The following is a 56,517-nucleotide window of genomic DNA, read 5'->3' as shown; positions in this document are numbered from 1 at the left end:
CGGCGAGGATCGCGATCAGCGCGCCGTAGTAGGGGGTGGTCTGGTAACGATCCACCGCGTCGCCGGGACCGGCGGTCAGGTAGGCGAACGCCACCAGCGCCGGGCCGGCCACCCCGGTGGCCCCGCTGACCAGGGGGACCTGGCCACGCCAGCGGGCCAGGCCGGCGGTCGCCACGCCGGCCAGCAGCGCCGTGAGCGGCAGCAGGACCAGCGCCAGCCGTTGCGCCGCGCCGTCGTCCAACCAGCTCGGCTCGAGGACGCCGAGCCGGACCGTGGGCAGCGGGCCGACCGTGCCGAGCGACGGCAGGACGGAGACCAGCGCCAGCACCCAGACCGCACCGGCCACCGCCGCCATGTTCCAGCCCAGCTCGGGCCGGAGCAGGACGGCGATCGCCGCGCCGGCCCCGATCACCGCGCCGAGCACGGCGCAGATGCCGACCGCCCAGACCGGGTCGACGGAGATCAGTTCGGCTGCCCGGGCGGGCTGCATGCAGAGCGGAGCGACGACGGTGGCGCCGAGCGCGGCCGCGGCGCCGATGGCCAACTGCCGGCCGGTGCTGACCGGCGCGGCGTCCCGGCGGGCCAGGCGTCCGGTGAGGACGGCACCGGCAACGGCGGCGTTCGCGGCGAACCAGCCCACCCAGACGAGCTGGGCCGGCCACTGATTGACGGTCGTGCCGGTGAAGGCGCCGGTGAGTCGGACGATGCCGAATCCGTACGCGACGCCGAGCTGGCCGGCTCCGGCCAGCACGCTCACCCCGAGCGCCGTGAGCAGCAGTCTGCCCCAGGTCCGAAAGGCCATGTCCGGCACGTTACGCACCTGGTACACCCGATCGCCACCGGCGCGCCGCGCGGCGCGCCGGCCCGCTCCCGGCGGGTCTACTTGAGTTCGACCAGCCGGGCCAGGTACGTCGTATCTCCGACATTGGTGAGCATGTGTACGGCGCCGGGGTCCCGGTAGACCACTCCGCCGGTGGGTTCGTCGGCGTCGATCAGGGTGCCGTCGACCGTCTGCACGACGTTCTTCGCGCCCTCGATCGCCACCACCAGGTACGGGTGGTCGTGCCGGTGCAGCGGCTGCCGCTCGCCCGGTTCGAGCCGGATGTGCCAGACCCGGACCCGGTCGTTTTCGTACACGATCTCCTGGCCCACCGGCCCGAGCTTGGTCCCGTCGAACACGTCGGTCATCGTTCTCCGTCCAGTTGCGGGAGCACCTCGGCGGCGATCAGCTCGAGGTGGTCCAGGTCAGCGAAATCGATCAGGCGTAGGTGTACCCGGGTGGCCCCAACCGCGGCGAACTCGCCGATCCGCTGCACGAGTTGCGCGGGCGAGCCGACCACCGGGTCCTCCGGAGGTAGCGCGCTCTTCTCGTGCAGTGGCGCGGCCCGTCGCTTCGCCTCGGCGTCGGTCCGCCCGACGGCCACCACGATCCCGGCGGAGAGCACCAGCGGCGCCCGCCCGGACTCCGTCCGGCCGCTGCGGTCGCACGCCTCGCGCACCCGGTCGTACGCCTTCGCGGTCTCCGCCACGGACTTGAACGGCATGTTGAACTCGTCGGCGTACCGGGCGGCCAGCTCGGGGGTGCGCTTGGGGCCGCGCCCGCCCACGATGATCGGCGGCCCGGGCACCTGCACCGGCTTGGGCAGGGCAGGTGCGTCCACCAGCCGGTAGTGGTCGCCGGTGTAGCTGTACGTCGCGCCCGGCGGCGTCCGCCACAGCCCGGTGATCACCTCGAGCTGCTCGGCCAGCCGGTCGAAGCGTTCGCCGACCGCCGGGAAGGGGATGCCGTACGAGATGTGCTCGCGCTCGTACCAGCCGGCGCCGATGCCCAGCTCGACGCGGCCACCGCTCATCTGGTCGACCTGCGCGACCATCACCGCCAGCGGGCCGGGGAGCCGGAAGGTGGCCGACGTGACGAGGGTGCCGAGCCGGATCCGCTCGGTCTCCCGGGCGAGCGCGGCGAGGGTCAGCCAGGCGTCCGTCGGGCCGGGCAGGCCCGGGTCGGCGCCCATCGACTGGTAGTGGTCGGCGCGGAGGAAGCCCTCGAAGCCGCCCGCCTCGACCATCCGCGCGAACCGGAGCTGGTCGTCGTAGCTGGCGCCCCGGTGCGGCTCCGTGAAGACGGACATCCGCATGTCTATCGTCCTTCCGCACCGGCCGCGGCCGGCTGGTCGCGTTCCATCAACAGCTCGTGCAGGTCGGCGCTGACGCTGGCGACGTCAGCGAGGTGGGCATTGCGGCCCAGGGTGCGGGGTCGGGGGATGGTCACCTCGACGACCTTGCGGATACGGCCGGGGCGGGGGCTCAGCACGACCACCCGGTCGGCGAGCAGCACCGCCTCGTCGATCGAGTGGGTGACGAAGACGATGGTCGGCTTGTTCTCCATGTGCACCCGCTGGAGTTCGCCGGAGAGTTCCTCGCGGGTGAGCGCGTCCAGCGCGGAGAACGGCTCGTCCATCAGCATCACCCGGGGCTCGCCGATCAGCGACCGGCACAGCGACACGCGCTGCTGCATGCCACCGGAGAGCTCGTGTGGCAGTCGCTTCTCGAAGCCGGCGAGCCCGGCCACGTCGAGCAGCTGCCGGGCCCGCTCGCGGTGCTTGGCGCGGCTCCAGCCGAAGATCTCCACGGGCAGGAGAACGTTGTCCAGGACGGTGCGCCAGGGCAGCAGCGCCGGCTTCTGGAACAGCATGGCGATGTCCCGGCGGGGCCGGGTGATCGGTGTCCCGGCCACGGTGATCTCGCCGGCGCTCAGCGGGAGCAGCCCGGCCACCAGCCGCAGCAGGGTGGACTTGCCGCAGCCGGAGCGGCCGAGCACGGCGACGAACTCGCCCTCGGCGACGTCGAGGTCGATGCCCCGCAGCGCCTCCACCCGGCCGGATCGGCCCTCGAAGGTACGGGACACCCCGGACAGTCGGATCATCTCGGGCGGACCTCCGCTGAGTGGACGGTCAGGAATCTGGCAAAGGCTAGCCGGCTCATCACCTAATCGCACCGTCCGGGGTGGTCGTCAGGTTGTTTCCGTTCCGCAACCCGATACGCCTGGCGTCGCAAAGGTGGGTTTCTCGTACGCTGTGCCCGCGAAGAGTCCCCTCACAATGGCGGTGCCCGGCTTCCACCCCTCCTGCCGGTTCCGCCGCGACAACCCCCTCCGGTGGCCTGCCGGCCCCGGTCGGAAAGGACATGGTGCACTGATGAGAAGGCTGACCCGTACGGTCGCTACGGCCGCGCTGGCCACCGCCCTCGCCCTTGTCTCCGCCTGCAGCAGCGGGTCGGATTCGGCCGACGACGCCAAGGGCGGCGACAGCAAGACGCTGGAGAAGGTGACCTACCTCACCTCCTTCGGCCAGTTCGGCCGTGACTCCTACGCCTGGGTGGCGAAGGAGAAGGGCTTCTTCAAGGAAGCCGGCTTCGACGTCGAGATCAAGGCAGGTCAGGGCACCGGTGGTGTGATCCAGACCGTCGTAGGTGGCCAGGCCGACTTCGGTCCGATCGACCTCACCGGTGGTCTGCTCCAGGTCGGCAACGGCCAGGCGAGGGACTTCACTGTTGTGGCCGCGATCCAGCAGCGCACCATGGCCGGCATCGCCACGCTCGAGGGCAAGAACATCGCCTCCCCGAAGGACCTGGAGGGCAAGAAGCTCGCCGACACCCCCGGGTCCGTGGTCCGCAACCTCTTCCCGACGTACGCCCGGCTGGCCGGCGTGGACGTCAACAAGGTGACCTGGGTCAACGGTGAGGCGCAGCAGCTGATCGGCACCCTGGCCTCCGGGTCGGTGGACGGCATCGGCCAGTTCGTCGTCGGCCAGCCGACCATCGAGGCGGTGGCCAAGAAGAAGGCCGTCATGCTGCCGTACAGCAACGTGATGCAGGACCTCTACGGCAACGTGCTGATCACCTCCTCGAAGATCGCCAAGGAGAAGCCCGAGATGGTGAAGCGGTTCACCACGGCGCTGCTCAAGGGCCTGGAGTACAGCCTGGCGAACTCCAAGGAGGCCGCCGAGATCCTGAAGAAGAACGTGGACGCCACCAACACGGCGTCCGCCGCCGCCGAGCTGGAGCTGATGGCCGCGTACGTGCGCTCCGGCAACTCCGGTACCGCCATCGGCACGCTGGACAGCGGCCGGGTCGCCAAGAGCATCGCGATCCTGCAGGGCGCCGGCGCGCTGAAGCAGAACATCACCCCCGAGCAGGTCATCGACTTCAGCCTCGCGCCGAAGGCCTGATCGTCCGGTCGTCACCAGGGGGTACGTCCCACCGGCTCCGGTGGGGCGTGCCCCCGTCGCTCGTCGGCCCCGGTGGGGCCGCGGCATATCGAGGAGGACAAGATGACCGACGTCCGGTCAGCGGAGCCGGTGGCGGAAGTGCCCGCGCCCCCGGGCGCCGGCACCGAGGCGGGGCGAGCGGGGCGGGGCGCGGGCCTGCGTACCGGGGTCGGGGCGGGGCTGTTGCCCGTCGCGGGCATCCTGATCGCCCTGGCGGCCTGGTGGTTGATCGCCCGGCTGGAGCTGGTCCACCCGGCCGCCCTGCCACCGCCGGGCGACGTGCTCACCGCATTCGTCGACAAGCCCGCCCGGATGCTGGAGCACACCTGGGACACCCTGTTGGAGATCGTGTTCGGCTTCGCCCTGTCGGCGGCCGCCGGTGTCCTGCTCGGACTCTCCCTGGCCAGCTCCCGCACGGTGGAGCGGATGTTCACCCCGCTGCTGGTCGCCATCAACGCGGTGCCCAAGATCACGCTGGGTCCGCTGCTGGTGGTCGCGCTCGGTTGGGGTCAGAAGCCCATCCTGACCATGGTGTTCCTGCTCTGCTTCTTCCCGATCGTGCTCTCCACCGCGACCGGCCTGACCACGACCCCGGCCGACCTGGCGGAGCTGGTCCGCTCCTGGAACGCCTCCCGCTGGCAGGCGTTCCGCAAGGTGCGCTTCCCGGCCGCGTTGCCGCAGATCTTCGTCGGGCTCAAGGTGGCCATGCCGCTGGCCGCGATCGGCGCGGTGATCGGTGAGTTCCAGGCCGGCGAGAGCGGCCTGGGCTACGTCATCGTCCAGTACGCCGGCATCGGCGACACCGCCACCGCCTGGGCGGCGATCATGCTGGTGGCGCTGGTGAGCATCCTGCTCTACTCGGTGCTGGTGCTGCTCGAACGGCTCGCCCTGCCCTGGGTCCGAGAAACCACCAGCAGCCGCTGACCATTGAGATCATCACCAGGGCGAGCCGGTTCAGTCCCGGCTATCCCGCTCACCGTGACCGGTGAACGGCCTGAGGTGTGGCCCCGCCGTGCCCGGCGGAGGGATCAAGCCTGACCGCCCGGAGCCGGGTACGGCGGGGGCCACACCGTCCACCGACGCGGGATCGCGCCGGAGGGGGTGTGGCCCTCGACCGGCCTCAGCCCGCCAGCCGCCACCGCCCGTTGCGCGCGACCAGCGTGGTGAGCGCCTGCGGCATCAGCCCGGAGTGGTTGTCCGGCGTCATCCGGATCGGGCCGGAGAGGCCGTCCATCTGGGACGTTTCCAGCACGTCCCGGATGCCGTTCCGGTCCACCCGCCCCGCCGGGCCGCCGGCACGCAGCTCGGCGTCGGCGATGAGCTGGACCGCGTCGGCCGCGAAGGACGAGGATCCGTTGTACCCGCCGAAGCGCGCGGTGTAGTCCTGGAACCACTGCCGCCGGGCCGCCTTCGCCGGCGTCGTGGCGATCACGTCGTCGATCACCATGGTCTGGGTGAAGATGAGCGTGGCCCGTTCGGTGGCCCGGGCCGCCGCGCCGAGGAAGAGGTCGCCGGCCGCCCCCGGATCGAAGAAGAGCGACCCGCGGAAGGTGGTCTGCTGGATGCTGGTGGCGGCCAGTGTCGCCTGCTCCGGCGGGGTCCAGACGACCAGCGCGTCGGGCTTGAGCTTGGCCAGCCGCTCGACCTGCTGCGAGACGTCGGTGTCGGTGGTCTTCACCGACTCCTCGCCGAGCGGTTTGATCGTGGTCTTGGCCAGCTCCCTGCGGAGCGCGGCTGCGCCCTCCCGACCGTAGTCGTCGTTGCTGTAGAGCAGGCCAACCTTGCGGACGTTCTTGCGACGCAGTTCGGTGGTCAGTGCCGCGGCGCTGTCCACGGCGTTCGGGCCCAGCTTGAACACGTATCGCCGTTCCGCGACCGGGCTGGCGATCGCGCCGGAAGAGGCGAGCGCAATGGTGGGAATCTGCTTCTCGTTGATGGTCCCGACCGCGCCGACCGCGCATTCGTTGCAGCCACCCATGATGATGGCGCTGACCCGGGAATCACCGCTGAAGTCGGCGATGTTGCGTAACGACTCGGCGGCGTCGGAACGGTTGTCCTTCCACTTCAGCTCGATCTTCCGGCCGTTCAGCGCGCCGGACGAGTTCAACTGTTCGACCTTGAGTTCCAGGGCCCGTTGGTATGCCCGGCCGACCGGAGCGGCTACGCCGGAGAGTTCGAGGTCTGCGGCGATCACGATCGGACTCGTGTCCTGCTCCGCCCCGCCGAACTGACAGCCGGTGAGCGTGGTGGCCACTACGGCCGATGCGAGCGCCGCGATGGTCGCGGAGCGGATGGGGCTCAACTCAGTCCTCCAGGTGCGGGCGCGGGCGCTGCCCGGTCACCGCCGCTAATCCGTCCTCAGTGGAGGACGGGATCTCCTCTGCCGTACGGTGTGCGCGAAGCCTGCAAAACCTTGCCAATGGCCGGCGCTGTGGTCAAGCGCGGACGCGGGTCGCATTTTCGGGACGGCCATCCCACATGCTGGGGTAACGCAATGTTTGCAAAAGCTCACTTTGCATGCACGCGTGACCACTCTGGAGTTACATGCCCTGTTCAGGGGCTTGCGGAAATGAAGGTATCAGTTGACCGGATCATGGGTTGCGCGCCGTCCGACCGTTTCCTGCCCCACTGCGGCTTCCCAAACAGGACCTTCTCTGATGAAATCGCGGCCGTGCCGCGCGTGGTCCCCTCCGCTCGTGGCACGGTTCGGCGGGTCAGGCGGGGAAGAAACGACGGAGGCGATGTCGTGAGCACCGGACCGACGACCCTGCCCGCGCTCGGCGACACCGCTCGGCCCACGCGCCGACGGTTGCCGAGGCTGCGCGACGCCCGGATCCGGTCCAAGCTGGCGCTGATCCTGGTCGTCCCGGTGGCGGCGGTGATCGCGCTGGCCACGGTCCGGCTGATCTCGGTGGGTGAGGGCGCCTTCGACGCCACCCGGGCGCGGTCGCTCACCGCGCTTTCCATCGACGTCAGCGCGCTGACCCAGGACCTCCAGGTCGAGCGGATGGCCGCGGCGGCCTACCTGGCCGCGCCGCAGCAGCCCGCCGACGCGTACAACCTGCGGGTCCGCCAGACGCAGCAGCGGGTGGACGAGTACCGCGCCGAGCGGGCCCGGATCGGCGAGGTGCCGGCGGCTCTGCGGAGCCGGCTGACCGCGATCGACGAGCATCTGGCCACGCTGGACGGAACCCGCCAGGAGGTGCTCGACCGTCGGCAGATGGCCGTCGCCGAGGCGGTGCTGCGTTACGGCGTCATCCTCACCGACCTGGTCGCCTACGGTGACGGGCTGGCCCAACTGCCCGGCGAGGAGCGCCTGTCGGACAGCCGGCGGGCGGTCGCCGCGTTCGCCCGGGCCAAGGCGTCCGTCGCCGAGGAGGAGGCGGTCGCCTTCACCGCGCTGAGCGCCGGCCAGCTCGACGAGGAACAGTTCTCCTCCTTCGTCGCCACCCTGACCAGCCAGCAGGAGGCCCTGGTCGCCTTCTCGCTCGCCGCCGACCCGGTGCAGCGCGCTCTGGTCGACAGCACCGTCTCCGGTGACGCCGTCGGCCTGGCCGACCGGGTGGCCACCGACATCACCCGCTCGGTGGGGCAGCGCCCGCTGGTCGCCGCCCAGGACGCCACCTCCGCCATCGGCGCGGTCCACGACCTGATGCGCTGGGCCGAGATCCAACTGCAGAACCGGCTGCTCGAGCAGGCCGACCAGGCGCGCTCGAGCGTCATCCGGCAGGCCGTGGTCGAGTCGGTGCTGGTGCTGCTGACCCTGATCATCGCCGTGTCGCTGGCCGTGGTGCTGGCCCGCTCGCTGAACCACTCGCTGCGCCGGCTGCGCGAGGGCGCGCTCTCGGTGGCCAACCACGACCTGCCCGACGCGGTGCAGCGGCTGCAGAACATGGGCAGCGTGGGCGACGGCGGGGTGGACGAGATCGTCCGTCAGGTCCGGGACCCGATCCAGCTCAACAACCGCGACGAGGTCGGTCAGGTGGCGCTGGCCTTCAACGTCGTACACCGGGAGGCGGTGCGGGTCGCCGCCGAGCAGGCCGCTCTGCGTACCAGCGTCTCGGCGATGTTCCTCAACCTGGCCCGCCGCAGTCAGACCCTGGTCGACCGGATGATCGGCGAGCTGGACGCGATCGAGCGTGGCGAGGAGGATCCGAAGCGGTTGGCGCAGCTCTTCGAGCTGGACCACCTGGCCACCCGGATGCGCCGCAACGACGAGAACCTGCTGGTCCTGGCCGGCGCCGACTCCGCTGTGCCGCGCCGTGAGGACGCCCTGGTGGTGGACGTCCTGCGCGCCGCCCAGTCCGAGGTCGAGCTCTACAACCGCATCGAGTTCGGCACCGTGGACACCGACATCTCGGTGGCCGCGCACGCGGTCAACGACGTCGTACGGCTCGTCGCCGAACTGCTCGACAACGCCACCCGGTTCTCGCCGCCGAACACCACGGTGGTCGCCGACGGTCGCCGGATCCGCGACTACGTGCTGATCCAGATCGAGGACCGGGGGCTCGGCCTCAGCGATGAGCAGCTCGACTCGCTCAACCGGCGGCTGGCCGCGCCGCCGAGCGTCGACGTCGCCGCGTTCCGGCTGATGGGTCTGGCCGTGGTGAGCCGGCTCGCCTCCCGCTACGGCATCCGCGTCGAGTTGCGCCGCAACATGGAGGGCGGCACTGTTGCTCAGGTGACGTTGCCCGCCGCAACCGTGGTGCTGCCCGTCAACCGCGGCCGCGAGCAGGTGCTGACCCGGCCACGCCAGCCGATGGCGGTCGAGCAGACGCCGCTCACCCCGGTCGGTCACGCCGAGCCGTTCGCCGGTGCCACCACCTCGGCGGCGACGCTGCCCGAACAATGGCGGACCAGCACGCCGGCGCCGGCGACCTGGCCGTCCCCGCTGGAGGCCCGGAACACCGCCCCGGCCGTGCAGGCCGGCGGCTTCACCGGGGCGCACACGACGTTGCCGCCCGCGTCGGCCCCGGCCACCCCGGTCCCGCCGGCCCGAACCCCGTTCAAGGGCGGGGGTGCCTCGGTGGGCAGCCCGACCGTCGACCCGCTGCCCCGGCGCGGCTCGGGGGCGGACGCCACCGACACGCGGAATGCTCCGGTGCTGCCGGTCGGGCCGGTCGCCGGCCCCGGTGCGGTCGCGCCGCCAGCCGCGCCGCCGGTGCCGGCCGCGCCGGTCACCAACCGGCCCGACTTCCCCGCCGAGGCGCCGATCTTCCGGGAGATGGAGGCGGTCTGGTTCCGGTCGCACGGCGACGACGCCACCGCGATCTTCACTCGGCCGCAGTTCGACTCGCCGCCACCCTCCACCGACGCCGGCACCCGCTCGGGCGGCGGTCACCCGACCGCCACTGCCGCGCCGGCCGCGACGCCGGCCCGACCGCCACTGCCGACCCGTACCCCGGGCGGCTCCGCCACCGACGGCACCGCGACGCCGGGTGCCGCGAGCACCGGCGGGTTCGGCGCCGCGACACCGCCGCCCCCGCCGTCGTACAACCCGCCGCCGGCCGCCCGGACCGCGCCCGCGGCGCCCGCCGCCCCGAGCGCGCCCGCCGCTCCGGCGGTGGACCCGAGCGCCTGGCGGACGGCGGCCGACGAGGGCTGGTCCCGGGCCAGCCGGGCCGCCGAGCCGGCCGCCGCCGGCACCACCCGCTCAGGGCTTCCCAAGCGGGTGCCGCAGGCGCAGCTCGTGCCCGGCGGCATCGAACCGAAGAGCGGCCGGGACCGCAGCCGGCGGACCCCCGATGAAGTACGCGGTCTGTTGTCGGCCTACCACCGTGGCGTGCAGCGCGGGCGGACGGCCGGGACGGACCTGAACAGCACCTCGACCAAGGAGAGCCGATGAACAGGCCAGCTGCCATGCAGGACATGGGTTGGCTGCTCACCAACTTCGCCGACAGCGTGGCGGGTATCGCCCACGTGGTGGCGGTGTCCGCCGACGGGCTGCTGCTCGCCTCCTCCCGGGACCTCCCGGGAGACCGGGCGGACCAGCTCGCCGCGATCACCTCTGGCGTGGTGAGCCTGACCGAGGGCGCGGCCCGCATGTTCAGCGCGGGTGGGGTGTTGCAGACCGTCATCGAGATGGACAGCGGCTACCTCTTCCTCATGTCGATCAGCGACGGCTCGTCGATGGCCGTGCTGGCCGCGCGCAGCTGCGACGTGGGCCAGGTGGGCTACGAGATGGCGCTGCTGGTCGAGCGGGTGGGTGCCGCCCTGGTGCCGCTGCCGCGCGACGCGGTGCGCTCGTAGCGACGACACGACGGCGTGCCGACGGTGCGCCGGAGCAGGGAGGGGAGGCGGTGTGGACCGGCTCCACGGGGGACGAGGAGGTGATCGGGGATGGACCAACGACGCGCTGACCCGCGCGGCGCTCTGGTACGTCCCTACGCGGTCACCCGTGGTCGTACCGAGCCCCGGCAGGACATCGCCCTCGAGGCGGTCCTCACGGCTTCTCCCACCCAGGTCGCCGAGTCCCGCTTCGCCGGGCATGACAAGCACCGCATCGCCTCGGTCTGTGAAGGCCGGGCACAGTCGCTGGCGGAGATCGCCGCGTACACCCGGATGCCGCTGGGCGTCGCCCGGGTACTGGTCGCCGACATGGTGGCCGAGAGCCTGCTGACGTTACACACTGCTGCTCCCGCCGAGGGGTTCGAGGAGCGGATGGAACTGCTTGGAAGGGTGCTAAGTGGACTTCGCAGGCTATGACCCCGCCGGGGGACGGCCGAGCCGGGGAATCGTCTCCGCGAAGATCGTCGTCGCGGGCGGCTTCGGCGTCGGTAAGACGACGCTGGTCGGGTCGATCTCCGAGATCACACCGCTGACGACGGAGGCGGTGATGACCGCGGCCGGTGTCGGCATCGACGATCCGTCCAAGGTGCCGGGCAAGGAGACCACCACGGTCGCCATGGACTTCGGCCGTATCACCATGGCGCAGGACCTGATTCTGTACCTCTTCGGCACCCCCGGCCAGACCCGGTTCTGGTTCATGTGGGACGAGATCATCCGGGGTGCGGTGGGTGCGGCCGTGTTGGTGGACACCCGCCGGATCACGGACGCCTTCGCGCCCCTGGACTACTTCGAGAACCGCAACCTGCCGTACGTGGTGGCGCTGAACCGGTTCGACGACGCTCCCCAGTACGAGCTGGAGGAGGTCCGCGAGGCGCTGGCCATCTCGCCGCAGGTGCCACTGGTGATGACCGACGCCCGGCACCGGGAGTCGGTCAAGCAGGTGCTGGTGACGGTGGTCGAGCACGCCATGCTCCGGCTCGAGGCCGAGCACGGCCGGGGATTCGCCACGCCGGTCGGCTGACCCGGGGCGGCCGGCCGGCACACGCCGGCCGGTCGCGAGGCGTCAGTCGACCCGGAGCCGGTAGCCGCGCTTGACCACGGTCTGCACCACGCGGGGGGCGTGCAGGCCGGCCCGGAGCCTGGCCACGGCCATCTCCACCGCGTGCTCGTCCGCGCCCCGGGGCAGGGTTCGCAGGAGCGCGGTACGGGACAGCACCCGGCCGGGGGACTGGGCCAGCGCACGCAGCACCGCCATCGGGGCGGGGGCGAGCGGGCGCAGCTCGCCGTCGATCATCGCGGCGTGTCCGCGCAGGGTGAGCAGGTGCCCACCGGCCTTGAACGTCGTCGTCCGGCGGGGCAGCTCGTCGACGATGGTCCGTACCAGCGCGCCCAGCCGGGCCCGGCCCGGCGCGCTGACCGGCACCCCGAGCCGTAGCAGCGGCTCGGCGGTCACCGCGCCGACGCAGCTGGCCAGCACGTCGCCACGGAACGCGGACAGCACGGCGTCGGTACGGTCGCCGGCCGTCCGCAGCAGCGCCTCGGCCGCCGGTGCCGAGGTGAACGTCACCGCGTCCACCAGCCGGCCGGCGATCAGGTCGACCAGCCGGTGCAGCGGCGCCGGGTCGGTCGGCGGTGCCCAGCGGTAGACCGGCACCTCGATCACCGTGGCCCCGGCGGCCTCCAGCGCGAGCGTGCAGTCCGGCTGCCGCTCGCCGTGCAGCTGCATGGCGATCACCTGCCCGGCCACCCCGCGCCGCCGCAGGTGGTCGACGACCTCGTCGCAGCTCTCCGAGGCGGGCGACCACTGGTCGTGCAGCCCGGCGGCGCGGATCGCGCCGCGTGCCTTGGGGCCTCGGGCCACCACGTACGACCTGGCGAGCACCGAGCGCAGTGGCTCGGCCAGCCCCCAGCCCTCGGCAGCCTCCAGCCACCCGCGCATGCCGATGCCGGTGTTGGCCATCAGGATGTCCGGCGGCCGGTCCAGGCAGGCGCGGGTCGCCTCGCGCAGCTTGGTGTCGTCGGACAGCGGCACGATGCGCAGAGCCGGGGCGAGGACCACCCGGGCACCTCGGCGTTCGAGCAGCGCGGCCAACTCGTCGCGCCGCCGGTCGGCGGTCACCCCGATGGTGAAGCCGGCCAGTTCCTCCCGCATCAGGCCTCCTGTCGCAGCCGCACCTCGACCAGCCCGTCCCGGCAGCGCACGTCGTGCCGGGCCACGGCCACCCCGGGCAGGTCGAGGCAGCGACCGGTGCGCAGGTCGTACACCTGCTTGTGCAGCGGCGAGGCAACCGTCGGCGCCGCGCCGCGGCTGCCCACGATGCCCCGGGACAGCACGTACGCGCCGGTGACCGGATCGTGGTTGTCGATGGCGAACAGCCCGTCCGTGGTCCGGAAGAGTGCCACCTGCACGCCGTCGACCAGGGCGGCGACGCCGCGGTCGGGCTCCAGCCGGTCGAGCCGGCAGATCCGGGTCCAGGTCAGGGTGGCGGTCCCGCTCATCGCCGTACCTCCGGCAGGCCCAGTGCCACGGGCTGCCGCCGCCGGCCGGTGTCGGCCGGTTCCCGTTCCCGACGGTCGTCGCCCGGGGTGGCGGGCGGCGGACCACCGCCCGCCGGCACCGGCTGGCCGCGCTCCAGCGCGAAGGTGATCGACGGGTCGGGTACGTCCGGCGCGTTGACGAAGGAGGTGAACCGGCGCAGCCGCTCCGGGTCGTTCAGCACGTCCCGCCACTCGTCGGAGTACGACGCGACGTGCCGGGCCATCGCCGCGTCGAGGTCGGCGCAGAGCCCCAGCGAGTCGTCGACGATGACCGACCGCAGATGGTCGAGGCCGCCGTCCATCGCCTCGATCCAGGCGGCGGTGCGTTGCAGCCGCTCGGCGGTGCGGATGTAATACATCAGGAACCTGTCGATCAGCGAGATCAGCGCTTCGGTGGACAGGTCGGAGGCGAACAGGTCGGCGTGCCGGGGCCGGAAACCGCCGTTGCCGCCGACGTACAGGTTCCAGCCGGTCTCGGTGGCGATCACGCCGAAGTCCTTGCCGCGCGCCTCGGCGCACTCCCGGGCGCAGCCGGAGACCGCCGACTTGATCTTGTGCGGGGCGCGTAGCCCCCGGTAGCGCAGCTCCAGCGCGACGGCGAGCCCCACCGAGTCCTGCACCCCGTACCGGCACCAGGTCTCGCCGACACAGGACTTCACCGTGCACAGCGCCTTGCCGTACGCGTGGCCGGACTCGAAGCCGGCATCCACCAGCCGCCGCCAGATCTGCGGCAGCTGCTCCACCCGGGCTCCCAACAGGTCGATCCGCTGACCACCGGTGATCTTCGTGTAGAGGCGGAAGTCCCGGGCCACCTCGCCGATGACGATCAGCTTCTCCGGGGTGATCTCCCCGCCGGGGATCCGCGGCACGACGGAGTAACTGCCGTCGCGTTGCAGGTTGGCCAGGAAGTGGTCGTTGGTGTCCTGTAGCGACGCCTGCTCGCCGTCGAGCACGTGCCCCGCGCCCAGCGAGGCGAGGATCGACGCCACCACGGGCTTGCAGATGTCGCAGCCGCGTCCCCGGCCGTGTTCGGCGACCAGCCGGGAGAAGGTGCGGATGCGGCGTACCCGGACGATCTCGAACAGCTCGCGCCGGCTGGCGTCGAAGTGCTCGCAGAGCGCGGTGGACTGCGCCACGCCGGCCGCGTCCAGGAGCTGCTTCAGCATCGGCACGCAGGAGCCGCAGCTGGTGCCGGCCCTGGTGCACGCCTTCAGTGCCGACACGTCCGCGCATCCACCGGCGATGGCGGCGTCCACGTCGCCCCGGGTCACCGCGTTGCAGGAGCAGACCTGGGTGGCGGCGGGCAGCGCGCCGGCGTCCGCGCCGCCGTCCGGCGCGAGCAGCGCCAGCGGAGCGGCCGGCAACGGGCCACCGACGCTGGCCCGCAGCGTCGGGTACGCGCTGGCGTCACCGACCAGCACACCACCGAGCAGGGTGCGCGCGTCGTCGGAGAGGACCAGCTTGGCGTAGACCCGGGTGGCCGGGTCGGTGAACGTGACATCCAGGCAGCCCGGGGTCACGCCGTGCGCGTCGCCGAACGAGGCCACGTCGACGCCGAGCAGTTTCAGCCTGGTGGCGGTGTCCGCGCCCGGGAAGGTCGCCGCACCGCCGAGGAGCCGGTCGACCACCACCTCGGCCGTGGCGTACCCCGGGGCGACCAGCCCGTGGCAGGTGCCGTCGACCGCCGCGCACTCGCCGACCGCCCAGATCCGCTCGTCGGCGCTGCGGCAGGTCGCGTCGACCAGCACCCCGCCGCGCGGACCCAGCGGCAGGCCGGCGGCCCGGGCCAGTTCGTCCCGGGGCCGGATGCCGGCGGCCACCACCACCAGTTCGGCCTCCACCGTGCGGCCGTCGGAGAGGTCCAGCGCGGCGACCGCGCCGTCCGGACCGGGCCGGATCGCGGTGGTGGCCACCCCGAGGTGGGTCCGCACGCCCAGCTCCTCGACGTAGCGGCGGAGCATCGCGCCGCCGGCCGGGTCCACCTGCACCGGCATCAGCCGGGGTGCGAACTCGACCACGTCGGTGCTCAGGCCGAGCAGCCGCAGGGCGTTCGCCGCCTCCAGCCCCAGCAGCCCGCCGCCGATCACCGCGCCGGCCCGCCGGCCCCGCGCGTACGTCCGGATCGCCACCAGGTCGTCGAGGGTGCGGTAGACGAAGACCCCGGGCAGGTCCGCGCCGGGCACCGGCGGCACGAACGGGTACGACCCGGTGGCCAGCACCAGCGCGTCGTACCGGTGTTCGCCGGTGGCCGTGCTGACCACCCGCCGCTCGCGGTCGATCGCGGTGGCCGGCTCGCCCAGGCGTAGCCGCACCCCGTCGTGCGGGGTGTGCAGGTTCAACGCGTCCGCGTCCACCCCGTCGAAGAAGGCCGAGAGTCGCACCCGGTCGTACGCGGGTCGGCTCTCCTCGGCGAGCACCGTCACCCGCCAGCGCCCGCGCGGGTCGCGGGCCCGCAGCGCGTCCACGAAGCGCTGCCCGACCATGCCGTTGCCGATGACGACCAGATCGCCGTCGTTCATCGTGTCACCTCCACGGAGTCCGCCTGGGAAAGCCAGTCGACGATGCCGGCGACGGCGTCCCGGCAGCCGCCGCAGCCGGTTCCGGCCCGGGTCGCCGCCAGCACGGCGTCGACGCTCCGGGCGCCGGAGCGCCAGCAGCTCACCAGGGCGCCCTTGGTCACGGTGTTGCACTGGCAGACCGTGGCCGCGTCCGGCATCAGCGCCGGGGACGCGGCCGGTGCCGCGCCGGCGCTGCCCGAGGCCCGGCCCAGCAGCAGTGACCGCCGGTCGGCCGGGACCGGCTGACCCCGGTCGAAGAGCTGGATCACGGTGCCGATCGTCGGGTTGTCGCCGATCAGGATCGCGCCGGTCAGCCGCTCGTCGCGGATCCGCAGCCGGGCGTACGTGCCCCGGGTCGGGTCGCTGAAGGTCAGTTCCTCACCCGGACCACCGCCGGTGGCGTCGCCCATCGCGGCCAGGTCGACACCGGCCGCCTTGAGCCGGGTCACCGCCGGCCGGGGCCGGTACCGGGCCAGCGGCTCGGCACCGCTGAGCACCTGGGCCAGCACCCGTGCCTGGGCCCAGGCGGGGGCGACCAGCCCGGTGAGTGTGTCGTCGTGCTCGGCGCAGTCGCCGATCGCGGAGATCCGCCGGTCGCTGGTGCGCAGCCGGTCGTCCACGACCACGCCGCGACGCACGTCCAGGCCGGCGTCGGCGGCGAGCGTGGTGTCGGGGCGTACCCCGCAGGAGAGCACCAACAGGTCGGCGTGGAGCGACCGGCCGTCGGCCAGGTCGAGGCGGACGCCGGTCGAGTCCGCGGCCACGCCGGTCGCCGGCACGGCCAGCTGGATGGTGACGCCCAGGCCGGTGAGCGTGTCGGCGAGCACGCCGCCGGCCATCGGGTCGAGCTGCCGTTCCATCAGGTGCCCGGTGGGGTGGACCACGGTGGTCGCCAGCCCCCGGGTGGCCAGCCCGCGGGCGGCCTCCAGGCCGAGCAGTCCGCCGCCCAGGACCAGCGCGCTGCGCGCGCCGCCGGCCACCCGGAGGATCCGCCGGCAGTCGTCCAGGGTGCGGAACGGCGCCACCCGGCGCGGCAGCTCCCCGGTCAGGCCGGGCAGCGGCGGCACCATCGCCCGGCTTCCGGTGGCCAGCACCAGGTGGTCGTAGCCGATCCGGTCGCCGTCGGCGGTGTGGACCGTCCGGCCGGCCCGGTCGATGCCGGTCACCGGCACGCCGGTGCGCAGGTCGCTGCTGTGCCTGGCGGCCTCGGCCAGCTCCACGTCCTGCTCGCCGATCCGGCCGGCCAGCAGCGCGGAGAGCATGATCCGGTTGTACGCCCGGTGCGGTTCCGCCCCGAGCACGGTGACCTTCCGGTCGCCGGCGCGGGCGTGCAGCTCGGCGGCGAGCCGTGCGCCCGCCATCCCGTTGCCGACGACCACCACGCGCTCGGTCATGCCCTCTCCACCCGCACGGCGCAGATCTTGAACTCGGGCATGCCGGAGATCGGGTCCACCGCGTCGTTGGTGACCGAGTTGGCCCGGGCGGGGCCCGGCCAGTGGAACGGCGCGAAGACGGTGTCCGGCCGGATGGTCGGGCTGAGCCGGGCCGGCGCCCGCAGCTCGCCCCGCCGGGAGGTGACCCGTACCGGCTCACCGTCGCCGATGCCGAGCCGGGCGGCCAGGTCGGGGTGCAGCTCGACGAAGGCGTCCGGTGCGGCCAGACGCAGCGCGTCCACCCGGCGGGTCTGGGTGCCGGACTGGTACTGGGCGAGCACCCGGCCGGTGGTGAAGTGCAGCGGGTACTCGTCGCAGACCGGCTCGGCGGCGGGACGGTGGTCCACCGGATGGAACCGGGCCCGCCCGTCCGGGGTGGCGAACCGGTCGGTGAAGAGTCGTGGCGTGTCCGGCCCGTCCTCGGTGGGGCAGGGCCAGAAGACACCGTCGGCGGCGTCGATCCGGGACCAGCTGATCCCGGCGTAGTCGGCCGGCCCACCGGCGGAGGCCCGCCGCAGCTCCGCGAAGACGGCGGCCGGGTCGGTCGGGAACCGGGCCACCGCGGCGCCGGTCGGCACCTCTGTCGGCTCGGCGGCGGCCAACCGGGCCGCCAGGTCGGCGAGGATGGCCAGATCGGTACGGACGCCCGGCGGGGGAGGGCGGAGCGCCCGTCGGCGCAGCACCCGGCCCTCCAGGTTGGTCATGGTGCCGTCCTCCTCGGCCCACTGCGCGGTGGGCAGCACCACGTCGGCCAGCGCGGCCGTCTCGGACAGCAGCAGGTCGGCCACGACCAGCAGATCGAGCTCCCGCAGTCGGCGTTCGACGTGGGCCGCCCGGGGTGCGGACACCACCGGGTTGGAGCCGAGCACCAGCAGCGCCCGTGGCCCGCCCGGGGTGCCGAGCGAGTCGAGCAGTTGGTACGCCGGCACGCCCGGGCCGGGCAGCTCGTCGGCCGGTACGCCCCAGACCCCGGCGACGTGCTCCCGTGCGGCCGGGTCGTCGATGCGCCGGTAACCGGGCAACTGGTCGGCCTTCTGCCCGTGCTCCCGTCCACCCTGGCCGTTGCCCTGGCCGGTCAGGCAGCCGTACCCGGAGCCGGGGCGGCCGGGTAGCCCGAGGGCGAGTGCGAGGTTGACGTACGCGGTGACGGTGTCCACGCCCTTGGCGTGCTGTTCGGCGCCGCGCGCGGTGAGGATGATCGCCCGTCCGGCGGTGCCCAGAGCCCGGGCGGTCGCCTCCAGGTCGGCCACCGGCACGCCGGAGAGCTGTTCCGCGCGGGCCGGCCACCAGGCCGCCACGCTGCGCCGGACCGCCGCGAAGCCGGTGGTCCGCTCCCCGACGTACGCCCGGTCGACCCAGCCCTCGGTGAGCGCGATGTGCAGCAGCGCGTTGGCCACCGCCAGGTCGGTGCCGGGCAGCGGTTGCAGGTGCAGGTCGGCCTGGCGTGCGGTGGCGGTGGCCCGTGGGTCGACCACGATCAGCCGGCCGCCGTTGCGGCGCTGCTCGGTCAGCCAGCGGACCAGCGGCGGCATGGTCTCCGCCGGGTTGGCGCCGACCAGCAGCAACGTGTCGGCCCGGCCCAGGTCGGCGAGGGGGAACGGCAGCCCGCGGTCGACGCCGAAGGCACGTAGGCCGGCGGCAGCCGCCGAGGACATGCAGAACCGTCCGTTGTAGTCGATGTGCCGGGTGCGCAGCGCGACCCGGGCGAACTTCCCCAGCGCGTAGGCCTTCTCGTTGGTCAGTCCGCCGCCGCCGAACACGGCGACCGCGTCCCGGCCGGACTCGGCCTGGACGGCGCGGATGCCGGTGACGATCCGTTTCAGCGCGGCGTCCCAGCTGGCCGGGCGCAGCTCGCCGCTGGCCGGGTCGCGCAGCAACGGGGTGGTCAGTCGTTCGGGGTGGTCGAGCAGCTCGGCGGCGGTCCAGCCCTTCTGGCACAGCCCGCCCCGGTTGGTGGGGAACTGCCGGGGGAGCACCGTCACCCCGTCGGGCTCCTCGCGCAGCAGCATGCCGCACTGGAGCGCGCAGTACGGGCAGTGCGTGGCAACCTCGCGGGGCGGGAACCCCGGTGGAGTTGCCGACCGTGCACCGTCTGTCATGTCGGCAAAGCGTGCCGTCGGGCGGTTTCCGGTCCGGGTCCCTTCTGTTTCGGTCCTGTCAAGTGGGGCTCACACCGCACCGAGGCAGGGGACGCGATGGCGGGGCGACGCCCTCGGCCTAGAATATGAGAAACCTGTCTCGATAATTGGGAGGGCGCGATGAGCGTGGCGGACGCCTTCGACGCGGTGGCGGGCAGCTACGACGCGGCACGCCGACGGTTGGTCCCCTGCTTCGACTCCTTCTACGGCACGGCGGTGCAGGTGGCCGCGCCCCCGCTGCGGGCCGCGCAGGCGGCCGGGCGTACCCCGGAGGTGCTGGACCTGGGCGCGGGCACCGGCCTGCTCTCGTTGCTGCTCGCCGCCGCGGTACCGGGGGTGCGGCTGACCCTGGTGGACGCCGCGCCGGCGATGCTCGCCCGCGCCGCCGACCAGCTGCACGTCCGGTCCGTGCCGCACCGGACGGTCCGGGCCGACCTGGCCGACCCGCTGCCGACAGGCCGGTACGACGCGGTGGTCAGCGCGCTGGCGATCCACCACCTGGCCGACACCGGCAAACGTGCCCTCTACCGGCGGGCCGCCGCCGCGCTGGTGCCCGGCGGGGTGTTCGTCAACGCCGAGCAGGTGGCCGGCCCGACCCCGACTCTGGACCGGCGCTACGACGAGGTGTGGACCGAGCGGATCACCGAGCTGGGCTCGCCCTCCGAGGAGATCGCCGCCGCCCGGGAGCGGATGCGGCACGACCGACCGGCGACCGTCGCCGACCAGTGCCGGTGGCTCACCGAGGCCGGCCTGGTCGATGTCGACTGCTACTTCAAGGAATGGCGCTTCGCGGTGTTCGGCGGTCGGGCGACCGGCGCCGGGCGCTGACGCGGTCCGACCAACGCCGGAATGTACGTTTCGACGCCAATGGTGACCTGCCCGGTCGCGAGGATGACTGACGGTCATACCGATGGGTAGTCTCACCGGCATGACTGCCAAGGTGACCCTGTCGTTCACAGACGAGACGATCGAGGAGGCCCGACGGTTCGCCAAGCGCGAGGGCCTGTCGCTCTCCGCGTGGATGGACCAGGCCGCCCGGGAGAAGGCGCTGCGTGAGGTCTTCACCGCACACGCCGCCGCGGTGAACCGCGCTGGCCTGGATCTGGAATCCGCCGCCCTCGCCGACGCGCGCGAGGTGGGCATGGTCGACGACCTGCTCTTCCGCGGCCGGCCGCGTGCTGCGTAGGGGTGAGGTCTGGCGCATCGAGGGCGCCCGGGAACGCCTCGGACTCGTGATCAGCTCGGACGTCTACAACTCCACCGACGTGCCCATCGTGATCGTCGTCGAGGTGGTCGAGGAGTCGCTGCTGCGGGACTCCCCGCTCGCCGTGTCGATGGGCCGGTACGTGGTGATGCCCGACCGGCTCTCCTCGCCGATGAAGAAGTGGTTCACCGAATGCGTGGATGTCGCCGACACCGACACCATGCTCCGGGTCGGCCGCGCGCTGCGCATCCTCCAGGAGCTCTGACCACCGCCGCTACCCGTCCGGCCGTCGCCGGGCGGGTCTCACCGTCGCCGCCGGCCTGCGGTGCGGCCCTCGTTTCCGCGCCGACCCGCGACGGGCACTGCCCGGTAACCCGGCGTTCCTAGCGTTCCCCCTGGTCACACCGACGAGGAGGAGCCGCAGTGAGCACGCTCACCAGCACAACCGCCCCACCCGCCGCCGCCGGGCGCCGGCACGAGCTCGCCGACTGGCGGCCCGAGGACCCCGACTTCTGGCGTACGACGGGCGCGCCGATCGCCCGGCGCAACCTCTGGGTCTCGATCTTCGCCGAGCACGTCGGCTTCTCGGTGTGGAGCCTCTGGTCGGTGACCGTGCTCTTCCTCGGCCCCGAGTACGGCATCGACCCGGCCGGCAAGTTCCTGCTCACCGCGGTGCCAGCCGCGCTGGGCGCGGTGCTGAGGCTGCCGTACACGCTGGCGGTGGCCCGCTTCGGCGGACGACGGTGGACCATCGTCAGCGCGCTGCTGCTGCTGGTGCCCGCCGTGCCGATGGCGGTGCTGCTGGAGCCGGGCGTCTCGTACCCGACCCTGATGGTGCTGGCCTGTCTGACCGGGGTCGGCGGCGGCAACTTCGCCTCCTCGATGGCGAACATCAACCTGTTCTATCCGCAGCGGCTCAAGGGCCGGGCCCTCGGGCTCAACGCCGGTGGCGGCAACCTGGGCGTACCCGCGGTGCAACTGGTCGGGCTGACGGTGCTGGCCACCGCCGGGGCCGCGTACCCCCGGCTGGTGCCGGCGGTCTACCTACCGCTGATCGTGCTGGCCGCGCTGGCGGCAGCCCGGTGGCTGGACACCGTCCCCGGGGCCCGGAACGAGCCCGGCGCGCTGCGCGAGGCGGCCCGCGACCCGCACACCTGGATCATGTCGGTGCTCTACGTCGGCACCTTCGGGTCGTTCATCGGGTTCGGCTTCGCCTTCGGCCAGGTGCTCCAGCTCCAGTTCGCCGAACGCTTCCCCACCCCGGTCGACGCCGCCGGGCTGACCTTCCTCGGCCCGTTGGTCGGCTCGCTGATCCGGCCGCTGGGCGGGCACCTCGCCGACCGGCTGGGCGGAGCCCGGGTGACCTTCTGGAACTTCGTGGCGATGGCGGCCGGCGCCGGAACCGTCCTGTACGCGGCCCGGGAGCGGTCGTTCGTGCTCTACCTGGTGGGTTTCCTCGCCCTGTTCGTCTTCTCCGGCGTCGGCAACGGCTCCACGTACAAGATGATCCCGGCGATCTTCCGGGCCCGGGCGGCGGGCGCGGTGGCCGACGGCCGGTGCGATCCGGTGGCCGCCGCCCGCTGGGCCCGCCGGATGACCGGCGCGCTGATCGGCATCGCGGGAGCCGTGGGCGCCTCCGGCGGACTGCTGGTCAACGTCGCGTTCCGCCAGTCGTTCCGCACCACCGGCACGGCCGACGCCGCCTACCTCGCGTTCATCACCTGGTACGCGTTCTGCGTCGCGGTGACCTGGCTCGTCTACCGTCGGCGGGGGGCGGCCCGACTGGCCGGCGTGTGAGCTGTGCCATGATGGGCCGTGTCGGCACGCGCGACCGTACCCCCGTTTTGACCTGCTGATGGGGCGCCGGGTATCGTTGCCTGCTGTTGTACGACATCCAGAGGCGTGCCCTATCAGGTACGCTTGGTCGTTCGTGCGCGCTGGTCCGGCCTGCAAGATCTGGTCACCTCGGCGCGCGACCCCAGACCGACGACGAGACAAGGTAGACCTGTGCGTACGTACAGCCCGAAGCCGGGTGAGATCGAGCGTCAGTGGCACGTCATCGACGCCTCTGATGTCGTGCTGGGCCGCCTGGCCACCCACGCCGCCACGTTGCTGCGTGGTAAGCACAAGCCGACTTTCGCGCCGCACGTCGACACGGGCGACTTTGTCGTCATCGTGAACGCGGGCAAGGTTGCGCTGACCGGCAACAAGCGCCAGACCAAGATCGCCTACCGCCACTCCGGTTACCCGGGTGGTCTGAAGCAGATCGGCTACGAGGAGCTGCTGACCAAGCGCCCCGAGCGGGCCATCGAGCTCGCCGTGAAGGGGATGCTCCCGCACAACAAGCTCGGCCGTCAGCTGATCAAGAAGCTGAAGGTCTACGCCGGTGCCGAGCACCCGCACCTCGCGCAGCAGCCGGTGCCGTTCGAGATCAAGCAGATCGCGCAGTGAGCGCGGGCGAAGGAAGCAGCATGACCGACATCACCGAGACCGAGGTTGCCCCGGAAGCCCCCGAGGCCACCGAGGCGCCGGCGCCCGTCGCCCGCGCGCCTCGTGGTGACCGGCCGATCCAGACCGTGGGCCGCCGCAAGGAGGCCATCGTCCGGGTCCGTATCGTCCCGGGCACCGGCAAGATCACCTGCAACGGCCAGGACCTCGAGGCCTACTTCCCGAGCAAGGTGCACCAGCAGCTCATCAAGGACCCGCTGGTCACCGCCGAGAAGCTCGAGCAGTTCGACGTCATCGCCAACCTGCGTGGCGGCGGCACCACCGGGCAGGCCGGTGCGCTCCGGCTGGGCATTGCCCGCGCGCTGATCATCAACGAGCCGGACGACCGCCCGGCCCTGAAGAAGGCCGGCTTCCTCACCCGGGACGCCCGGGTCAAGGAGAGCAAGAAGTACGGCCTCAAGAAGGCCCGTAAGGCTCCCCAGTACTCGAAGCGCTGATCTTCGCCAGCGCCTTGTACTTCTGACGGACGGCCGGTCCGCCTCCCCTCGAACGGGGAGGTGGGCCGGCCGTTCCGCTTTCTCCTCATTGGCAGTGCTCATCGGAGGTTGGCGGGTATGGGTCGGTTGTTCGGCACGGACGGCGTACGCGGGCGGGCAAACGCGGATCTCACCCCGGAGTTGGCGCTCGCGCTCGCGGTGGCCGCCGCGCACACTCTCGCCGAGACGGACCGCAGCCATCCGCCGCTCGCCGTGGTCGGCCGGGACACCCGGGCCAGCGGCGAGATGCTGGAAGCGGCCGTGGTGGCCGGGCTGACCAGCGCCGGCGCCAACGTGGTGCGGGTCGGCGTGCTGCCCACTCCGGCGGTCGCGTTCCTCACCGCGGAGGCCAAGGCCGACCTCGGGGTGATGCTCTCCGCGTCACACAACCCGATGCCGGACAACGGCATCAAGCTCTTCGCCGCCGGCGGGCACAAGCTGCCCGACGAGATCGAGATGCAGATCGAGGCGGCCGTCGAGACGAACGCCACCACCGCCTGGGACCGGCCGATCGGCGCCGGTGTCGGCCGGGTGCACGACCTGCTCGACGGCGCCGACCACTACGTCCAGCACCTGGTCGGCACCGTGCCGCACCGGCTCGACGGGATCAAGGTCGTGGTCGACTGCGCCAACGGCGCCGCCGCCGAGGTCGCCCCGGTCGCCTACCGGGAGGCCGGCGCGGAGGTCGTGGCGATCCACGCCGAGCCGGACGGGCTGAACATCAACGACGACTGCGGCTCGAACCACATCGAGGCGCTGCGAGAGGCCGTCGTCGAGCACGGCGCCCACCTGGGCATCGCCCACGACGGCGACGCCGACCGCTGCGTGGCGGTCACCGCCGACGGCGACGAGGTCGACGGCGACCAGGTGATGGCCATCCTCGCGCTCGCCATGCGGGACGCCGGCACGCTCACCCAGGACACCCTGGTGGCCACCGTGATGAGCAACCTCGGGCTGCGGCTGGCGATGTCCGCCGAGGGCATCCGGCTCATCGAGACGAAGGTCGGCGACCGGTACGTGCTGGAGGAGCTGCGCGCCTCCGGGCTGGCGCTCGGCGGTGAGCAGAGCGGCCACATCGTCATGCCCGCGCACGCCACCACCGGCGACGGAGTGCTCACCGGCCTGCACCTGATGGCCCGGATGGCGGACACCGGCCGATCCCTGGCCGAGTTGGCCTCGGTCGTCACCAAGCTGCCCCAGGTGCTGATCAACGTGCCGGTCGGCGACCGCACCGTCGGCGCCGCCGCGCCGGCCGTACGCGCCGAGGTCGAGCGGGCCGAGGCGGAGCTGGGCGAGACCGGTCGGGTGCTGCTGCGCCCGTCGGGCACCGAGCTGCTGGTCCGGGTGATGGTCGAGGCGGCCACCGAGCAGACCGCCCGCTCCGTCGCCGAGCGGATCGCGGAGCAGGTCCGCACCGCCAGCCCGGTCGGCTGAGGCCGCCACCCGGCGGCCTCACCACCGCAGTTGAGCCGCCCGCTCGTACGTGTCGGCGGGGTCCTCGCCGTCGGTGAGGTCGAGGTCCTCGACCATGCTGCCGTCACCGAGCCGGACCAACCGGTCGCAGCGGGCCGCGATCGACCGTTCGTGGGTGGCCAGCAGGATCGTCATGCCGTGCCGCTCCCGCAGGTCGAGCAGCAGGTCGAGGATCTGGGCGCTGGTGGTCGAGTCGAGGTTGCCGGTGGGCTCGTCGGCCAGCAGCAGCCCGGGCGCGCCCATCAGCGCCCGAGCGATGGCGACCCGCTGCTGCTCGCCACCGGACAGCTGCGCCGGCATCGCCCGCTCCCGTCCCGCGAGGCCGACCGCGTCGAGCAGCTCACGGGCCCGGGTCGCGTGGTCGGCCCGGCCGCGTTGCGGCAGCACCGGGGTGGTCACGTTGTCCAGCACGGTCAACGCGGGCAGCAGGCGGTAGCGCTGGAAGACGAACCCCACCCGCTGCCGGTACCGGGCCAGCGCGGTGCGGCGCAGCGCCGTGATCTCCACGTCGTCGACCGTGATGGTGCCGCTGTCGGCCTGCTCGATGGCGCCGATCAGGTGCAGCAGGGTCGACTTGCCGGAGCCGCTGGGACCGGTCAGTGCCACGACCGACCCGGCCGTGATCTCCAGCGAGACGTCGTCGACCGCGGTCAGCCGCTCGGCTCCGGTGCGGAACTGCCGGGTCAGCCCGAGGGTCCGGACCGTGCTGCCCGTCGTTGCCTCCATCGTCACTCCTCTGCGAGTAGCCGTGCGGTCGGGAGCCGGCGCAGCAACGCGGCCGGCACGAGCGCCGCGAGACAGGTGACCAGCACCCCGACGAGCGCCACCGCGGCGGCGACCAGGACCAGGGCGCTCGGCAGGCCACCGACCAACCAGGCGGCCCCGGCGAGCCCCAGCCCGGCGCCGGCCACCGCCCCGAGCGCGCCGATGAGGAGCCCTTCGTAGCCCACGAGGCGGCCCAGCGCGGCGTCCGTCCAGCCGACCGCGCGCAGGGTGGACAACTCCGCGGCGCGGTCCCGGACGTTCAGGTACAGCACGTCGGCGACGGCGCCCGCGCCGAGCAGGACGGTGACGACCGCGGCCAGGGTGTCCGCGCCCCGCACGTTCAGCGAGACGGTGTCACCGAGCAGGCTGCCGACGATCGCGCCGCGGAAGGCGTAGGCGGCGGCGCTGACCAGGGTGAGCGCGGCCAGCCCGATGGCCAGCGCGCCCGCCCCGAGCAGGGTGCGCCCGGGCGTGCGGACCACATTGGACAGCGCCAGCCCGAACAGGCCGCGGGGCCGACGTACCCAGCGGGCCGGGGCCACCAGCGGTCGCAGGGCGGCGGCCGGGTGGGCGCCCGCGGCCCGCAGCGCCGGGACCAGGCCCGCCACCAGCGCCAGCAGCAGAGCCACCGGTACGGCGAGCACCGCCTGACGCCAACCGATCCCGATGTCCAGCGCGGCGGCCAGGGGGAACGCCAACCCCAGGGCGAGCAGGCCGGCGGCCAGCCCCAGCGCGGCCACCTCGCCGAGGACCAGCGCCGCGATCCGACGGGCTGACCAGCCCAGGCAGGCGAGCACCGCCAGCTCGCGGCGCCGGTCCCGGACGGCGGCGGACACGGCGTTGCCGAGGAACAGCCCGCAGACCACCAGCACCAGCCCGAACAGCACGAGGCTCTTGCGGTCGACGGCCTTGGTGATGACCGACGCCACCCCGAGGGCGGACCACGGCTCGGTGAGCCGCAGCTCGGGCCGGCCGAACGAGCCCGCCGGCAGCTCCACGGTCTGCGGGGCGGGAGACGAGCCGAAGGTGAGATCGACGTCCAGCCCGGTCGTGTCGGCGATCCGCTCGGCGATGAGCCGGACCCGCTCGGCGGACCGGTCGGTGTAGCCGTCGACGCCGGCGACCCGGACCCGGATCGCGCTGATCGGCGCTGTTCGGGTGGGGGTGGCGTCGTCCGCCAGCAGCTTCGGCACCGCAGTCAGGCTGGTGAGCATCAGCGGCGGCGAGGAGAGGTAGCCCGCCGGGTTTCCGCTCGGCTCCAGCGGCCGACCGCCCAGCGCCTGGCGGCTGCGTTCGTCGGCGCCGTCGGTGCGTGGCGGCTCGTAGGTCTCCAGTGGCACCCGGGACAGGTCGCTGAACCCGCTCACCTTCTCCGGATCGAAGATGCCGACGGTCCGCCAGAGCCGGACCTGGAGGTGCGCGCCCGACGGCGGCTGAGGAAGCGCAGTCACCGGGCGGAAGCCGTTGTCGTCGGCCAGCCACGGACGGGAGCGGAAGTTGAGATCGTTCTCGCCGCCGTAGAGCGCGTGATCGAACGGTGGTCGCACGACAGCGCGGAGAGTGCCGTCGGGGAGCCGCTCGTACTCCGGTGCGCCCGCCTGAATGATCGTCTGTAAATCACCCGTGCAGCAGCCGGTCTTGGAGATCCCCTCGGCGAGCAGGTCGCGGTACCCGTCGGTCAGCGCGTACTCCTCGGTCCCGACCCCGAGCCCGGTGGCGCTGCCCAGCGTCCGCTCCAGCTCGTCGATCGGCAGCCCCGCGGGTCGCGCCTGCGGCAGCCGGGTGAGGGCGGACCGCACGGTGACGTCGAGGTAGGGACGGCTGGTGCTCAACACCGGGACCGACCGCTCGGTCACATTGGGCCCGGGAGAGGTCTCGGTGGCCGTGTCGTCGAGCCGGAGCGAGCGACCCTCGGTCACCGCGTCGTCCAGGCCGACGAGGCGCTGCTCCGCGTCGGGGTCGACCGCCGCCAGCAGGAACGGCACCGTCACCCGGTAGGTGACCACCAGTTGGTCGGTGACGACGCGTTCGGCGCGGCCGGGGAACCAGCGGTTCGCCTCGAAGCGCCCGTCGGGCAGGAGCCGGACGGTGTCGACGCTCCAGTCCTCCCGTTCGGAGGTCAGCCCACCGTTCGCCGTCCGCACGGTCAGGCGCGGGTCGCAGATCGGTTCGCTGCGTCCACCGGGGAACACCTCCCGTGGGACCTGCCCGCAATAGTCGTCGTACTTGTACGTCTTGCCGTCCGAGTACGGAGACGACGAATCGTTCACGTCGCCGCCCCACTCGGGGTAGAGCAGCGGGCGCTTGGTCACGTACACGTAGCGCGGGCTGCTGGGGGCGGTGGAGAGCCCTCGCTCGGCGGTGAAGGTGGGGTTGAGCCGGATGACCTGCTGCTCCAGCGAGGGGTCGACCGCGCTGGTCACGTCGAATCGGACCGGCACCGTCGAGGTCGAATAGCCCAGCATGGCGATCGGCGCGGCGACGTCGATGCCGGCGAGCCCCTTCACCTGCTCGTACTGCGCGGGGGTGATGCCGCCGAAGAGGCCGGAGAGGTAGTTTGGGCGGACCAGCCCGCGTTCGGCCTCGAGCGGTGTGCGCGCCCCCTTGGGCCGGACCAGGATGTCGTAGGCGGCTCGGGTGTTGCGCTCCACCGCGCCGGTGACGTCGAGGCGGGAGGTGGTGGTGGCGCCGGTCAGGACGACGAAGCCGGTGGTCGCCACCAGCACCCCCGCCAGCAGCGCCACCGACCGCCCAGCACGGCCGCGTAGCTGCCCCCAGATGAACCCCAGCATGTCGCGCCTCCCCGTGTGCCACCTCACACTCTGCGCGTTACATTGTCACAATGCAAGACCTGGTCCGGTCGGCCAGTGGAATCGGAGGAGACGGTGGCGATCCAGCACGCGGTCCTGGCACTGCTCGCACGCGGCCCGAGCTACGGCTACGAGCTGAAAGGCGCCTTCGAGGCCGCCACGGGTCCACAGTGGGGGCCGCTCAACATCGGCCACCTCTACCAGATCCTCGACCGGCTCTCCCGGGACAGCCTGGTGGTCGCCGAGCGGCAGGCCCAGCAGGTCAAACCCGACCGGGTGGTCTACCAGATCACTCCCGATGGCCGGGCCGAACTCGACCGATGGCTCAACGAGCCGAGCCCGCGCAGTGGCGGCTTCCGGGACGACTTCTTCCTCAAGGTCACCGCTGCCGCCCGATCGGGTTCCGCGCACACCGTCCGCACCGTGCTGAGCAACCAACGCGGGCACCTGCTCCGCGAGCTGCGCAACCTCGACGGGCTGCGCCGCAGGGCCGGCGACCCGGTGGTCGGGCTGCTGCTCGCCGCGGCGAGCCGGCACGTTGAGGCCGACCTCGCCTTCGTCGATGATGCCGAGGCGGTGCTGCTGGCCGACAGCGGCGCGCTGCTCGCCACCCTGGCGGTCACACCGTCGGAGATCACGGCGTCCGCCGTCGACGCCTCGCCGCCCCCGCAGGCGGACGACGCCGGACCGGCCCGCGCGGCCGGCTGACCCCACCGGTCAGTGCAGCCCGCGCAGCCGGGTGACCGCCTCGGTCAGCACCTCCGGGCGCTTGCAGAAGGCGAACCGGACCAGCCGCCGGCCGGCCTCCTGGTCGTCGTAGAAGACCTGGGTGGGCACGGCCACCACGCCGCAGCGCTCCGGCAGCGAACGGCAGAACTCCACCCCGTCCCGACCGCCGAGGGCGGTGACGTCCGCGGTGACGAAGTACGTGCCCTCCGGCACCAGCACCTCGAACCCGGCGTCGGTGAGGCCGCCGACGAGCTGGTCACGGCGCTGCTGGAGCCCGTCCCGGAAGCCGGTGTAGTAGTCGTCGGGCAGGGCCAGCGCCACGGCGACCGCGGGTTGCAGCGGGGCGGCGTTGACGAAGGTGAGGAACTGCTTCACCCGCAGCACCGCCGAGACGAGCGCCGCCGGACCACTCACCCACCCGACCTTCCAGCCGGTGCACGAGAACGTCTTGCCGGCCGAGGAGATGCGCAAAGTCCGCTCCCGCATCCCGGGCAGGCTGGCCAGCGGCACGTGCGGGCTCGACGCGTCGGTGAAGACCAGGTGCTCGTACACCTCGTCGGTGACCGCGTACGCGCCGTACTCCTGGCACAGCTCCGCGACCAGTGCCAGCTCGGCCCGGGTGAAGACCTTGCCGGTGGGGTTGTGCGGCGAGTTGAGCAGCACCAACCGGGTGCGTGGGCCGAACGCCGCGCGCAGCTCGGCCGGGTCGAAGGCGTACCGACCATCGGCCGCGGGGCGCAGGGTGACCGGCCGCCGGACCGCGCCGGCCAGCGCGATCGAGGCGGCGTACGAGTCGTAGTACGGCTCGAAGCAGACCACCTCGTCGCCCGGCTCGCACAAGGCGAGGATGCTGGCCGCGATCGCCTCGGTCGCGCCCGCGGTGATCACGATCTCGCCGTCCGGGTCGTACGCCAGGTTGTGGAACCGCCGCTGGTGGGCCGCGACCGCCGCGCGCAGGGCGGGGATCCCCGGCCCGGGCGGGTACTGGTTCTGCCCGCCGCGCAGCGCCTCGGCCGCGGCGGCCAGCATCTCCGGTGGGCCGTCGGTGTCCGGGAAGCCCTGGCCGAGGTTGACCGCCCCGGTCCGTACGGCGAGGGCGGACATCTCGGCGAAGATCGTCGTGCCGAACGGCCGCATCCGGGCCACCAGCGGGTCGACATCGGTGCTCGTCGTCACCTGCGCCAGCCTACGGGCACCCGCGGGCCGAACCCCAGCCTCAACAATCCGTTTCGAAACATGATCGACTCGAGATCGTTGATATCGGGGTGTCAGCGGCATCCCGATACCGCGGTATCGCTGATCCCGTGTCGATCAAGCGAGAGCCTCACTCCGCCGTGCAGGTGGTCCGCCAGTAACCGCGGGTCTTGTCGACGACCGGCTTGCCGGTGCCGGTGACCGTGACCGTGCAGTCGAGAGGTCCTTGATATTCGATGTCGGGCCAGGTGGCTTCCACCATCACCCGGCTCCGGCCGTTGGTTCGGATGGTGGTGCGCCACGGCAGCTTCACGTCGTCGACGTGGATGAGGTCGCTCTCGGCGTCGTAGTACGAGATGTCGGCCTCGCCCGCTCCGGTGACCTCGTAGACCACCGTCACCGGGGCCGGCCCGGAGGTGGGGCGTGTGATCGGCTTCTTGGTGGGGGTGGGCGCGACGGCCGTTGGTCCGGCGGTGGGCGGCTCGGCCGTGGGCGTGGTCCGGCCGTCGTCGGGAACGACGTACGGCTCTCCGGCGATCGGATCCGGGGTGGACGCTTCGAGCAGCAGGCCGGCCCCGCAGGCGCAGCCGCAGACGGCCAGCACCAGCGTCACGACGATCGCGATCACGATCCCGACGACCCGACCGGTGCCCGTGGAGGCGCTGCTGGCCGGTGGGTGCCCGGGGTGGGTGTAGGGCGGCGGATAGCCCGGCACCGGCCATCCCTGGGGTGTCGGCTGGCCGGCGCTCGGCGGCCAGTCCGCGGGCGGCTGCGGCGTGGACGTCCATGGCGGGGTGGGGGGTGCGGGCGTCCACGGCGCGGCGGACGGATCGGGCGTCCATGGCGGGGTGGGCGGGGGCGGTGCCCACGACGGGGTCGGTGAGGTTGGCGTCCACGGTGACGGTGGCGCCCATGGTTGCCCCGGAGCCAGTGGGTCCGGCGCTGGCAGCGGTGCCGACGGGGTCCACGAGTGCGGTGCGGTGGGGTCCGGTGGGAGGCCGCCACCCGGGGCGGCCGATGGTTCCGGTGCCGCCGAGCCGCCGGGAGACGGATCCGAGGGCGGCGTCGGGGACGGGTCGGGCGGGGGCGCGTCGGACATGGCTGCTCCGGGCGGGAGTGGGTATGGGTCGAGCGAGCCGCGGAGAGGACCCGCCGCACCCGCCGAGAGACTTTCGTACCCGGGAAAGCCTCGCAACCCCGTCGCGCCGGGCACGCCCCGAGCGGACCGGGGTGGCTCGTCCCGTTGTTACCCACCAGCCACCGATCGCTCAGATTCAGTGATTGTTTAGCCGACTTTCGAGCAACCATCGTGAGCGAAACTGGGTTAGGCTGCGGGCCATGTGTGGAATCGTGGGTTACGCGGGCGCACGCCCCGCACTCGGCATCGTGCTGGACGGGCTGCGGCGGCTGGAATACCGCGGCTACGACTCGGCGGGCGTCGCCATCGTCTGCGACGACCAGCTGCTGATCGAGAAGAAGGCCGGCAAGCTGGCCAACCTGGAGAAGGTGCTCTCCGAGCGGGCCGCCGACGACCCGACCTCCTGCGCGGCCAGCCCGATCGGCATCGGTGACGGCACCACCGGCATCGGGCACACCCGCTGGGCCACCCACGGCGGCCCGACCGACCGCAACGCCCACCCGCACCTCGCCCCCGACGGCCGGGTCGCGGTGATCCACAACGGCATCATCGAAAACTTCGCCAAGCTGCGCGCCGAGCTTGAGGCCGACGGCGTCCAGTTCACCAGCGACACCGACACCGAGTGCGCCGCCCACCTGCTCTCCGCCGCGCTGGCCGACCTGCGCGCCGCCGGCCAGCCCGACAGCCCGCAGCTGCTCGCCGCCGGCATGCGGGTGGTCTGCCAGCGGCTGGAGGGCGCCTTCACCCTGCTCGCGGTGGACGCCGCGGTGCCCGGCGCGGTCGTCGGCGCCCGGCGCAACTCGCCGCTCGTCGTCGGCCGGGGCGACGGGGAGAACTACCTGGCCAGTGACGTGGCCGCGTTCATCGAGCACACGCGGGACGCGGTGGAGCTGGGCCAGGACCAGATCGTCCTGATCACCGGCGACAGCATCGAGATCACCGACTTCGAGGGCCAGCCCGCCACCGGCAAGGACTTCCACATCGACTGGGACTCGTCGGCCGCGGAGAAGGGCGGCTACGACTGGTTCATGCTCAAGGAGATCGAGGAGCAGCCGCAGGCCATCGCCGACACGCTGCTCGGCCGGCTCACCGAGACCGGTGAGATCGCCCTCGACGAGGTCCGCCTCAGCGACCAGGACCTGCGCGACGTCGACAAGATCTTCATCGTGGCCTGCGGCACGGCGTACCACTCCGGCCTGGTCGCCAAGTACGCCATCGAGCACTGGACGCGGATCCCGTGCGAGGTGGAACTGGCCAGCGAGTTCCGGTACCGCGACCCGGTGCTCGACCGGTCCACGCTGATCGTGGTGATCTCGCAGTCCGGCGAGACGATGGACACCCTGATGGCGCTGCGCCACGCCAAGGAGCAGAAGGCCCGGGTGCTGGCGATCTGCAATACGAACGGCTCGACCATTCCCCGCGAGTCCGACGCGGTGCTCTACACCCACGGCGGGCCGGAGATCGCCGTCGCCTCCACGAAGGCGTTCCTCACCCAGCTCGTCGCGTGCTACCTGATCGGCCTGCACCTGGCCCAGGTACGCGGGATCAAGTTCGCCGACGAGGTGGGCGCGGTGGTCGCGCAGTTGCAGGAGATGCCCGGCAAGCTGCGCGAGCTGCTGGACCGGATCGAGCCCGTGCGCGAGCTGGCCCGGGAGCTGAAGTCCGAGCCCACCGTGCTGTTCATCGGCCGGCACGTCGGCTACCCGGTGGCCCTGGAGGGCGCGCTCAAGCTCAAGGAGCTGGCGTACATGCACGCCGAGGGCTTCGCCGCCGGCGAGCTGAAGCACGGCCCGATCGCCCTGATCGACAAGGGCACGCCGGTGATCTGCGTGGTGCCCTCGCCGGTCGGCCGGGGCATGCTGCACGACAAGGTCGTCTCCAACATCCAGGAGGTGCGGGCGCGCGGCGCCCGGACCATCGTGATCGCGGAGGAGGGCGACGAGGCCGTCGTCCGGTACGCCGATCACCTGATCTACGTGCCGCGTACGCCGACCCTGCTCGCCCCGCTGGTCACCACCGTGCCGCTCCAGGTGCTCGCCGCCGAGATCGCCGCGGCCCGGGGGCACGACGTGGACCAGCCCCGCAACCTGGCCAAGTCCGTCACCGTCGAGTAACCGAGCCTGACCACCGACCCGGGCCCCGGACGTCGCACCACGCGGCGACCGGGGCCTCCGTCGTGCCTGACCTGGCCCGTCAGCGGCCCAGGACGATGCGGGCCATGCCGTCCAGCGCCGGGTTGGCCGGATCCCAGTAGCCCACGTGACCGTGCCGCCCGCTGGGGAAGGTGCGCCCACCGAAGCCCGCTCCGGCCGGATCCCGGCCGAACCACAGCTCGTGCTCGCCCTGCCCGGCCAGGTTGAGCGCGGCCGCCAGCGGTGACGTGCCGAGCAGCACCTGCCGGGCCAGGTCGGCCGGGGGCCGGGTCAGCCGGATCACGTCGTCCGGGGCGCTGCTCGCCCAGACCTGCCCGGGCGGCACGCCCAACTCGGCGGCCTGCGCGGCGCCGACCCCCGGTGAGCCGACGAAGACCAGCGCGTCGGCGGCCAGCCCGTGGTCCCGGGCGGCCATGCCCACCACCAGCGACCCGTAGCTGTGCCCGAGCACGGTCTGCCGGGCCGGCGGCCCCTCGTGGCTGGCCCGCAGCCCCTCCTGGAAGCGGTGCAACGCCGGACCGGCGTCCCGCGCCTGGCCGGCCGTGGCCGCCTCGTGCAGGAAGTCCGGGGCGTCGTAGTCCAGCCAGAGCACCCCGGCGGTCTGCTCGCCCGGGTCGAGCGTGGCGCACCGGCCCTGCACACGCGCCACCCGGGCCAGTTCGCCCGGCGCGTCGTCGAGGCCGGCGGTCATCCCCGGCACGTAGGTCACCACCCGGTCGGCCTGGTCCGGGTCGCCGAGCGAGACCACCACCCGTCCCTCGCCGGCCGGGTCCAGCCGGAGCAGGTAGGCCCGCGGGGCTCGCGGCTCGCCCAGCCGGTCGGCGAGCGCCTCCAGCCCGGCCAGGCGCGCGTCGACCCGGCGCAGCCGCAGTGCGCCGACCGGCCCGGGCGGGACGCGGGACAGCAGCCGCCGCCGCTCGGCGACCAGCTCCTCCCGCCGGGCGTCGAGCAGCAGCCGGTTGGCCTGGTCGCGGGCTGCCACCGGCAGGCCGTCGAGCCGCCCGACGAGCGTCGGCTCGTGCCCCACCAGCCACCGGCGCTGCGCCGGGGTCAGCCCCGCCCACCACGCCCGGACGTCGACCGGGGTGGCACCCGGCGCGGGCCGGCCGGGCGGCGGCGGTGCCTGCCAGCCGTCGAGAGCCGCCGTGACGAGTTCGCCCAGCCGGGCGGTCGCGGCCCGGTCCGCCGCCCCGGCCAGCTCCAGCGCCGCCCGTAGCGCCGCCGCCACCCGGGCGGCCGCCGGCCCGTCCCGCTCACCGGGTGATCGCGACCGGGCCGGATCCGCGCCTACCCGCCCGTCCCGGTCGATCAGCAGCCCCGCTCCGTCTGCCAGGGCCACCGCCGCGGCCAGCCGGCCCTTCGCCACCGTGAGCCGACCGGCGAACTCGGCGAGCACCTGATCGGCCTCGATCAGCGCGGGTGCGATCGAGGTCAGCTCGCCGCGCAGCCCCGCGAGCCGACCGTCGGCCGCCGTCGCCGCCCGGCCCGACCAGGCGACGCGCAACGCCCTCGCGTCCGTGCTCAGCTCGCCGGCCCGCCTCTCGACCAGCGCGGTCAGCCCGGCCCACGCGGCTCCGGCGGCCTGCCACGGCCCCGGATCGGCGGCCCAGAGCTGGGCGTAGCCGACCGCGGGCGCCGACGGGTCGTCGCGATCCGCCGCGCCGCGTCCCCGGGCCCCCGCCGGCCCGCCGTCCGCACGCGGGCGAGTCGGCGCGGTCACCGGGGTAGCGCGGTGAGCCGGCGGGCGGCCCGGTCGTCCACCGCCCGGTAGGACTCCACCGCCGTCCGGACCGCTCCGCCGGTCACCGCCACCAGGCCGCCGAGTCGGCCCAGCCACCCGTGCACCGCCGACTCCAGCCCGACCAGCGCCGCGCCGGTCGGCCAGTCGGGCGCGGACACCACCAGCCCGGGCACCCCGACCAGCCCGTGCGCCAGCCGGTACGCGTCGTCGTCCAGCGCTCGGGCCACCCCTCGCAACAGCTCCGGTCGGACCGTCAACGGCTCCTCTGTCATCCCACACCCCCGCGTGCGATCGGCATCGACGTGTCGACGGTAGGCGGGACACGTACACCCCGAAGTGCCCTGTGGACGGCCGTTGGCGGCCGTACCCCGACCTGTCCACAGGCGTTGCCCACCGCCTGGCCGACGGCTAATCTGCGGCCTCCGACGCCGGTAGGGTGGGTTGGTGATCGTCGCGGTCGGCATCGACGTCGTCCTGGTCGACCGGTTCGCCCGGTCCCTGGCGCGGACGCCGCTGCTCGCCGACCGGCTCTTCACCGAGGCCGAGCGGTACACGCGCTCCGGCAATCCACGCTCGCCGGAGTCGCTCGCCGCCCGCTTCGCCGCCAAGGAGGCCGTCGCCAAGGCGCTCGGCGCGCCGGCCAATCTGAGCTGGCACGACTGCGAGATCGTGTCCGACCCGGACGGCCGTCCCTGGCTGACGGTCTCCGGCACGGTGGCGGCGGCGGCCGTGGAGCGCGGGGTCGACCGCTGGCATCTCTCGCTGTCGCACGACGGCGGGATCGCGTCGGCGATGGTGGTCGCGGAACGGTGACGTCGGCCGGGTGGGCCGTTCCGGCCGCCCGCAAGCGGAATGGGGCGGTGGCATGAGATCGGTGTGGCGGGTGGCCGACGTACGGGCGGCCGAGGCGGGGCTGATGGGCACGCTGCCCGAGGGCACGCTGATGCAGCGGGCCGCCGCCGGTCTGGCCCGTCGGGCCGCGCTGCTGCTCGCGGAGCGGGGCGGGGTGTACGGCGGGCAGGTGCTGCTGCTGGTCGGCTCCGGCGACAACGGTGGCGACGCCCTGTACGCCGGGGAGCGGCTGGCCCGTCGGGGCGTCACCGTGTCCGCCCTACTGCTCACTCCCGGGCGGGCGCACGCCGCTGGGCTGGCCGCGCTGCGGGCCGCGGGCGGCCGGTTGGTGGACCACCCGACCGGCCCGGTCGACCTGGTGCTGGACGGCATCGTCGGCATCGGTGGCACCGGCGGGCTGCGGACGAACGCGGACGAGGTGGTCCAGGGTCTCGGTGAGCTGCGCGGGCGGGACGGCGGCCGGGCCACGGTGCTGGCGGTGGACGTGCCGAGCGGAGTGGCGGTGGACACCGGGCACGTGCCGTTGTCCGCGTCCGGCCGGCCCACCGCGGTCCGCGCCGACGTGACGGTCACCTTCGGCGCGCTGAAGCCCGCCCTGGTGGTCGGGCCGGCAGCCCCGCTGGCCGGTCAGGTGGAACTGGTCGACATCGGGCTGCGGCCGTGGCTGCGGGGCACCCCGGCGCTGCGGGTCACCGAGTGGTCCGACCTGGTCGACTGGTGGCCGAGGCTGGGCCCGGCATCGGAGAAGTACAGCCGGGGCGTGGTCGGCCTGGCGACCGGCTCGGAGACGTACCCGGGGGCAGCGGTGCTCTCCGTCGGCGGGGCACTGGCCGGGCCTACCGGCATGGTCCGCTACGCCGGCGGCGCCCGGGCCGAGGTGCTGCACCAGCATCCCTCGGTGATCGCCACCGGCCGGGTCGCCGACGCGGGCCGGGTGCAGGCCTGGGTCTGCGGCTCCGGGCTGGGCACGGGGGAGGACGCGGCGGCCGAGCTGCGCGCCGTGCTGGCCGCGCCGGTGCCCGTGGTGCTCGACGCCGACGCGCTGACCCTGCTGGTCGACGGTTCGCTCGCCGACCGGCTGCGCGGCCGGGACGCCCCGATCGTGATCACCCCGCACGACCGGGAGTTCGCCCGGCTCTGCGGGGAGGAGCCCGGCGCGGACCGGGTCGCCGCGGCGCTGCGGCTGTCCGCCTGGATGAACGCGGTGGTGCTGCTCAAGGGGGACCGCACGGTGATCGGCACGCCGGACGGTCGGGCGTACGTCAACCCCACCGGCACCCCGGTTCTGGCCACCGGCGGCACCGGCGACGTGCTGGCCGGGCTGCTCGGCTCGCTGCTGGCCGGCGGTGTGCCCGCGGACCGGGCGGCGGCCTCGGCCGCGTACCTGCACGGGCTGGCCGGCCGGGAGGCGGCCCGAGGCGGGCCGGTGACCGCGCCCGACGTGGCCACCGCGCTGCGTCCGGTCGTTGCCCGGCTGGGCTGATCGCGGCGTTGCGGCCGGGATGACCGGATCGACGACTCGGGACGTGCGTCGCCGCCCGCGGTGATCACGGCGGAAAGTAGGCTGGGCTCATGTGGCAGGCCGAGGTACGCGTCGATCTTGACGCGATCCGTGAGAACGTGAGTCGACTCCGGTCCGGCACCAACGCCGAGCTGATGGCGGTGGTGAAGGCCGACGGGTACGGCCACGGCATGGTCCCGGCCGCCCGGGCGGCGATCGACGCCGGTGCGGACTGGCTCGGTGTCTGCACCCTCGACGAGGCGCTCACCCTGCGTCGGGCCGGTGTGGCCGTGCCGGTGCTGGCTTGGCTGCTCGCGCCCGGCCTGCCGCTGCACGAGGGCGTCAGCGCGGGGGTGGACCTGGCGGCGGCCAGCCTGGCGCAACTGGACGAGATGATCGAGGCGAGTCGGCGTGCCGAGCGCCCGGCCCGGCTGCACCTGAAGATCGACACCGGGTTGTCCCGGGGTGGGGCGACCGTCGCCGACTGGCCGGCGCTGCTCGACGCCGCCGCCAAGGCGCAGGCCGACGGCCTGGTCGAGGTGGTCGGTGTGTGGAGCCACTTCGTGTACGCGGACATGCCCGGCCACCCGACCACGGACCGGCAGTTGGCCGTCTTCCACGAGGGGCTGGCGATGGTGGAGCGGGCCGGGCTGCGCCCGCGCTGGCGGCACCTGGCCAACTCGGCGGCCACCCTGACCCGGCCGGACACCCACTTCGACCTGGTCCGCCCGGGGCTGGCCGTCTACGGGCTCTCCCCGGTGGCTGGCGAGACGTACGGGCTGCGGCCCGCGATGACCGCCCGGGCCCGCGTGATGCTCACCAAGCGGGTGCCGTCCGGCACCGGCGTCTCCTACGGGCACACCTACACCACGGCGAGCGACGCGAACCTGGCCGTGGTGCCGCTCGGGTACGCCGACGGAGTGCCCCGGCACGCGTCCAACAGTGGGCCGGTGCAGCTCGCCGGCGCGCGGCGGACCATCTCCGGGCGGGTCTGCATGGACCAGTTCGTGCTGGACTGCGGCGACGACCCGGTGGCCGACGGCGACATCGCCACGCTGTTCGGCAGCGGCGCCGACGGCGAGCCGACCGCCGACGACTGGGCCGAGGCCGTCGGCACGATCAACTACGAGATCGTCACCCGGTTCGGCAGCACCCGGGTGCCCCGGGTCTATGACGGTGAGCGGCCATGAGCCCGTACCGCATTCCACGACCGCGGACCGCTGCCGGCCGGGTCGCCGGGCTGGTCGGCGCCGCGGTCGGAGTGGCCGCGGCCGGCCTGGCGGCCGGCGTCGCGACCGAGCGCACGCTGGTCCGCCGGCTCAAGGCCGACCCGACGGACCGCTACGCGCACGAGACGTTCGGCGAGCAGCGGTACGACGACGCGTTCCGGCTGGAGCTGCCGGACGGCACCGACATCCACGTCGAGGTGGTCGAGCCGACCCGGCCGGTGCCCGGGCACCCGACGGTGGTGCTGGTGCACGGCTTCTGCCTGGACATGGGCACGTTCCACTTCCAGCGCCAGATGCTCGCCGCGCGCGGCGACTACCGGATCGTGACGTACGACCAGCCCGGTCACGGTCGGTCCGGCCGGCTGGAGAGCGGCGAGTACGACCTCGCCGCGCTCGGCCAGACGCTGCGCCGAGTGATCGACCGGACCGCGCCCGAGGGGCCCCTGGTGCTGGTCGGTCACTCGATGGGCGGCATGACCATCATGGCGTTCGCCGAGTTGTTCCCGGAGCTGTTCGGTGACCGGGTGGTGGGTACGGTGCTGATGGCCACCTCGGGCGGGCTGATCGCGGAGACCAAGCTGGTCGCGCCGGCGCTGCTCGGCCGGGTCGGCGGCCCGGTGCTGTTCATGGTCAGCAACGCCACCCGGTACGGCGGGCCGGTGATCGACAAAGCCCGCAAGTCGACCTCGAACGTGGCCTGGTTGCTGACCCGCAAGTACGGCTTCGGCACCCGCAAGCCCAGCCCGGCGCTGGTGTCCTACGTGGAGATGATGAACTCCCGGACTTCGGCCGACACGGTGACCCGCTACCTGCGGACCCTGGCGACCCACTCGCGCTTCCCGGCGCTCGCGGCGCTGGCCGACACCCCCGTGCTGGTGGTGGTCGGCGACAAGGACATGATCACTCCGGTGACACACTCGGAGGAGATCGTCCGGCGGTTGCCGCACGCCGAGTTCGTGAAGATCCAGGACAGCGGGCACGTGGTGATGCTGGAGCACGCGGACGAGGTCAACACCGCGCTGGCGGGGTTCCTCGAGTCACTGGAGAGCGTGGAGGAACGGTGAGTCACGTCGTCAAGCTCCCGACCGTCGAGGACACCCGGGAGTTCGGCCGCCGGTTGGCCGGGCTGCTGCGCGCCGGTGACCTGGTGCTGTTGACCGGGCCGCTGGGCGCCGGCAAGACCGCCCTCACCCAGGGCGTCGGCGCCGGGCTCGGGGTGCTCGGAGACGTCACCTCGCCGACGTTCGTGATCGCCCGGGTGCACCGGCCCGATCCGGCACGGGGTGGCCGGGTGGCCCTGGTGCACGCCGACGCGTACCGGCTGGGTGACGCCACGGACCCGCGCGCCGAGATCGACGACCTGGACCTGGACGCATCGGTCGATGAGTCGGTGACCGTGGTGGAGTGGGGCGAGGGGCTGGTGGAGCAGTTGGTGGACGCGCACCTGCGGGTCCGCATCGACCGCCGCGACGACGACACCCGGATCGTCGAGCTGGACCCGGTCGGTGGCGACTGGTCCCGGCGGCTCGCCGACCTGGGTTAGGCCGCCGGGCCGCTGTCGTACCCGATGCCTAGAGTGCGGGGGACCGACCCGCGCTGTGAGAGGTTCCCGATGCCCGACGACGCCCCCGCCCTGGATCTGCTGGCCCTGCTGCCGGAGCAGTGGCGTGCCGTGCTCACCCCCCACCTGGATCCGGCCCGCGCCGCCGCGCTGGCCGAGTTCGTCGCCCGGGAGTACGCGACGCACACCGTCTTCCCGCCGTTGGCGGACCTGTTCTCCGCATACCGGCTCTGCCCGCCGCAGGGCACCCGGGTGCTGATCCTCGGGCAGGACCCGTACCACCGGGCCGGGCAGGCGCACGGGTTGAGCTTCAGCGTCCGGGACGGGGTGACGGTGCCGCCGTCGCTGCGCAACGTCTTCAAGGAGCTGGGCGAGGACCTGGGCGTGCCCAAGCCGCGTAGCGGCAACCTCGACGGCTGGGCCGCGCAGGGCGTGCTGCTGCTCAACGCGGTGCTGACGGTCCGTCAGGCCACTCCGGGCTCGCACGCCAGCTCCGGTTGGGAAGAGTTCACCGACGCCACGATTCGAGCGTTGGACGCGTCACCCGACCGGGTGGTCTTCCTGCTCTGGGGCGGGTATGCCCGCAAGAAGGCCGCGCTGGTCACCAACCCGCAGCACGTGGTGCTGGAGGCCGGTCACCCCAGCCCGATGAACCCGCGCGGCTTCCTCGGCAGCCGGCCGTTCAGCGCGGCCAACAAGGCGCTGGCCGACGCCGGCCTGCCCACCATCGACTGGGACCGCACCGCCGGCTGACGCGGTCCCGCCGACGGGTCGGGACCGTCACTTCCCGCTGGCGACCTGCCGGGCCCGGTAGCGGCGCAGCAGGTCGCCGGCCCGCGGCTCGGTCAGCTCCAGCTCTACCAGCGGCACGACCCGGTAACTCCGGCCGCCGTGGCGTACCTCGATCGTTTCGGGCAGTTCGTCACACATCGTGGCCCTGATCTCGCCGTACCGGGTCGTCCAGAGGTGCTCGCCCTGCTCCTCGGGCTCCAACCACACCCCGCCGAACTCACCCCAGCGGGCGTTCCACCGCTGGCCGTAGGCCGCCTCCAGCCAGCGGGTGAACAGTTTCGAGTCCTGCCAACGCACGGCGATCTCCAGCGCCTCGACCGGCACCGGAGCGCCCTGCAGCAGGGCCGCCGTGCTTCCGGTGATCACCTGTGGGAAGTCGGTGAGCCGGTCCAGCATCCGGTGCAGGCCCAGCTCGTCGATCCGCTCGGCGATCGGGCGGGCGGCCAGGTCGTCGATCCGGGCGTCGAGGTGCGCGTCCAGCGGTTCGACCCCGACAACCAACTGCACGTCCATGGCCGCGAGCAGTCGCTCCAGCACCGGGATGCTGGGCGCCCGATCGCCGCACTCGATCCGGGCGACGGCTGCCTGGCTGACCTCGGCCAGGTCCGCCAGCTCCCGCTGGCTCAGCTCGCACAGGTGCCGTTGCCGTCGCACGACGGCGCCGAGGAGGGGGACGAGGCGAGTGGAGGACATCCCGGCATCGTGGATCAGGGGAAGCGGCGGCGATACCGGTGAGGCAACTTGTCGACTCACGGGGCTCCGGTGGGGAGCCGACCCCAGGAGGACGACGTGCCTCGGGGCGGCGGGCCTCGCTCTGATGAGCCTGATACCTGTGAGGCATAAATATGCCTGAGAGGTATCACGCTCAGGGGGGTGACCGGCCCCCTGACCCAAGCCCCGCGCCTTCGCCGGGGCCACCGGGTGGTGGGCCGGGCTGGGGCGGCTAGGCTGGCTAACCGTGCTCGTACTCGTGGTGGACAGCTCGACCCCCGCGGTGACCGCAGCGCTGGTGGAGGTCTCGGCGGACGGTGTGGCGTCCCGGGCGCACCGATGCACGGTCGACGCCCGCGCGCACGGTGAACTGCTGGCCCCTCAGGTCGACGCGGTCCTCGCCGACGCCGACGCGCGCCCGCGGGACCTGGGCGCCATCGTCGCGGGGCTCGGGCCGGGGCCGTTCACCGGACTGCGGGTGGGTCTGGTCACCGCCGCCACCATGGGCCAGGCGCTCAACATCCCGACGTACGGCGTCTGCTCGCTGGACGGCATCGGCTACCCGGCGGCAGCCGGCGAGCCGGTGCTGGCCGCCAGCGACGCTCGGCGCAAGGAGCTCTACTGGGCCGTCTACGACGGCGCCGGCCAGCGGATCGTCGGACCCGAGGTTTCCACGCCCGCGGTGGCCGCCGCCCGCGCCCGGGAACTGGGAGCGACGGTCGCGGTCGGTGACGGTGCACACCGGTACGCCGAGACTCTGAGCCTTCCGGTCCGGGTCGAGCCGCGCTACCCGGACGCCACCGTGCTGGCGCTGCTCGCCGCCGAGCGGATCCGGGCCGGCGCACCCGGTGAGCGGCTCACCCCGCTCTACCTGCGCCGTCCGGACGCCGTGGTGGCGACCGCGCGCAAACCGGTCCTCCCGTGAGTGTGCGGCTGGACCGGTTCCGCTGGTGGCACATCGACCAGGTGCTGCCGATCGAGGCGGACCTCTTCGGTGCCGAGCAGTGGTCGCCGGCGATGTTCTGGAACGAGCTGGCGAACGGGCACCACTACCGGGTCTCCGTCGACGACGACGGCACGGTGTTGGGCTACGCCGGCCTCGCCGGGGCTCCGCCGGACGAGGTGTGGGTGCAGAACATCGCGGTCCGCCGCGACGCGCAGCGGCGCGGCGTCGGCCGTGCCCTGCTGGAGGAACTGCTCGCCGAGGCGGCCCGGGTCGGCGCCCGCAGCACCCTGCTGGAGGTCGCCATCGACAACGCTCCGGCCCAGCGGCTCTACGCGATGTACGGGTTCGAGCCGATCGGGGTGCGGCGCGGCTACTACCAACCGAGCAACACCGACGCGCTGGTCATGCAGCGCGTCGCCGAGTCGACCGGGGACGGACCACACGACCATGGCTGACGAACCGCTGATCCTGGGCATCGAGACCTCCTGCGACGAGACCGGCGTCGGCATCGTGCGAGGGCACACACTGCTGGCCGACGCGCTCGCCTCCAGCGTCGAGGAGCACGCCCGGTTCGGGGGCGTGGTGCCCGAGGTGGCCAGCCGGGCCCACCTCGAGGCCATCGTGCCGACCATGGACCGGGCGCTGGCCGATGCCGGCGTCACCCTGGCCGACATCGACGCCATCGCGGTCACCTCCGGCCCCGGGCTGGCCGGCGCGCTGCTCGTCGGCGTCGCCGCCGCCAAGGGATACGCGGTCGCCGCGGAGAAGCCGGTGTACGGCGTCAACCACCTGGCGGCGCACGTCGCCGTGGACACCCTGGAGCACGGTCCGCTCCCCGAACCCGCCATCGCGCTGCTGGTGTCCGGCGGGCACTCGTCCCTCCTGCTGGTCGACGACCTGGCCCGGGGCGTCACCCCGCTCGGCGCCACCATCGACGACGCGGCCGGCGAGGCGTTCGACAAGGTCGCCCGGCTGCTCGGGCTGCCGTTCCCGGGTGGACCGCCCATCGACCGCGAGGCCCGGGCCGGCGACGCGGCCGCGATCGCCTTCCCGCGCGGCCTGACCGCCGCCAAGGACCTAGCCGCGCACCGGTACGACTTCTCGTTCTCCGGACTGAAGACGGCGGTGGCCCGCTGGGTCGAGGCGCGGCAGCGCGCCGGCGAGCCCGTGCCGGTGGCCGATGTCGCCGCGTCCTTCCAGGAGGCCGTGTGTGACGTGCTGACCACCAAGGCGCTCGCCGCCTGCCGGGCGAACGGAATCGAGACCCTGGTGATCGGCGGGGGCGTGGCGGCGAACTCGCGGCTGCGAGCTCTGGCCGAGCAGCGGGCCGAAAAGTACGGCATCCGGGTCCGGGTGCCCCGGCCGAAGCTGTGCACCGACAACGGGGCGATGGTTGCCGCGCTCGGGTCGCACCTGGTCGCCGCCGGGGTGGCGCCCAGCCGGCTGGACCTGCCGGCCGACTCGGCGCTGCCGTTGACCACGGTCAGCGTGTGACGGAGGCGACGGACATGATCGTGCGGATGTGGGAGGCGCGCGCCGAGGCGTACGGCGTCGCCGACCTGATCACCTGGGTGTGCGACACCGCCCTGCCCGAGTTGGAGCACGACCCGCTGCACGTGTCCAGCGAGGTCTTCTCCTCCACCGACCACCGGGTGGTGGTCATCTCCAAGTGGCGCAGCAACCCGCGCCCGTTACCGGATCCGCCGGCTCTGCTGGTGGCCCGCGCCCCGCACTCCTGGGACTTCACCCAGGTCGACCGCTGACCCGTCGACCCCGCCCGCGCCGTGAGCTGCGGCACCTTCGGCGCCTTCGGGCGGTAATTGATTCGCCCGGGCCAGTGTCGCCGCCTAGCGTCGAGCCGCTATGCGCTTCTCACCGGCCGGCGAACCCGGCGTACCCGATGCCCGGTCGGCGACCCGCTACCTGATCTGGTTGGCCGGACGGCACAAGCGGCTGTTCACCGCCGGCATCGCGCTCGGTGTGGTGTGGATGGTGGCGCAGGCGCTGATGCCGGCCGCCGTCGGCCGGGCCGTCGACGGGTTGGCACGCCGCGACGAGGACGCCCTGCTCACCTGGGGTCTGGTGCTGCTCGGGCTGGGCGTGCTCCAGGCGGCAGCAGGGATCCTGCGGCACCGCTGCGCCGTGCACAACTGGCTGGCCGGGGCATACCGCACGGTGCAGTTGACGGTCGAGGCGGCGAACCGGCTCGGAGCCGCGCTGCCCCGCCGGGTGGCCGCCGGCGAGGTGGTGAGCATCGGCACGGCCGACATCGGCCAGATCGGGCACGCCATCGACATCACCGCCCGGGGCGCCGGTTCGCTGGTCGCGATCGCCACCGTCGCGGTGATCCTGCTGAACGCCTCGATGCCGCTCGGGCTGGTCGTGGTGCTCGGCGTGCCGTTGCTGATGGCCGTGGTGGCGCTGCTCATCCGGCCGCTGCACCGCCAGCAGCAGGCGTACCGGGACGCGGAGGGAGCGCTGACCACCCGGGCCGGCGACATCGTGTCCGGGCTGCGGGTGCTGCGCGGCGTCGGGGGCGAGCCGGTGCTCTCCGCCCGCTACCGGACCCGGTCGCAGGAGCTGCGTACGCGTGGCCTGCGGGTGGCGCGGGTGGAGTCGCTGCTGGAGGCGGCGCAGGTGCTGCTGCCCGGTGCCTTCCTGGTGCTGGTGACCTGGCTGGGCGCCCGGTTCGCGCTGCGTGACCAGATCAGCGCCGGGCAGCTGGTCGCCTTCTACGGCTACACCGCGTTCCTGGTCAGCCCGCTGCGCAACCTCACCGAGGCGGTCGACAAGCTGACCCGTGGGCACGTGTCGGCCCGCCGGGTGGTCCGGCTGCTGCAACTCACCCCGGAGCTGGTCGATCCGGCGCAGCCGGTGGCGCTGCCGGACGGGCCGGGTGAGCTGGCCGACCCCGACTCGGGGGTGGTGCTGCTCCCCGGCCGGTTCACCGCGCTGGCCGCCACCGCCCCCGAGGACGCGGCCACGATCGTGGACCGGCTCGGCCGGTACACCGATTCGGACGCCACGCTGCACGGCGTACCGCTGCGGTCGCTGGCACTGGCGACGGTGCGCGCGCGGATCCTGGTGGCCGACAACGACGCACATCTGTTCACCGGCCGGCTCCGCACGGAGCTGGACCCGCACGACCGGGGCGACGACGCGGCACTCGCCGCGGCGCTGGTGGCGGCGAGCGCCACGGACATCGTCGAGGCGCTGCCCGACGGGCTGGACAGTGCGGTGGCCGAGCGTGGCCGGGAGTTCTCCGGGGGGCAGCGGCAGCGGCTGCGGTTGGCCCGCGCGCTGGTCGCCGACCCGGAGACGTTGCTGCTGGTCGAGCCGACCAGCGCGGTCGACGCGCACACCGAGGCGCGCATCGCGCAGCGGTTGGGTGACGCGCGCGCCGGCCGGACCACCCTGGTCTGCACCACCAGCCCGCTGGTGCTCAGCCGAGCCGACCGGGTGATCTTCGTGGAGGACGGCAAGGTGGTGGCCGAGGGGACGCACGCCGAGCTGCTGGACGGCGAGCCGCGCTACCGGGCGACGGTCAGCCGGGAGGAGGACTGATGGCCACCGCACTGCCGGTCGCCGACGCGCGGCAGGTCCGCCGGTACGCGCGCACGCTGGTCCGCCGGCACCCGCGCGCGCTGGCCGCCGCGCTCGGCCTGCACGCGCTGGCCGCAGCCGCCGGGCTGGCCGCGCCGCGGCTGCTCGGCGACATCGTGGAGGGCATCGCCCGAGGTGTCGGTCAGTCCACCGTGGACCGGGCCGCGCTGCTCATCGGCGGTTTCGTGCTGGCCCAGTCGGTGCTGGTCCGGTTCGCCCACCTGGCCTCGGCCCGACTCGGTGAGAGGGTCCTCGCCGAGCTGCGTGAGGAGTTCGTGGACCGGATCCTCGACCTGCCACTGGCCACCGTCGAGCGGGCCGGCACCGGCGATCTGCTCACCCGTACCTCCCGGGACGTCTCCGCGCTGTCGCGGACCGTCCGCCTGGCGGTGCCCGAGACTCTGATCGCGGTGGTCACCACCGGGTTCGTGATCGGCGCGCTGCTGTTGATCGGCCCGCTGCTCGCGCTGCCCTGCCTGCTGGCGGTGCCGCTGCTCTGGGCCGGCACCCGCTGGTACCTGCGCCGCGCACCCGCCGGCTACCTGCGGGAGAACGCCGCCTACTCGGACATCACCGACGGCATCAGCGAGACCGTCGAGGGTTCGCGGACCACCGAGGCGTTGCGGCAGCAGGCGCGCCGCCGGGCCCGCACCGACGTGGACGTCCGCCGGTCGTACGCGGCGGAGCGGTACACCCTCAACCTGCGGACCGTCTTCTTCCCGGTGGCCGAGATCGGGTACGTGGTGCCGGTGGTCGCCACGCTGCTGATCGGCGGCTGGTTCTACCTGCGGGGCTGGGTCAGCCTCGGTCAGGTCACCGCGGCCACCCTCTACGTGCAGCAGCTGGTGGACCCGGTCGACCGGCTGCTGTCCTGGCTGGACGAGCTCCAGGTCGGCGGCGCGTCGATGGCCCGGCTGCTGGGGGTGGCCCGCACCGGCGACAGCCCCGCCGCCGACGCGCGACCCGCCGGCACCGCGCCGTCCCCCGCCGCGTCCGTCGACGGCGGCGTCGAGCAGCTCGCCGCTCGCGACGTCCGGTACGCGTACCGGACCGGGCGGGACGTGCTGCACGGGGTGACCCTGATCCCGAGGCCGGGGGAGAAGCTGGCCATGGTGGGGCCGTCCGGCGCCGGCAAGTCCACCCTGGGTCGCCTGCTGGCCGGGGTGCACGCCCCGCGCAGCGGCTCGGTGACCGTGGACGGCCGGCGGCTGGACGAGTTGCCGCTGGACGAGCTGCGCTCGCACGTCGCGTTGGTCACCCAGGAGCACCACGTCTTCATCGGCTCGCTGCGGGAGAACGTGGCCATGGTCCGGCCCGGCGCCGACCCGGCGCAGGTGCGGGCGGCGCTCGCCGCGGTCGCCGCCCTGGACTGGGCCGACGCGCTTCCCGACGGGCTGGACACCGTGGTCGGCGCCGGTGGCCACCCGCTCTCCCCGGCGCAGTCGCAGCAGGTGGCGCTGGCCCGGCTGGTGCTGGCCGACCCACACACCCTGGTGCTGGACGAGGCGACCTCGCTGATCGACCCGCGTGCCGCCCGGGAGTTGGAACGCTCCCTGGCCGCCGTGCTCGCCGGCCGTACCGTGATCGCCATCGCGCACCGGCTCTTCTCGGCGCACGACGCCGACCGGGTGGCGGTGGTGGAGGACGGCCGGATCACCGAGCTGGGCCCGCACGACGAGCTGGTGGCGGCCGGTGGTTCGTACGCGGCGCTGTGGCGCTCCTGGCACCACAGCGACGCGCCCGACGACCGACCCGCCACGAGCTAGGTGTGCTGTCCAGGGAGGTTGGTCGAGGTTGTGTGACGACACGATCTGATGTCGTAGGTAGGTGAAGGCCTCCGGTTGTGGAGTGGAGCTGTCGAGGAACCGCTCCGCCAACCAGGAGGCCTTCGTGTCCCACGCTAACGCTGCCTTGACTCCTCGCGCACGTCTGCGCTTGGCGCGTCTGATCGTGGATGAGGGCTGGCCGGTCGCTGCGGCAGCGCGTCGTTACGAGGTGTCCTGGCGCACCGCGGACCGGTGGGCGCAGCGATACCGGCAGCAGGGCGTCGAGGGCATGCAGGACCCTTCGTCGCGGCCGCACCGCAGTCCCGCGAAGACAACGGGGCCGGTGGTGCGCAAGATTGTGCACCTGCGGTGGAAGCAACGCCTGGGACCCGTGCAGATCGGCGGGCGTCTGGGCATGCCGGCCTCGACCGTGCACGCGGTGCTGACCCGGTGTCGACTGCAGCGGCTGTCCCACATCGACCGGGTCACCGGGGAGCCGATCCGCCGCTACGAGCACCCGCATCCGGGAGCGATGCTGCATGTGGATGTCACCAAGTACGGCAACATCCCTGACGGCGGCGGCTGGCGTTTCGTCGGCCGCCAGCAAGGCGGGCGCAACCGTCAGGCCACCGCACGACGGACCGGGGCACGTAACGGCGTCTACGAACCGCAGATGGGCACCGCGTTCGTGCACACCGTCGTCGATGATCACTCCCGGGTCGCCTACGCCGAGATCCGTGACGATGAGAAAGCCGCCACGGCTATCGAGGTGCTACGCAACGCCGTCGGCTGGTTCGCCGCCCGCGGCGTCACCGTCGAACGCGTCCTGTCCGACAACGGCTCGGCCTACAAGTCCTTCGCCTGGCGCGACGCCTGCGCCGAACTCGGGATCACGCCGAAGAAGACCCGCCCCTACCGGCCGCAGACCAACGGCAAGGTCGAACGGTTCCACCGGACCCTGACCGACGGCTGGGCCATCGCCCGCTTCTACAGCTGCGAACAAGCCCGCAGGAAGGCCTTACCGGCCTTCCTGCATCACTACAATCACCACCGACCCCACACCGCCACCGGCGGCCTACCACCCATCACCAGGTTGACCAACGTCCCTGGACAGCACAGGTGTGCAGCACCGACGGTCAGCTGCGGCGCAGCATCCGGTAGGTGGCGATCCCGCCGGTGCCCAGCGCGGCGAGGAAGACCAGCCAGACGACGGTGCTGCTGACACCGACCTGCGGGCCGGTGTTCGCGGCGGCGGCCGCCAGCAGCCCGTCGTTGCCGGGGGCGGGCAGAGCCGCCGGCGGCAGCTCCGGCCAGCGGACCAGATTGGTGCTCTCCAACATCTGCATGTGGTGCAGCACGAAGCTGTTGGCGTCGTCGCAGAGCTTGCGGACGGTGGCGTCCCGAGTGCTCGCCCGCACCGCGCCGATCACCGGGAAGATCTTGCCGTGGGCCACCCGGAGCCGGGTGACGAAGATCTGGTCGAACCGGGCGCCGGAGGCCTTCTGCATCTCCGACAGCCAGCCCTTCTGCTCGGCGGTCGGCTCGGACGGGATGCTCGCGCCCAGCTTGTTGGCGGCGTCCACGACGAGCTGGTCGAGCTTCTGGTGCTCGTTGGCGATGCCCGCGCCGATTTCCCGGACCTTGGCCGACTGCCCCTTCTCGGCGGCCATCTGACCGGCCGGCATCTCCCACAGCCCGGCCAGCCGCACCCCGTTGAGCAGCGTCATGTCGGCGGCGTTGAGCTGCTGCCCGCCGGCGGGTGCGGCGACGGCCACGCCGGGCAGGACACCGACCCCCGCGATGACGGCGATGAGCAGCATCGCCGCCCGGTGGGTCCGGTTGCCCGGCCGGCGACGGGCGGATCTGAGCGGTGCCATGTCTGCGGTGCCTCCTCGGTCCGGACCGAAACGCGTCTGGACCGGGCAGTCGCGTGCCGACTGCCCGTCCGTCCACTGGTACGGACTGACCGCCCGATCAGTTCACCGGTTGGGGCAGCGGGTCAGCGGGTGACGGCGAGGAAGCCGCCGAGCAGCAGCAGGGTGAGCGCGGCGACGGCGAAGAGCACCAGCAGCTCCCGGCGGCCGTGCCCGGTGGGGTCGCCGCCGGCCGAGGCGTCGGCGGCCAGGGCCGGCAGGTCGCGGGTCAGTGCGGCCAGGTCACCGAGGGTGCGGGCGCTCCACACCGCGCCCACCCGGTCGGAGAACTCGTCCAGGGTGAGCCGGCCCGCCGTGGTGTGCCGGTGCAGCTCGGCGACCACCCGGTTGCGGTCGTCGTCGGAGGCGCGCAGCTCGACATCCACGCCGGACAGGGTACGCGGATCAGCCCACATCGAGGGGGTCGGCGAGCAGCCGTTCGAAGGCCAGCTCGGCGGCGCCGATCAGGGGCGCGTCCTTGCCCAGTTTGGGGGTGCGCAGCCGGACGTGCTCCAGGCAGGCGCCGAGCGCGTTGGAGTTGAGCCGGCTGCGGACCTGGGCTGCCGCGGCGAGGTAGAGGTCGCGCATGGTGCCGCCGAAGATGACCATCTCGGGGTTGAAGACGTTCACCAGGTTGGCCACCCCGAAACCGAGCCAGTCACCGGCCTGGCGGACCGCCGTCTGAGCCCGGGCGTCGCCCCGGTCAGCGGCGTCGAAGACCGCCAGCAGCGCGTCCCGGCCCCGGGCGTCGGAGCGCCCGGCGGCACGGAGCAGGCCGTGCTCGCCGATCTCGGTCTCCCAGCAGCCCCGGGAACCGCACTCGCAGGGCATGCCGTCGCGGACCACCTTCATGTGGCCGACCTCGCCGCCGTACCCGCCGTGCCCGGTCAGCCGACGCCCGCCGGCGATGATGCCGGCGCCCACGCCGACGTCGCCGTACAGGTAGATGACGTTGTCGCAGCCGGCGGCGACACCTCGCGCGTGCTCGGCGAACGCGGCCACGTCGGCCACGTTGCCCACCGTGATGGGCACGTCGATGCCCAGTTCGGCGCCGAGCGCCGCGCCGATCGGCTCGTCCACCCAGCCGGTGGTCGGGCCGAGTCGGACCAGGCCGTCGTCGCGGCGGACCATGCCGCAGACCGCGACGCCGGCGCCCACGCAGATCGCGTCGGGCGGTACGCCCTGCTGCATCTCCTTGACCGCGCCGGCCAGCAGCGGCGCCGCCTCCGCGGCGAGCAGGCCGCGCGGTCGGTCCAGCTCCCGTTGGTCCAGCACCGCGCCGCCGAGGCCGATCCGGGCGGCGCGCAGCCGATCCACCTCAACGGAGTACGCGTACGCGAACACCCGGTCCGACTCGGGCCGGACGACCAGCGACGGTCGTCCGGCCCGGCCGGTCTCCCTCGGTGCTTCCTCGCTGACCAGCCCGACTCCGGCCAGGTCGGCGGTGAGTGCGCCGATGGTGCTGCGGTTCAGGCCCAGCGTGGTGGTGAGTTCGGCACGTGTGGTCGCCCCGTGGACGTGCACGTGCCGCAGCAGAGCTCCGAGGTTCTGCCGTCGGACCTCGTCCTGGCTTGGTGCCGGGCGCATCGCGGTGCTACCTCCCGCGGTCAGCGGGTGCCGGTGGCCGCCGCGCGGCGGCGGGAGACGGCGTCGACACTCGCGGCGAGCAGCAGCACGACGCCGGTGACCACGTACTTGACTCCCGCGCTGTACCCCATCAGGCCCATTCCGTTTTCGATGACCGCGACCACCGCGCCGCCGAGCACGGCGTCGAGGACGCGGCCCTTGCCGCCGAAGAGGCTCGTGCCGCCGATCACCGCCGCGCCGACCGCGTAGAGCAGTACGTTACTGCCCCCCGTGTTCGGGTCGACCGAGTTGGCCCGGCTGGCCGCCACGATGCCACCGACGGCGGCCATGGACGAGCAGATCACGAACACCGAGATCCGGATCCGGTCGACGTTGATGCCGGCCCGGCGGGCCGCTTCCCGGTTGCCGCCCACGGCGTAGATGTGCCGGCCGTAGCTGGTGCGTTGGAGCACGAAGGTCCAGACGATCAGCAGCACCGCGATGACCGGCACCACGATCGGCACACCCTTGAGCGAGACGATCAGTACGTTGCGGCTGCGCTCCAGGTTGAGGACGTACACCGCCGTGCCGAGGATGACGGCCAGCCCGCCGATCCGGAGCGCCACCACCGCGATCGGGTCGGTGATCAGACCGCGGGCCACCCGGTTGCGGTGCCGCAGCAGCTGCACCGTCCCGTACCCGGCGACCGCGAGGGCGGCCAGCACCCAGCCCAGGACGGGGCTGAGGTTGCGGTTGGCGATGGCGACCAGCACCTCGTCCCGGACGGAGATGTTGGTTCCCTCCTTCACGAGCAGCAGGACGATGCCCTGGAAGGCGAGGAAGCCGGCGAGGGTGACCACGAAGGACGGAATTCCGATCTTCGCGACGAGCAGACCGAGACCGGTGCCGATGACCAGACCGGTGGCGACTGCGGCGAGCACGGCCACCCACCAGGGGTAACCGAGCACGGTGACCACATTGGCCAGCACCGCCGCGCAGACCCCGCTGGCGAAGCCGGCGGAGAGGTCGATCTCGCCGAGCAGCAGCACGAAGACCAGACCCATCGCGATCAGCGTGACCGCCGCGCCCTGGGTGAAGAGGTTGGCGAAGTTGCCGGCCGACAGGAACGACGACGGCCGCATGACCGCGAAGACGGTGCAGAGCACGATCAGGCCCAGCACGGCCGGTAGCGCGCCGACGTCGCCACCGCGTACCCGGCTCCAGTAGTTGCGGACGTGGCCCCCGACGGTCGGCGCCGGTGTGGCGGCCGCGGGGCCGCCCTTCCGCACGGCGGTGGTGGTCATCGGTCGCCTCCTGAGTTCGAGTCGGCCGGCTGTGCGCCGTTGCCGTTGCCGCCTGTGCCCGCGTCGGTGGCGAGGCCGAGCCCGCCCGAGCGCCCGGCCGTGATCAGTTCGACCACCTGGGCGTGGGTGATGTCGGTGGTCTTCACCTGGGCGACCATCTGGCCGAGGTACAGCGCGGCGACCCGGTCGGAGACGGCGAAGACGTCGTTCATGTTGTGCGAGATGAGCACCACGGCCAGGCCGTTGTCGGCGAGACGGCGGACCAGTTCGAGCACCTGGGCGGTCTGTGCCACACCCAGCGCCGCGGTCGGCTCGTCGAGGATGACCAGCCTGCTGTTCCACAGCACCGCCTTGGCGATGGCCACGGTCTGGCGCTGACCGCCGGAGAGGCTGGAGACGTGTTGGCGGAGCGAGGTGACGGTGCGGATGGAGAGCCCGGCCAGCGTCTCGGCGGCGAGTTGTTCCATTGTCGGTTCGTCCAGCACGATGCCGCTGCGCTTCTCCCGGCCGAGGAACATGTTCTGCACGATGTCGAGGTTGTCGCAGAGCGCCAGGTCCTGGTAGACGACCTCGATGCCGAGCGCGGCGGCGTCGCGCGGGTTGCCGATGTGCACCGGTTCGCCGTTGAACAGGAACTCGCCGGCGTCGGTGGGGTGGATGCCGCTGATGCACTTCACCAGGGTCGACTTGCCAGCGCCGTTGTCGCCGACCAGTGCGGTCACCTCGCCCGGGTGGACGGTGAGGGCGACGTCGCGGAGCACCTGGACGGGACCGAAGCTCTTGTCGATCCCGCGTACTTCCAGCAGGGGGGTCGCGGACACGGGGGGTCTCCTTCTCAAGGGAGGTCGGGGCCCGTCCGGCGGGCGCCGCCCGGCACGGGAGGGGTGCTCCCGTGCCGGGCGGCGATGGTCGTCCCGGCGGGTACTGCGGAGTCGGTCAGCTGATGCCGGCGTCGGCGCAGAGCTTGGCGTACGTCCCGGAGCAGACCTCTTCCTTGGTCACGTAGCCGTCGGCGATGACGTCCTTGACGTTCTCCTTGTAGATGGCCTTGGGGGTGAGCAGCACCGAGGGGACGTCCCGGCCGCCCTCCGGGTCCTTCACCGTCTGGCCGGTCTCCTTCTTCTCACCCTTGGCGAGCGCGACGGCCAGGTCGGAGGCGGCCTTGGCCTCTTCCCGGACCGCCTTGTAGACAGTCATGCACTGGTCGCCGGCGAGGATGTTCTGCAGGCCCTCCGGGGTGGCGTCCTGCCCGGTCACCGGCACCTTGCCGTTGAGCTTGTTCTTCTTCAGCACGGAGATGGCCGCGTTGCCGAGACCGTCGTTGGCGGCCAGCACGCCGTCGATCTTGCCGTTGGCCTTGGTGAGCTGCTGCTCGAAGATCGTGGCGGCCTGCGCGTTGTCCCAGGCCGGTACGGCGTCCTCCGGGCCCTTGGTGTATTCCTTGGCGTCGAACTTCGGCTTGAGCACCGAGTCGTAGCCGTTCTTGAACAGGGTGGCGTTGTTGTCGGTGGGGGAGCCGTTGAGGTACGCCACGACCGGGTTCTTGGCGCTCTGGTCGGTCAGGCACTTGACCAGACCTTCGCCCTGGAGCTTGCCGACGGTCTCGTTGTCGAAGCTGACGTAGTACTGGGCCGAGCCGCCCAGGGTCAGCCGGTCGTAGTCGATGGTGGCGACGCCCTGCGACTTGGCCTTGTCGAGCACGGCCTTGCCGGTGCCGGAGTCCAGGTTGACGATCATCAGGGCGGTGACGCCGCTGGTGATCATCTGGTCGGCGATGGTCTGGAAGGCGGTCTTGTCGTTCTGGGCGTTCTGGATGTCGTACTGGACGCCGGCGGCCTTGAACGCCTCTTCCAGGAACCGACGGTCCGCGCTCTCCCAGCGGGCGGAGGACTTGCTGTCCGGAAGGATGACGCCGATCTTGGGGGTCTTGGCGGAGCTGGCCTGGTCGTCGCCGGAGTCGCCGCCACAGGCGGTCATGCTGCCGGTCGTGAGCAGGCCCACGGCGGCGATGGTGAGGAGCCCCTTACGCATGTGCAGGGTCCTTTCGGGGTGGGGGAAGGTGTTCTTTTGTTGTGCCCGGCAACGTATTGCGCCCCGCGCACGGTTCACAAGACCGGCGGAGCGTCAAGTTTGTTGGGAGCGATAACAATTCAGCAACGCGACTGTCACTCCCTGATCATCCAGGGGAAATGACCATGGACGGCAGCCGTCAGCGGGCCTGCAAAGCCGCCGTGCGCGCCTCGGTCAACGCCACCAGATCCGTCGCGGCCAGTTCGAGTTGCAGACCGCGCCGGCCAGCGGAGACATAGATCGTCGGCAGGCCCAGCGCGGAGTCGTCCAGCACGGTCGGCAGTCGCCGGCGCTGCCCGAGCGGGCTGATCCCGCCCCGCACGTAGCCGGTCGCCCGCTCGGCGACCGCCCGCTCGGCCAGCGTCGCCCGCTTGCCGCCGACCGCCGCCGCCAGCGCCTTGAGGTCCAGCTCGCCGGTGACCGGTACGACCGCGACGGTGAGCGCGCCGTCGACCTCGGTCACCAGCGACTTGAACACCCGCTCCGGGGGTACGCCGAGCGCCGCCGCCACCAGCGCGCCGTAGTTCGGCGCGTCCGGCGACACCCGGTACGGGTGGGTGCGATGCGCGATCCCGCGCTTGACCAGCAGTGCCGTTGCCGGAGTGCCCTGTCCCGCCACGTCAGCGAACCTAGTCGACCGGCTGACAGATCAGAACGGTCGGTGCCCCGGCGACCCGGGTGAGCACCAGGCTCGCCGCCGCGTCACCGGTCAACCGCAGGTCCCGCCGGAGCTGCTCCGGAGTGAGCGCGGAACCCCGCTTGAGGATCTCCACCCGCCCGACCCGGCGGTCCCGCAGCAGGGCCCGCAGGCGCTTGAGCGAGAACGGCAGCACGTCGGTCACCTCCAGGCAGCGCGCGTACGGGGTGCGGGTCGGGTGATCGGCGTAGAGGTAGGCGATGCTCGGGTCGCCGAGGGTGGCGTCCAGCTCGCCGGCCAGCTCGGCGACGAGGTGCGCGCGGACCACCGCGGCGTCCGGGTCGTACAGGTAGCGGCGCGTCGGGCCGACCGGAGCCTCGGCGGCGCCCGAGCCGGTGAGCTCGTGGCGGCGGGTCTCGTCGCCGTCCGCTCCCTGCCGGTAGAGCGTGGCGCGGCGGGGCACCTCCGCCAGCTCGCCGCACCAGAGCGCGGCCTCGACCAGGTCGCCGTCCACGCCGACCCACTCGGCCTCCGCGCCCGCCGGGATGAGCGCGTGATCCAGGCCCGGCGCCACCTTGACGACGGTGCGTGGCACCCGCTCGGCGAGCCCGGTGACGAAGTCCCACGGCGGCGAGTAGGCGCGCGGGTCGAAGAT

53 protein-coding genes (2 of these 53 cut by a window edge) are annotated in these 56,517 nt (G+C 73.0%); 28 read left to right on the top strand and 25 right to left on the bottom strand.

The window, feature by feature from the left end; all coding sequences use genetic code 11:
* From ABZU69_RS14195 to ABZU69_RS14180, 4 genes are all read right to left on the bottom strand, one after another.
* Positions 1-802 carry the beginning of a hypothetical protein gene (locus ABZU69_RS14195; RefSeq protein ID WP_354964774.1) on the bottom strand. Its footprint begins 2,075 nt before the window's first position, so the window shows 802 of its 2,877 coding nt (coding positions 1-802); the start codon lies at positions 800-802; its stop codon lies beyond the left edge, outside the window.
* Between the two features lie 77 nt (positions 803-879).
* Positions 880-1,188: a cupin gene (locus tag ABZU69_RS14190; RefSeq protein ID WP_354964773.1), complete on the bottom strand. Its 309-nt coding sequence runs from the start codon at positions 1,186-1,188 to the stop codon at positions 880-882.
* Positions 1,185-2,135, bottom strand: coding sequence for an LLM class F420-dependent oxidoreductase (locus ABZU69_RS14185; RefSeq protein ID WP_354964772.1), 951 nt, complete (start codon positions 2,133-2,135; stop codon positions 1,185-1,187). The genes ABZU69_RS14190 and ABZU69_RS14185 overlap by 4 nt, the downstream gene beginning before the upstream one ends.
* 2 nt (positions 2,136-2,137) lie before the next feature.
* Entirely contained in the window at positions 2,138-2,923 is a 786-nt protein-coding gene (locus ABZU69_RS14180) for an ABC transporter ATP-binding protein (RefSeq protein WP_354964771.1), read from the bottom strand.
* Positions 2,924-3,194: 271 nt separating this feature from the next.
* On the opposite strand from ABZU69_RS14180, the gene ABZU69_RS14175 reads away from it, so the two are divergent.
* Entirely contained in the window at positions 3,195-4,226 is a 1,032-nt protein-coding gene (locus ABZU69_RS14175; RefSeq protein WP_354964770.1) for an ABC transporter substrate-binding protein, read from the top strand.
* Between the two features lie 102 nt (positions 4,227-4,328).
* Positions 4,329-5,189 (top strand): ABC transporter permease, encoded by an 861-nt coding sequence (locus ABZU69_RS14170; RefSeq protein ID WP_354964769.1) that lies wholly within the window; start codon positions 4,329-4,331, stop codon positions 5,187-5,189.
* Between the two features lie 196 nt (positions 5,190-5,385).
* On the opposite strand, the gene ABZU69_RS14165 is transcribed toward ABZU69_RS14170, so the two are convergent.
* Positions 5,386-6,567, bottom strand: a complete 1,182-nt coding sequence (locus tag ABZU69_RS14165) for an ABC transporter substrate-binding protein (protein WP_354964768.1) — start codon at positions 6,565-6,567, stop codon at positions 5,386-5,388.
* A gap of 444 nt (positions 6,568-7,011) precedes the next feature.
* On the opposite strand from ABZU69_RS14165, the gene ABZU69_RS14160 reads away from it, so the two are divergent.
* The 4 genes from ABZU69_RS14160 to ABZU69_RS14145 all read left to right on the top strand — a co-directional run bounded on the left by ABZU69_RS14160 (position 7,012) and on the right by ABZU69_RS14145 (position 11,574).
* Positions 7,012-10,110, top strand: a complete 3,099-nt coding sequence (locus tag ABZU69_RS14160) for a nitrate- and nitrite sensing domain-containing protein (RefSeq protein WP_354964767.1) — start codon at positions 7,012-7,014, stop codon at positions 10,108-10,110.
* Positions 10,107-10,514, top strand: a complete 408-nt coding sequence (locus tag ABZU69_RS14155) for a roadblock/LC7 domain-containing protein (RefSeq protein WP_007465177.1) — start codon at positions 10,107-10,109, stop codon at positions 10,512-10,514. The genes ABZU69_RS14160 and ABZU69_RS14155 overlap by 4 nt, the downstream gene beginning before the upstream one ends.
* 90 nt (positions 10,515-10,604) lie before the next feature.
* The gene (locus tag ABZU69_RS14150) at positions 10,605-10,970 is read left to right on the top strand and encodes a DUF742 domain-containing protein (RefSeq protein ID WP_354964766.1); all 366 of its coding nucleotides are present in this window, start codon (positions 10,605-10,607) and stop codon (positions 10,968-10,970) included.
* A complete protein-coding gene (locus ABZU69_RS14145; protein WP_354964765.1) occupies positions 10,951-11,574 on the top strand; it encodes an ATP/GTP-binding protein in 624 nt (207 codons plus the stop codon). The genes ABZU69_RS14150 and ABZU69_RS14145 overlap by 20 nt, the downstream gene beginning before the upstream one ends.
* Before the next feature lie 42 nt (positions 11,575-11,616).
* Here ABZU69_RS14145 and ABZU69_RS14140 read toward each other — a convergent pair whose 3' ends face one another.
* From ABZU69_RS14140 to ABZU69_RS14120, 5 genes are read right to left on the bottom strand one after another with little or no spacing between them, the layout of a single operon-like run.
* The gene (locus ABZU69_RS14140; RefSeq protein WP_354964764.1) at positions 11,617-12,705 is read right to left on the bottom strand and encodes a uroporphyrinogen-III synthase; all 1,089 of its coding nucleotides are present in this window, start codon (positions 12,703-12,705) and stop codon (positions 11,617-11,619) included.
* On the bottom strand, positions 12,705-13,052 hold the full coding sequence (gene nirD / locus ABZU69_RS14135; RefSeq protein WP_354964763.1) for a nitrite reductase small subunit NirD: 348 nt from the start codon (positions 13,050-13,052) through the stop codon (positions 12,705-12,707). The genes ABZU69_RS14140 and nirD overlap by 1 nt, the downstream gene beginning before the upstream one ends.
* Positions 13,049-15,610: a nitrite reductase large subunit NirB gene (gene nirB, locus ABZU69_RS14130; RefSeq protein WP_354964762.1), complete on the bottom strand. Its 2,562-nt coding sequence runs from the start codon at positions 15,608-15,610 to the stop codon at positions 13,049-13,051. The genes nirD and nirB overlap by 4 nt, the downstream gene beginning before the upstream one ends.
* Positions 15,607-17,043, bottom strand: a complete 1,437-nt coding sequence (locus tag ABZU69_RS14125; RefSeq protein ID WP_354964761.1) for an FAD-dependent oxidoreductase — start codon at positions 17,041-17,043, stop codon at positions 15,607-15,609. Before ABZU69_RS14125 ends, nirB begins: the two co-directional genes overlap by 4 nt.
* Complete coding sequence (locus ABZU69_RS14120) at positions 17,040-19,181, bottom strand: molybdopterin oxidoreductase family protein (RefSeq protein WP_354964760.1); 2,142 nt, start codon at positions 19,179-19,181, stop codon at positions 17,040-17,042. Before ABZU69_RS14120 ends, ABZU69_RS14125 begins: the two co-directional genes overlap by 4 nt.
* 159 nt (positions 19,182-19,340) lie before the next feature.
* Here ABZU69_RS14120 and ABZU69_RS14115 point away from each other — a divergent pair, with 159 nt between their 5' ends.
* The 7 genes from ABZU69_RS14115 (at position 19,341) to glmM (ending at position 24,842) form a co-directional block, all read left to right on the top strand.
* Positions 19,341-20,048 (top strand): methyltransferase domain-containing protein, encoded by a 708-nt coding sequence (locus ABZU69_RS14115; protein WP_354964759.1) that lies wholly within the window; start codon positions 19,341-19,343, stop codon positions 20,046-20,048.
* Positions 20,049-20,148: 100 nt separating this feature from the next.
* Entirely contained in the window at positions 20,149-20,406 is a 258-nt protein-coding gene (locus ABZU69_RS14110; protein WP_354964758.1) for a DUF6364 family protein, read from the top strand.
* On the top strand, positions 20,396-20,689 hold the full coding sequence (locus tag ABZU69_RS14105; protein WP_354964757.1) for a hypothetical protein: 294 nt from the start codon (positions 20,396-20,398) through the stop codon (positions 20,687-20,689). Before ABZU69_RS14110 ends, ABZU69_RS14105 begins: the two co-directional genes overlap by 11 nt.
* 158 nt (positions 20,690-20,847) lie before the next feature.
* Positions 20,848-22,221 (top strand): nitrate/nitrite transporter, encoded by a 1,374-nt coding sequence (locus tag ABZU69_RS14100; RefSeq protein WP_354964756.1) that lies wholly within the window; start codon positions 20,848-20,850, stop codon positions 22,219-22,221.
* Between the two features lie 210 nt (positions 22,222-22,431).
* Complete coding sequence (rplM, locus tag ABZU69_RS14095) at positions 22,432-22,875, top strand: 50S ribosomal protein L13 (protein ID WP_074314528.1); 444 nt, start codon at positions 22,432-22,434, stop codon at positions 22,873-22,875.
* 20 nt (positions 22,876-22,895) lie between these two features.
* Positions 22,896-23,369, top strand: a complete 474-nt coding sequence (gene rpsI / locus ABZU69_RS14090) for a 30S ribosomal protein S9 (protein ID WP_053653862.1) — start codon at positions 22,896-22,898, stop codon at positions 23,367-23,369.
* Between the two features lie 117 nt (positions 23,370-23,486).
* Positions 23,487-24,842, top strand: coding sequence for a phosphoglucosamine mutase (gene glmM, locus ABZU69_RS14085; protein ID WP_354964755.1), 1,356 nt, complete (start codon positions 23,487-23,489; stop codon positions 24,840-24,842).
* 18 nt (positions 24,843-24,860) lie between these two features.
* Here glmM and ABZU69_RS14080 read toward each other — a convergent pair whose 3' ends face one another.
* Together ABZU69_RS14080 and ABZU69_RS14075 are read right to left on the bottom strand one after the other, a co-directional pair.
* Positions 24,861-25,607, bottom strand: coding sequence for an ABC transporter ATP-binding protein (locus ABZU69_RS14080; protein WP_354964754.1), 747 nt, complete (start codon positions 25,605-25,607; stop codon positions 24,861-24,863).
* Positions 25,608-25,609: 2 nt separating this feature from the next.
* Positions 25,610-28,438 (bottom strand): FtsX-like permease family protein, encoded by a 2,829-nt coding sequence (locus ABZU69_RS14075; protein WP_354964753.1) that lies wholly within the window; start codon positions 28,436-28,438, stop codon positions 25,610-25,612.
* Positions 28,439-28,513: 75 nt separating this feature from the next.
* Here ABZU69_RS14075 and ABZU69_RS14070 point away from each other — a divergent pair, with 75 nt between their 5' ends.
* Positions 28,514-29,164, top strand: a complete 651-nt coding sequence (locus ABZU69_RS14070) for a PadR family transcriptional regulator (RefSeq protein ID WP_354964752.1) — start codon at positions 28,514-28,516, stop codon at positions 29,162-29,164.
* A gap of 9 nt (positions 29,165-29,173) precedes the next feature.
* Here ABZU69_RS14070 and ABZU69_RS14065 read toward each other — a convergent pair whose 3' ends face one another.
* Together ABZU69_RS14065 and ABZU69_RS14060 are read right to left on the bottom strand one after the other, a co-directional pair.
* On the bottom strand, positions 29,174-30,361 hold the full coding sequence (locus ABZU69_RS14065; RefSeq protein ID WP_354964751.1) for a pyridoxal phosphate-dependent aminotransferase: 1,188 nt from the start codon (positions 30,359-30,361) through the stop codon (positions 29,174-29,176).
* A gap of 148 nt (positions 30,362-30,509) precedes the next feature.
* Complete coding sequence (locus ABZU69_RS14060; protein WP_354964750.1) at positions 30,510-31,094, bottom strand: MmpS family transport accessory protein; 585 nt, start codon at positions 31,092-31,094, stop codon at positions 30,510-30,512.
* Positions 31,095-31,717: 623 nt separating this feature from the next.
* On the opposite strand from ABZU69_RS14060, the gene glmS reads away from it, so the two are divergent.
* The gene (glmS, locus tag ABZU69_RS14055; RefSeq protein ID WP_354964749.1) at positions 31,718-33,631 is read left to right on the top strand and encodes a glutamine--fructose-6-phosphate transaminase (isomerizing); all 1,914 of its coding nucleotides are present in this window, start codon (positions 31,718-31,720) and stop codon (positions 33,629-33,631) included.
* Positions 33,632-33,710: 79 nt separating this feature from the next.
* Here the strand turns inward: glmS and ABZU69_RS14050 are convergent, their stop codons facing one another.
* Positions 33,711-35,390 (bottom strand): alpha/beta hydrolase, encoded by a 1,680-nt coding sequence (locus ABZU69_RS14050; protein WP_354964748.1) that lies wholly within the window; start codon positions 35,388-35,390, stop codon positions 33,711-33,713.
* On the bottom strand, positions 35,387-35,683 hold the full coding sequence (locus tag ABZU69_RS14045) for a hypothetical protein (protein ID WP_354964747.1): 297 nt from the start codon (positions 35,681-35,683) through the stop codon (positions 35,387-35,389). The genes ABZU69_RS14050 and ABZU69_RS14045 overlap by 4 nt, the downstream gene beginning before the upstream one ends.
* 172 nt (positions 35,684-35,855) lie before the next feature.
* On the opposite strand from ABZU69_RS14045, the gene ABZU69_RS14040 reads away from it, so the two are divergent.
* From ABZU69_RS14040 to ung, 6 genes are all read left to right on the top strand, one after another.
* Positions 35,856-36,224 (top strand): holo-ACP synthase, encoded by a 369-nt coding sequence (locus ABZU69_RS14040; RefSeq protein ID WP_354964746.1) that lies wholly within the window; start codon positions 35,856-35,858, stop codon positions 36,222-36,224.
* A gap of 52 nt (positions 36,225-36,276) precedes the next feature.
* Positions 36,277-37,746, top strand: coding sequence for an NAD(P)H-hydrate dehydratase (locus ABZU69_RS14035; protein WP_354964745.1), 1,470 nt, complete (start codon positions 36,277-36,279; stop codon positions 37,744-37,746).
* 89 nt (positions 37,747-37,835) lie between these two features.
* The gene (gene alr, locus ABZU69_RS14030) at positions 37,836-38,954 is read left to right on the top strand and encodes an alanine racemase (RefSeq protein WP_354964744.1); all 1,119 of its coding nucleotides are present in this window, start codon (positions 37,836-37,838) and stop codon (positions 38,952-38,954) included.
* Positions 38,951-40,057, top strand: a complete 1,107-nt coding sequence (locus ABZU69_RS14025) for an alpha/beta hydrolase (protein ID WP_354964743.1) — start codon at positions 38,951-38,953, stop codon at positions 40,055-40,057. The genes alr and ABZU69_RS14025 overlap by 4 nt, the downstream gene beginning before the upstream one ends.
* Entirely contained in the window at positions 40,054-40,536 is a 483-nt protein-coding gene (tsaE, locus tag ABZU69_RS14020; RefSeq protein WP_354964742.1) for a tRNA (adenosine(37)-N6)-threonylcarbamoyltransferase complex ATPase subunit type 1 TsaE, read from the top strand. The genes ABZU69_RS14025 and tsaE overlap by 4 nt, the downstream gene beginning before the upstream one ends.
* Positions 40,537-40,605: 69 nt before the next feature.
* On the top strand, positions 40,606-41,307 hold the full coding sequence (gene ung / locus ABZU69_RS14015) for a uracil-DNA glycosylase (protein ID WP_354964741.1): 702 nt from the start codon (positions 40,606-40,608) through the stop codon (positions 41,305-41,307).
* Between the two features lie 27 nt (positions 41,308-41,334).
* Here ung and ABZU69_RS14010 read toward each other — a convergent pair whose 3' ends face one another.
* Entirely contained in the window at positions 41,335-42,039 is a 705-nt protein-coding gene (locus ABZU69_RS14010) for a helix-turn-helix transcriptional regulator (protein ID WP_354964740.1), read from the bottom strand.
* Positions 42,040-42,304: 265 nt separating this feature from the next.
* Here ABZU69_RS14010 and tsaB point away from each other — a divergent pair, with 265 nt between their 5' ends.
* The 7 genes from tsaB to ABZU69_RS13975 all read left to right on the top strand — a co-directional run bounded on the left by tsaB (position 42,305) and on the right by ABZU69_RS13975 (position 49,594).
* Positions 42,305-42,982: a tRNA (adenosine(37)-N6)-threonylcarbamoyltransferase complex dimerization subunit type 1 TsaB gene (gene tsaB, locus ABZU69_RS14005; protein ID WP_354964739.1), complete on the top strand. Its 678-nt coding sequence runs from the start codon at positions 42,305-42,307 to the stop codon at positions 42,980-42,982.
* Between the two features lie 2 nt (positions 42,983-42,984).
* Positions 42,985-43,458, top strand: coding sequence for a ribosomal protein S18-alanine N-acetyltransferase (gene rimI, locus ABZU69_RS14000; RefSeq protein WP_354964884.1), 474 nt, complete (start codon positions 42,985-42,987; stop codon positions 43,456-43,458).
* A complete protein-coding gene (gene tsaD, locus ABZU69_RS13995; RefSeq protein ID WP_354964738.1) occupies positions 43,451-44,497 on the top strand; it encodes a tRNA (adenosine(37)-N6)-threonylcarbamoyltransferase complex transferase subunit TsaD in 1,047 nt (348 codons plus the stop codon). The genes rimI and tsaD overlap by 8 nt, the downstream gene beginning before the upstream one ends.
* A gap of 14 nt (positions 44,498-44,511) precedes the next feature.
* Positions 44,512-44,766, top strand: coding sequence for a hypothetical protein (locus tag ABZU69_RS13990; protein WP_053660576.1), 255 nt, complete (start codon positions 44,512-44,514; stop codon positions 44,764-44,766).
* Positions 44,767-44,866: 100 nt separating this feature from the next.
* Positions 44,867-46,567: an ABC transporter ATP-binding protein gene (locus tag ABZU69_RS13985; protein ID WP_354964737.1), complete on the top strand. Its 1,701-nt coding sequence runs from the start codon at positions 44,867-44,869 to the stop codon at positions 46,565-46,567.
* Positions 46,567-48,372: an ABC transporter ATP-binding protein gene (locus tag ABZU69_RS13980; protein ID WP_354964736.1), complete on the top strand. Its 1,806-nt coding sequence runs from the start codon at positions 46,567-46,569 to the stop codon at positions 48,370-48,372. Before ABZU69_RS13985 ends, ABZU69_RS13980 begins: the two co-directional genes overlap by 1 nt.
* 124 nt (positions 48,373-48,496) lie before the next feature.
* A complete protein-coding gene (locus tag ABZU69_RS13975; protein WP_354964883.1) occupies positions 48,497-49,594 on the top strand; it encodes an IS481 family transposase in 1,098 nt (365 codons plus the stop codon).
* Here the strand turns inward: ABZU69_RS13975 and ABZU69_RS13970 are convergent.
* The 8 genes from ABZU69_RS13970 to ABZU69_RS13935 form a co-directional block, all read right to left on the bottom strand.
* Complete coding sequence (locus tag ABZU69_RS13970; RefSeq protein WP_354964735.1) at positions 49,509-50,249, bottom strand: DUF4142 domain-containing protein; 741 nt, start codon at positions 50,247-50,249, stop codon at positions 49,509-49,511. The two genes, ABZU69_RS13975 and ABZU69_RS13970, sit on opposite strands and share 86 nt — an antisense overlap.
* Before the next feature lie 122 nt (positions 50,250-50,371).
* Positions 50,372-50,671, bottom strand: a complete 300-nt coding sequence (locus ABZU69_RS13965) for a DUF1707 domain-containing protein (protein WP_354964734.1) — start codon at positions 50,669-50,671, stop codon at positions 50,372-50,374.
* Between the two features lie 19 nt (positions 50,672-50,690).
* Positions 50,691-51,872, bottom strand: coding sequence for an ROK family protein (locus ABZU69_RS13960; protein ID WP_354964733.1), 1,182 nt, complete (start codon positions 51,870-51,872; stop codon positions 50,691-50,693).
* A gap of 20 nt (positions 51,873-51,892) precedes the next feature.
* Positions 51,893-53,155, bottom strand: a complete 1,263-nt coding sequence (locus ABZU69_RS13955) for an ABC transporter permease (protein ID WP_354964732.1) — start codon at positions 53,153-53,155, stop codon at positions 51,893-51,895.
* Positions 53,152-53,976 carry an ATP-binding cassette domain-containing protein gene (locus tag ABZU69_RS13950; protein ID WP_354964731.1) on the bottom strand — a complete coding sequence of 275 codons (825 nt, stop codon included), beginning with the start codon at positions 53,974-53,976 and terminating at the stop codon, positions 53,152-53,154. Before ABZU69_RS13950 ends, ABZU69_RS13955 begins: the two co-directional genes overlap by 4 nt.
* 115 nt (positions 53,977-54,091) lie before the next feature.
* Positions 54,092-55,186 carry a substrate-binding domain-containing protein gene (locus tag ABZU69_RS13945; RefSeq protein ID WP_354964730.1) on the bottom strand — a complete coding sequence of 365 codons (1,095 nt, stop codon included), beginning with the start codon at positions 55,184-55,186 and terminating at the stop codon, positions 54,092-54,094.
* A gap of 178 nt (positions 55,187-55,364) precedes the next feature.
* Complete coding sequence (gene ybaK / locus ABZU69_RS13940) at positions 55,365-55,844, bottom strand: Cys-tRNA(Pro) deacylase (protein ID WP_354964729.1); 480 nt, start codon at positions 55,842-55,844, stop codon at positions 55,365-55,367.
* Between the two features lie 10 nt (positions 55,845-55,854).
* Positions 55,855-56,517, bottom strand: partial view of a methyltransferase domain-containing protein gene (locus tag ABZU69_RS13935; protein WP_354964728.1) — the 3' portion only. 540 nt of this gene lie beyond the right edge of the window; the window shows 663 of its 1,203 coding nt (coding positions 541-1,203); the start codon falls outside the window, past its right edge — the gene reads right to left on this strand; its stop codon occupies positions 55,855-55,857.

Origin of the sequence: Micromonospora sp. NPDC005206 (assembly GCF_040608175.1) — a bacterium.
In the GTDB taxonomy this organism is placed as follows: Bacteria; Actinomycetota; Actinomycetes; order Mycobacteriales; family Micromonosporaceae; genus Micromonospora.
The sequence above is the reverse complement of the archived record's forward strand: the minus strand, read 5'-3'. Positions and strand labels throughout refer to the sequence as shown.

Excerpts from the sequence above, each read along its gene's own strand:
- ABZU69_RS14190 (WP_354964773.1), bottom strand. The coding sequence starts at position 1,188 with ATGACCGACGTGTTCGACGGGACCAAGCTCGGGCCGGTGGGCCAGGAG.
- ABZU69_RS14185 (WP_354964772.1), bottom strand. The coding sequence starts at position 2,135 with ATGCGGATGTCCGTCTTCACGGAGCCGCACCGGGGCGCCAGCTACGAC.
- ABZU69_RS14180 (WP_354964771.1), bottom strand. The coding sequence starts at position 2,923 with ATGATCCGACTGTCCGGGGTGTCCCGTACCTTCGAGGGCCGATCCGGC.
- ABZU69_RS14175 (WP_354964770.1), top strand. The coding sequence starts at position 3,195 with ATGAGAAGGCTGACCCGTACGGTCGCTACGGCCGCGCTGGCCACCGCC.
- ABZU69_RS14170 (WP_354964769.1), top strand. The coding sequence starts at position 4,329 with ATGACCGACGTCCGGTCAGCGGAGCCGGTGGCGGAAGTGCCCGCGCCC.
- ABZU69_RS14155 (WP_007465177.1), top strand. The coding sequence starts at position 10,107 with ATGAACAGGCCAGCTGCCATGCAGGACATGGGTTGGCTGCTCACCAAC.
- ABZU69_RS14150 (WP_354964766.1), top strand. The coding sequence starts at position 10,605 with ATGGACCAACGACGCGCTGACCCGCGCGGCGCTCTGGTACGTCCCTAC.
- ABZU69_RS14140 (WP_354964764.1), bottom strand. The coding sequence starts at position 12,705 with ATGCGGGAGGAACTGGCCGGCTTCACCATCGGGGTGACCGCCGACCGG.
- nirD (WP_354964763.1), bottom strand. The coding sequence starts at position 13,052 with ATGAGCGGGACCGCCACCCTGACCTGGACCCGGATCTGCCGGCTCGAC.
- nirB (WP_354964762.1), bottom strand. The coding sequence starts at position 15,610 with ATGAACGACGGCGATCTGGTCGTCATCGGCAACGGCATGGTCGGGCAG.
- ABZU69_RS14125 (WP_354964761.1), bottom strand. The coding sequence starts at position 17,043 with ATGACCGAGCGCGTGGTGGTCGTCGGCAACGGGATGGCGGGCGCACGG.
- ABZU69_RS14120 (WP_354964760.1), bottom strand. The coding sequence starts at position 19,181 with ATGACAGACGGTGCACGGTCGGCAACTCCACCGGGGTTCCCGCCCCGC.
- ABZU69_RS14115 (WP_354964759.1), top strand. The coding sequence starts at position 19,341 with ATGAGCGTGGCGGACGCCTTCGACGCGGTGGCGGGCAGCTACGACGCG.
- ABZU69_RS14110 (WP_354964758.1), top strand. The coding sequence starts at position 20,149 with ATGACTGCCAAGGTGACCCTGTCGTTCACAGACGAGACGATCGAGGAG.
- rpsI (WP_053653862.1), top strand. The coding sequence starts at position 22,896 with ATGACCGACATCACCGAGACCGAGGTTGCCCCGGAAGCCCCCGAGGCC.
- glmM (WP_354964755.1), top strand. The coding sequence starts at position 23,487 with ATGGGTCGGTTGTTCGGCACGGACGGCGTACGCGGGCGGGCAAACGCG.
- ABZU69_RS14080 (WP_354964754.1), bottom strand. The coding sequence starts at position 25,607 with ATGGAGGCAACGACGGGCAGCACGGTCCGGACCCTCGGGCTGACCCGG.
- ABZU69_RS14075 (WP_354964753.1), bottom strand. The coding sequence starts at position 28,438 with ATGCTGGGGTTCATCTGGGGGCAGCTACGCGGCCGTGCTGGGCGGTCG.
- glmS (WP_354964749.1), top strand. The coding sequence starts at position 31,718 with ATGTGTGGAATCGTGGGTTACGCGGGCGCACGCCCCGCACTCGGCATC.
- ABZU69_RS14045 (WP_354964747.1), bottom strand. The coding sequence starts at position 35,683 with ATGACAGAGGAGCCGTTGACGGTCCGACCGGAGCTGTTGCGAGGGGTG.
- ABZU69_RS14035 (WP_354964745.1), top strand. The coding sequence starts at position 36,277 with ATGAGATCGGTGTGGCGGGTGGCCGACGTACGGGCGGCCGAGGCGGGG.
- alr (WP_354964744.1), top strand. The coding sequence starts at position 37,836 with ATGTGGCAGGCCGAGGTACGCGTCGATCTTGACGCGATCCGTGAGAAC.
- ABZU69_RS14025 (WP_354964743.1), top strand. The coding sequence starts at position 38,951 with ATGAGCCCGTACCGCATTCCACGACCGCGGACCGCTGCCGGCCGGGTC.
- ung (WP_354964741.1), top strand. The coding sequence starts at position 40,606 with ATGCCCGACGACGCCCCCGCCCTGGATCTGCTGGCCCTGCTGCCGGAG.
- ABZU69_RS14010 (WP_354964740.1), bottom strand. The coding sequence starts at position 42,039 with ATGTCCTCCACTCGCCTCGTCCCCCTCCTCGGCGCCGTCGTGCGACGG.
- tsaD (WP_354964738.1), top strand. The coding sequence starts at position 43,451 with ATGGCTGACGAACCGCTGATCCTGGGCATCGAGACCTCCTGCGACGAG.
- ABZU69_RS13990 (WP_053660576.1), top strand. The coding sequence starts at position 44,512 with ATGATCGTGCGGATGTGGGAGGCGCGCGCCGAGGCGTACGGCGTCGCC.
- ABZU69_RS13985 (WP_354964737.1), top strand. The coding sequence starts at position 44,867 with ATGCGCTTCTCACCGGCCGGCGAACCCGGCGTACCCGATGCCCGGTCG.
- ABZU69_RS13980 (WP_354964736.1), top strand. The coding sequence starts at position 46,567 with ATGGCCACCGCACTGCCGGTCGCCGACGCGCGGCAGGTCCGCCGGTAC.
- ABZU69_RS13970 (WP_354964735.1), bottom strand. The coding sequence starts at position 50,249 with ATGGCACCGCTCAGATCCGCCCGTCGCCGGCCGGGCAACCGGACCCAC.
- ABZU69_RS13960 (WP_354964733.1), bottom strand. The coding sequence starts at position 51,872 with ATGCGCCCGGCACCAAGCCAGGACGAGGTCCGACGGCAGAACCTCGGA.
- ABZU69_RS13955 (WP_354964732.1), bottom strand. The coding sequence starts at position 53,155 with ATGACCACCACCGCCGTGCGGAAGGGCGGCCCCGCGGCCGCCACACCG.
- ABZU69_RS13945 (WP_354964730.1), bottom strand. The coding sequence starts at position 55,186 with ATGCGTAAGGGGCTCCTCACCATCGCCGCCGTGGGCCTGCTCACGACC.